General features: G+C 65.2%; 59 protein-coding genes, 1 tRNA gene and 1 pseudogene (1 of these 61 running past the window's edge). 23 read left to right on the top strand and 38 right to left on the bottom strand.

The window, feature by feature from the left end:
- Positions 1–44, bottom strand: partial view of a cytochrome c biogenesis protein ResB gene (locus AC3WR5_RS15415; protein WP_492485618.1) — the start only. It extends 2,107 nt beyond the left edge of the window; the window shows 44 of its 2,151 coding nt (coding positions 1–44); the start codon lies at positions 42–44; its stop codon lies beyond the left edge, outside the window.
- A gap of 124 nt (positions 45–168) precedes the next feature.
- Positions 169–801 (bottom strand): c-type cytochrome, encoded by a 633-nt coding sequence (locus AC3WR5_RS15410; protein ID WP_141288349.1) that lies wholly within the window; start codon positions 799–801, stop codon positions 169–171.
- Positions 802–901: 100 nt separating this feature from the next.
- Between AC3WR5_RS15410 and yihA the strand changes: the two genes are divergently transcribed.
- Positions 902–1,681, top strand: a complete 780-nt coding sequence (gene yihA, locus AC3WR5_RS15405; protein ID WP_492485617.1) for a ribosome biogenesis GTP-binding protein YihA/YsxC — start codon at positions 902–904, stop codon at positions 1,679–1,681.
- Positions 1,682–1,771: 90 nt separating this feature from the next.
- Here yihA and AC3WR5_RS15400 read toward each other — a convergent pair whose 3' ends face one another.
- The 11 genes from AC3WR5_RS15400 to AC3WR5_RS15350 all read right to left on the bottom strand — a co-directional run bounded on the left by AC3WR5_RS15400 (position 1,772) and on the right by AC3WR5_RS15350 (position 13,642).
- On the bottom strand, positions 1,772–4,120 hold the full coding sequence (locus tag AC3WR5_RS15400; RefSeq protein ID WP_492485616.1) for a patatin-like phospholipase family protein: 2,349 nt from the start codon (positions 4,118–4,120) through the stop codon (positions 1,772–1,774).
- 124 nt (positions 4,121–4,244) lie between these two features.
- Positions 4,245–5,888, bottom strand: coding sequence for a chaperonin GroEL (gene groL, locus AC3WR5_RS15395; RefSeq protein ID WP_141285722.1), 1,644 nt, complete (start codon positions 5,886–5,888; stop codon positions 4,245–4,247).
- 51 nt (positions 5,889–5,939) lie between these two features.
- Positions 5,940–6,230, bottom strand: a complete 291-nt coding sequence (gene groES / locus AC3WR5_RS15390) for a co-chaperone GroES (RefSeq protein WP_141285720.1) — start codon at positions 6,228–6,230, stop codon at positions 5,940–5,942.
- A 226-nt stretch (positions 6,231–6,456) separates the two neighbouring features.
- Positions 6,457–6,669 (bottom strand): DNA gyrase inhibitor YacG, encoded by a 213-nt coding sequence (locus AC3WR5_RS15385; RefSeq protein WP_170200753.1) that lies wholly within the window; start codon positions 6,667–6,669, stop codon positions 6,457–6,459.
- 65 nt (positions 6,670–6,734) lie between these two features.
- Positions 6,735–7,490 carry a cell division protein ZapD gene (gene zapD / locus AC3WR5_RS15380; RefSeq protein WP_141285718.1) on the bottom strand — a complete coding sequence of 252 codons (756 nt, stop codon included), beginning with the start codon at positions 7,488–7,490 and terminating at the stop codon, positions 6,735–6,737.
- A 37-nt stretch (positions 7,491–7,527) separates the two neighbouring features.
- Positions 7,528–8,163, bottom strand: coding sequence for a dephospho-CoA kinase (gene coaE, locus AC3WR5_RS15375; RefSeq protein WP_492485615.1), 636 nt, complete (start codon positions 8,161–8,163; stop codon positions 7,528–7,530).
- A 70-nt stretch (positions 8,164–8,233) separates the two neighbouring features.
- A complete protein-coding gene (locus AC3WR5_RS15370; protein WP_492485614.1) occupies positions 8,234–9,157 on the bottom strand; it encodes a prepilin peptidase in 924 nt (307 codons plus the stop codon).
- A 3-nt stretch (positions 9,158–9,160) separates the two neighbouring features.
- Positions 9,161–10,381, bottom strand: coding sequence for a type II secretion system F family protein (locus AC3WR5_RS15365; protein ID WP_492485613.1), 1,221 nt, complete (start codon positions 10,379–10,381; stop codon positions 9,161–9,163).
- 123 nt (positions 10,382–10,504) lie between these two features.
- The gene (pilB, locus tag AC3WR5_RS15360; protein ID WP_492485612.1) at positions 10,505–12,226 is read right to left on the bottom strand and encodes a type IV-A pilus assembly ATPase PilB; all 1,722 of its coding nucleotides are present in this window, start codon (positions 12,224–12,226) and stop codon (positions 10,505–10,507) included.
- A 282-nt stretch (positions 12,227–12,508) separates the two neighbouring features.
- Positions 12,509–12,585, bottom strand: a tRNA-Pro gene (locus AC3WR5_RS15355).
- A gap of 115 nt (positions 12,586–12,700) precedes the next feature.
- A complete protein-coding gene (locus tag AC3WR5_RS15350) occupies positions 12,701–13,642 on the bottom strand; it encodes a polyprenyl synthetase family protein (protein ID WP_492485897.1) in 942 nt (313 codons plus the stop codon).
- A gap of 325 nt (positions 13,643–13,967) precedes the next feature.
- Here AC3WR5_RS15350 and rplU point away from each other — a divergent pair, with 325 nt between their 5' ends.
- From rplU to proB, 4 genes are all read left to right on the top strand, one after another.
- Positions 13,968–14,279 carry a 50S ribosomal protein L21 gene (rplU, locus tag AC3WR5_RS15345; protein WP_492485611.1) on the top strand — a complete coding sequence of 104 codons (312 nt, stop codon included), beginning with the start codon at positions 13,968–13,970 and terminating at the stop codon, positions 14,277–14,279.
- Between the two features lie 28 nt (positions 14,280–14,307).
- Positions 14,308–14,565, top strand: coding sequence for a 50S ribosomal protein L27 (rpmA, locus tag AC3WR5_RS15340; protein WP_141285706.1), 258 nt, complete (start codon positions 14,308–14,310; stop codon positions 14,563–14,565).
- A 169-nt stretch (positions 14,566–14,734) separates the two neighbouring features.
- A complete protein-coding gene (cgtA, locus tag AC3WR5_RS15335) occupies positions 14,735–15,814 on the top strand; it encodes an Obg family GTPase CgtA (protein WP_141285704.1) in 1,080 nt (359 codons plus the stop codon).
- 7 nt (positions 15,815–15,821) lie between these two features.
- Positions 15,822–16,940: a glutamate 5-kinase gene (proB, locus tag AC3WR5_RS15330; RefSeq protein WP_492485610.1), complete on the top strand. Its 1,119-nt coding sequence runs from the start codon at positions 15,822–15,824 to the stop codon at positions 16,938–16,940.
- 40 nt (positions 16,941–16,980) lie between these two features.
- Here the strand turns inward: proB and AC3WR5_RS15325 are convergent, their stop codons facing one another.
- Positions 16,981–17,589, bottom strand: coding sequence for an RNA pyrophosphohydrolase (locus tag AC3WR5_RS15325; protein ID WP_492485609.1), 609 nt, complete (start codon positions 17,587–17,589; stop codon positions 16,981–16,983).
- 116 nt (positions 17,590–17,705) lie between these two features.
- Between AC3WR5_RS15325 and AC3WR5_RS15320 the strand changes: the two genes are divergently transcribed.
- Positions 17,706–19,451 carry a proline--tRNA ligase gene (locus tag AC3WR5_RS15320; protein ID WP_492485608.1) on the top strand — a complete coding sequence of 582 codons (1,746 nt, stop codon included), beginning with the start codon at positions 17,706–17,708 and terminating at the stop codon, positions 19,449–19,451.
- Positions 19,448–20,083, top strand: coding sequence for a lytic transglycosylase domain-containing protein (locus AC3WR5_RS15315; protein ID WP_492485607.1), 636 nt, complete (start codon positions 19,448–19,450; stop codon positions 20,081–20,083). Before AC3WR5_RS15320 ends, AC3WR5_RS15315 begins: the two co-directional genes overlap by 4 nt.
- 14 nt (positions 20,084–20,097) lie before the next feature.
- Here the strand turns inward: AC3WR5_RS15315 and AC3WR5_RS15310 are convergent, their stop codons facing one another.
- The 6 genes from AC3WR5_RS15310 to hemA all read right to left on the bottom strand — a co-directional run bounded on the left by AC3WR5_RS15310 (position 20,098) and on the right by hemA (position 25,389).
- Entirely contained in the window at positions 20,098–20,688 is a 591-nt protein-coding gene (locus AC3WR5_RS15310) for a UbiX family flavin prenyltransferase (protein WP_492485606.1), read from the bottom strand.
- On the bottom strand, positions 20,685–20,999 hold the full coding sequence (gene grxD / locus AC3WR5_RS15305; protein ID WP_141285694.1) for a Grx4 family monothiol glutaredoxin: 315 nt from the start codon (positions 20,997–20,999) through the stop codon (positions 20,685–20,687). The genes AC3WR5_RS15310 and grxD overlap by 4 nt, the downstream gene beginning before the upstream one ends.
- A gap of 222 nt (positions 21,000–21,221) precedes the next feature.
- Positions 21,222–21,866, bottom strand: coding sequence for a hypothetical protein (locus AC3WR5_RS15300; protein WP_492485605.1), 645 nt, complete (start codon positions 21,864–21,866; stop codon positions 21,222–21,224).
- 140 nt (positions 21,867–22,006) lie between these two features.
- Positions 22,007–22,864, bottom strand: coding sequence for a peptide chain release factor N(5)-glutamine methyltransferase (gene prmC, locus AC3WR5_RS15295; RefSeq protein ID WP_492485604.1), 858 nt, complete (start codon positions 22,862–22,864; stop codon positions 22,007–22,009).
- The gene (gene prfA / locus AC3WR5_RS15290; RefSeq protein WP_231010210.1) at positions 22,861–23,961 is read right to left on the bottom strand and encodes a peptide chain release factor 1; all 1,101 of its coding nucleotides are present in this window, start codon (positions 23,959–23,961) and stop codon (positions 22,861–22,863) included. The genes prmC and prfA overlap by 4 nt, the downstream gene beginning before the upstream one ends.
- A gap of 120 nt (positions 23,962–24,081) precedes the next feature.
- Positions 24,082–25,389, bottom strand: coding sequence for a glutamyl-tRNA reductase (hemA, locus tag AC3WR5_RS15285; protein ID WP_492485603.1), 1,308 nt, complete (start codon positions 25,387–25,389; stop codon positions 24,082–24,084).
- A gap of 95 nt (positions 25,390–25,484) precedes the next feature.
- Between hemA and AC3WR5_RS15280 the strand changes: the two genes are divergently transcribed.
- Positions 25,485–25,763 (top strand): hypothetical protein, encoded by a 279-nt coding sequence (locus AC3WR5_RS15280; protein ID WP_141290270.1) that lies wholly within the window; start codon positions 25,485–25,487, stop codon positions 25,761–25,763.
- Positions 25,764–25,785: 22 nt separating this feature from the next.
- Here the strand turns inward: AC3WR5_RS15280 and miaB are convergent, their stop codons facing one another.
- From miaB to AC3WR5_RS15250, 6 genes are all read right to left on the bottom strand, one after another.
- Positions 25,786–27,126, bottom strand: a complete 1,341-nt coding sequence (gene miaB, locus AC3WR5_RS15275; protein WP_141290271.1) for a tRNA (N6-isopentenyl adenosine(37)-C2)-methylthiotransferase MiaB — start codon at positions 27,124–27,126, stop codon at positions 25,786–25,788.
- A gap of 11 nt (positions 27,127–27,137) precedes the next feature.
- Complete coding sequence (locus AC3WR5_RS15270; RefSeq protein WP_492485602.1) at positions 27,138–27,569, bottom strand: hypothetical protein; 432 nt, start codon at positions 27,567–27,569, stop codon at positions 27,138–27,140.
- A 168-nt stretch (positions 27,570–27,737) separates the two neighbouring features.
- Positions 27,738–28,685, bottom strand: a complete 948-nt coding sequence (locus AC3WR5_RS15265; protein WP_492485601.1) for a FadR/GntR family transcriptional regulator — start codon at positions 28,683–28,685, stop codon at positions 27,738–27,740.
- A 139-nt stretch (positions 28,686–28,824) separates the two neighbouring features.
- Positions 28,825–29,823 (bottom strand): lysylphosphatidylglycerol synthase transmembrane domain-containing protein, encoded by a 999-nt coding sequence (locus tag AC3WR5_RS15260; protein WP_492485600.1) that lies wholly within the window; start codon positions 29,821–29,823, stop codon positions 28,825–28,827.
- Positions 29,820–31,076: a cardiolipin synthase ClsB gene (gene clsB / locus AC3WR5_RS15255; protein WP_492485896.1), complete on the bottom strand. Its 1,257-nt coding sequence runs from the start codon at positions 31,074–31,076 to the stop codon at positions 29,820–29,822. The genes AC3WR5_RS15260 and clsB overlap by 4 nt, the downstream gene beginning before the upstream one ends.
- An 80-nt stretch (positions 31,077–31,156) precedes the next feature.
- Complete coding sequence (locus AC3WR5_RS15250) at positions 31,157–31,939, bottom strand: endonuclease/exonuclease/phosphatase family protein (protein WP_492485599.1); 783 nt, start codon at positions 31,937–31,939, stop codon at positions 31,157–31,159.
- A 166-nt stretch (positions 31,940–32,105) separates the two neighbouring features.
- Here AC3WR5_RS15250 and osmF point away from each other — a divergent pair, with 166 nt between their 5' ends.
- From osmF to wrbA, 6 genes are all read left to right on the top strand, one after another.
- Entirely contained in the window at positions 32,106–33,044 is a 939-nt protein-coding gene (gene osmF / locus AC3WR5_RS15245) for a glycine betaine ABC transporter substrate-binding protein OsmF (protein ID WP_492485598.1), read from the top strand.
- Positions 33,041–34,213: an ABC transporter permease gene (locus AC3WR5_RS15240; RefSeq protein ID WP_492485597.1), complete on the top strand. Its 1,173-nt coding sequence runs from the start codon at positions 33,041–33,043 to the stop codon at positions 34,211–34,213. Before osmF ends, AC3WR5_RS15240 begins: the two co-directional genes overlap by 4 nt.
- Positions 34,210–35,142: an ABC transporter ATP-binding protein gene (locus AC3WR5_RS15235; RefSeq protein WP_492485596.1), complete on the top strand. Its 933-nt coding sequence runs from the start codon at positions 34,210–34,212 to the stop codon at positions 35,140–35,142. Before AC3WR5_RS15240 ends, AC3WR5_RS15235 begins: the two co-directional genes overlap by 4 nt.
- A gap of 17 nt (positions 35,143–35,159) precedes the next feature.
- Entirely contained in the window at positions 35,160–35,894 is a 735-nt protein-coding gene (locus AC3WR5_RS15230) for an ABC transporter permease (RefSeq protein WP_492485595.1), read from the top strand.
- Positions 35,895–36,083: 189 nt separating this feature from the next.
- Positions 36,084–36,884 (top strand): response regulator transcription factor, encoded by an 801-nt coding sequence (locus AC3WR5_RS15225; protein WP_492485594.1) that lies wholly within the window; start codon positions 36,084–36,086, stop codon positions 36,882–36,884.
- Positions 36,885–36,947: 63 nt separating this feature from the next.
- On the top strand, positions 36,948–37,550 hold the full coding sequence (gene wrbA / locus AC3WR5_RS15220; protein ID WP_492485593.1) for an NAD(P)H:quinone oxidoreductase: 603 nt from the start codon (positions 36,948–36,950) through the stop codon (positions 37,548–37,550).
- Here the strand turns inward: wrbA and AC3WR5_RS15215 are convergent.
- The 6 genes from AC3WR5_RS15215 to AC3WR5_RS15190 all read right to left on the bottom strand — a co-directional run bounded on the left by AC3WR5_RS15215 (position 37,547) and on the right by AC3WR5_RS15190 (position 42,830).
- The gene (locus tag AC3WR5_RS15215) at positions 37,547–37,939 is read right to left on the bottom strand and encodes a flavin reductase family protein (RefSeq protein WP_492485895.1); all 393 of its coding nucleotides are present in this window, start codon (positions 37,937–37,939) and stop codon (positions 37,547–37,549) included. The two genes, wrbA and AC3WR5_RS15215, sit on opposite strands and share 4 nt — an antisense overlap.
- Before the next feature lie 15 nt (positions 37,940–37,954).
- Positions 37,955–38,701, bottom strand: a complete 747-nt coding sequence (locus AC3WR5_RS15210; RefSeq protein ID WP_492485592.1) for an SDR family oxidoreductase — start codon at positions 38,699–38,701, stop codon at positions 37,955–37,957.
- Between the two features lie 155 nt (positions 38,702–38,856).
- Positions 38,857–39,762 (bottom strand): helix-turn-helix domain-containing protein, encoded by a 906-nt coding sequence (locus tag AC3WR5_RS15205; protein WP_492485591.1) that lies wholly within the window; start codon positions 39,760–39,762, stop codon positions 38,857–38,859.
- Positions 39,763–39,969: 207 nt separating this feature from the next.
- On the bottom strand, positions 39,970–40,761 hold the full coding sequence (locus AC3WR5_RS15200) for a carboxymuconolactone decarboxylase family protein (RefSeq protein WP_492485590.1): 792 nt from the start codon (positions 40,759–40,761) through the stop codon (positions 39,970–39,972).
- A 26-nt stretch (positions 40,762–40,787) separates the two neighbouring features.
- On the bottom strand, positions 40,788–41,756 hold the full coding sequence (locus tag AC3WR5_RS15195) for an AraC family transcriptional regulator (RefSeq protein WP_492485589.1): 969 nt from the start codon (positions 41,754–41,756) through the stop codon (positions 40,788–40,790).
- 105 nt (positions 41,757–41,861) lie between these two features.
- Positions 41,862–42,830, bottom strand: a complete 969-nt coding sequence (locus AC3WR5_RS15190) for an AraC family transcriptional regulator (RefSeq protein ID WP_492485588.1) — start codon at positions 42,828–42,830, stop codon at positions 41,862–41,864.
- A 227-nt stretch (positions 42,831–43,057) separates the two neighbouring features.
- Between AC3WR5_RS15190 and AC3WR5_RS15185 the strand changes: the two genes are divergently transcribed.
- On the top strand, positions 43,058–43,483 hold the full coding sequence (locus AC3WR5_RS15185; protein WP_231010219.1) for an Atu4866 domain-containing protein: 426 nt from the start codon (positions 43,058–43,060) through the stop codon (positions 43,481–43,483).
- Positions 43,484–43,511: 28 nt separating this feature from the next.
- Here AC3WR5_RS15185 and AC3WR5_RS15180 read toward each other — a convergent pair whose 3' ends face one another.
- The 3 genes from AC3WR5_RS15180 to AC3WR5_RS15170 form a co-directional block, all read right to left on the bottom strand.
- Entirely contained in the window at positions 43,512–44,102 is a 591-nt protein-coding gene (locus AC3WR5_RS15180; protein WP_492485587.1) for a YgjV family protein, read from the bottom strand.
- Complete coding sequence (locus tag AC3WR5_RS15175) at positions 44,102–44,590, bottom strand: Crp/Fnr family transcriptional regulator (protein WP_492485586.1); 489 nt, start codon at positions 44,588–44,590, stop codon at positions 44,102–44,104. The genes AC3WR5_RS15180 and AC3WR5_RS15175 overlap by 1 nt, the downstream gene beginning before the upstream one ends.
- 68 nt (positions 44,591–44,658) lie before the next feature.
- Positions 44,659–46,221: a cation:proton antiporter gene (locus AC3WR5_RS15170; protein ID WP_492485585.1), complete on the bottom strand. Its 1,563-nt coding sequence runs from the start codon at positions 46,219–46,221 to the stop codon at positions 44,659–44,661.
- 283 nt (positions 46,222–46,504) lie between these two features.
- Between AC3WR5_RS15170 and AC3WR5_RS15165 the strand changes: the two genes are divergently transcribed.
- Complete coding sequence (locus tag AC3WR5_RS15165; RefSeq protein WP_141284576.1) at positions 46,505–46,942, top strand: nuclear transport factor 2 family protein; 438 nt, start codon at positions 46,505–46,507, stop codon at positions 46,940–46,942.
- An 88-nt stretch (positions 46,943–47,030) separates the two neighbouring features.
- Here the strand turns inward: AC3WR5_RS15165 and AC3WR5_RS15160 are convergent, their stop codons facing one another.
- The 3 genes from AC3WR5_RS15160 to AC3WR5_RS15150 all read right to left on the bottom strand — a co-directional run bounded on the left by AC3WR5_RS15160 (position 47,031) and on the right by AC3WR5_RS15150 (position 49,306).
- Complete coding sequence (locus AC3WR5_RS15160; protein WP_492485584.1) at positions 47,031–47,825, bottom strand: alpha/beta fold hydrolase; 795 nt, start codon at positions 47,823–47,825, stop codon at positions 47,031–47,033.
- Positions 47,826–47,893: 68 nt separating this feature from the next.
- Positions 47,894–48,337: a DoxX family protein gene (locus AC3WR5_RS15155; protein WP_492485583.1), complete on the bottom strand. Its 444-nt coding sequence runs from the start codon at positions 48,335–48,337 to the stop codon at positions 47,894–47,896.
- 75 nt (positions 48,338–48,412) lie between these two features.
- Positions 48,413–49,306: a pirin family protein gene (locus tag AC3WR5_RS15150; RefSeq protein WP_492485582.1), complete on the bottom strand. Its 894-nt coding sequence runs from the start codon at positions 49,304–49,306 to the stop codon at positions 48,413–48,415.
- Positions 49,307–49,405: 99 nt separating this feature from the next.
- On the opposite strand from AC3WR5_RS15150, the gene AC3WR5_RS15145 reads away from it, so the two are divergent.
- From AC3WR5_RS15145 to AC3WR5_RS15115, 7 genes and pseudogenes are all read left to right on the top strand, one after another.
- Positions 49,406–50,296: a LysR family transcriptional regulator gene (locus AC3WR5_RS15145; RefSeq protein WP_492485581.1), complete on the top strand. Its 891-nt coding sequence runs from the start codon at positions 49,406–49,408 to the stop codon at positions 50,294–50,296.
- 119 nt (positions 50,297–50,415) lie between these two features.
- On the top strand, positions 50,416–51,192 hold the full coding sequence (locus tag AC3WR5_RS15140; RefSeq protein ID WP_492485580.1) for an SDR family NAD(P)-dependent oxidoreductase: 777 nt from the start codon (positions 50,416–50,418) through the stop codon (positions 51,190–51,192).
- A 23-nt stretch (positions 51,193–51,215) separates the two neighbouring features.
- Complete coding sequence (locus AC3WR5_RS15135; RefSeq protein WP_141284568.1) at positions 51,216–51,647, top strand: ester cyclase; 432 nt, start codon at positions 51,216–51,218, stop codon at positions 51,645–51,647.
- 10 nt (positions 51,648–51,657) lie between these two features.
- Positions 51,658–52,431 carry an SDR family NAD(P)-dependent oxidoreductase gene (locus AC3WR5_RS15130; RefSeq protein ID WP_492485579.1) on the top strand — a complete coding sequence of 258 codons (774 nt, stop codon included), beginning with the start codon at positions 51,658–51,660 and terminating at the stop codon, positions 52,429–52,431.
- Positions 52,432–52,469: 38 nt separating this feature from the next.
- Positions 52,470–53,426, top strand: coding sequence for a quinone oxidoreductase family protein (locus AC3WR5_RS15125; protein WP_492485578.1), 957 nt, complete (start codon positions 52,470–52,472; stop codon positions 53,424–53,426).
- Between the two features lie 231 nt (positions 53,427–53,657).
- Complete coding sequence (locus tag AC3WR5_RS15120; RefSeq protein ID WP_492485577.1) at positions 53,658–54,317, top strand: response regulator transcription factor; 660 nt, start codon at positions 53,658–53,660, stop codon at positions 54,315–54,317.
- A gap of 93 nt (positions 54,318–54,410) precedes the next feature.
- Positions 54,411–54,530 (top strand): annotated as a pseudogene (locus tag AC3WR5_RS15115) (DUF1330 domain-containing protein); the annotation flags it as partial.
- Positions 54,531–54,632: the final 102 nt, after the last annotated feature.

The following is a 54,632-nucleotide window of genomic DNA, read 5'->3' as shown; positions in this document are numbered from 1 at the left end:
AAGCGGCTGTTGGCAGCGTCGGGAGAGGGAACGGTGGCGTTCATCGGGAAAGGTGCTGCGAAAGAGGTCTGGCTCGCCGATGTGAAAAGGGCCGGTCATGGACCGGCCCGGGCGACGGGGTCGTTGCGGGCCGGCGCGTGCGGGTCTGCTCGCGCCTGGGGCCCGGCTTCAGCGCAGGCCGGCGATGTAGTCTGACACGGCCTTGATTTCCTTGTCGCTCATTCGAGAGGCCACGCCGGCCATCGGCACGCTGTTGGGCCGCGCGCCGCTGCGGAAGTTGTTCATCTGGATTTCGACATAGTCGGCATGCTGGCCGGCCAGGCGGGGATATTGGGCCGGGATGCCGGCGCCGTTCGGGCTGTGGCAGCCGGCACAGGCGGGCACGTTCTTCTCGGCAATGCCGCCGCGGTAGATCTTCTGGCCCAGTTGGACCGTGTCCGGATTCTTCGCGGCGCCTGGCTTGGCGGTCTTGCCGGCGTAGAACGCGGCGACGTTGCGCATGTCGGACTCGCTGAGCGTGGCGGCCATGCCGTTCATCACCGCGCTGGGCCGCTTGCCGGCCTTGAACTCGGTCAGCTGCTTGTAGAGGTAGTCGGCATGCTGGCCCTGCAGGATCGGATTCGCGGGGCTGCCGCGCGACCCGTCTGCCGTGTGGCAGGCGGCGCAAACCGTGGACGAGATTTCCGAGCCTCGCACCAGATCGATCTTGGCTGGTGCCGCACTGGCCTCAGCAGCGAACGCAGGGGCCGCGAGCAAGGCGGCGAGCACGACGGAGCTGGCGACGGCGACGGAAGTCTTCATCGGAAAGGGCCTCGGGTTTGGGTTGTCTCGGATTTTGATTCTTCGTGCAGGTTCCAGGCATGACGCCCGGCAACAAAACCAATGAATCTTACAATGCTCCATGACTGCTTCCCTCCGCAAAGACGCGAAGCCGCCCAGTGCGGAAGCCCTCGCTGCACTGGCATGGGCCCACAGCGCCCGCTTCCTGACCACCGCCAGCCAGCTTGACCAGTTGCCACAGGGCGACCTGGGCGAAATCGCCTTCGTCGGCCGCAGCAATGCCGGCAAGTCGACTTCGATCAATGCCCTGGCACAGCGACGGCAATTGGCCTTCGCATCCAAAACCCCGGGCCGTACCCAGCACATCAACCTGTTTGCGCTCGGCCCCAAGGACGAACCCGACGCCTACCTGGCCGACTTGCCGGGCTACGGCTACGCAACGGTGAACCGGGAGGCCAAGGTCCGCTGGCAGCGGGTGATGGCCGACTACCTGGAGGTGCGGCGCAACTTGACCGGCGTGGTGCTGCTGGTCGACAGCCGGCTGGGGCTGACGCCGCTGGACGAAAGGCTGCTGAATTTCATCTCGCCGCGTGTCGTGAACGGTGCGGTGAAGCTGCTGGTGGTCCTGACCAAGGCCGACAAGCTCAACCGCAAGGAGCAGCAGGCTTCGCTGGCGAAGGTGCAGGACGCGTTGGCCTCGGTCGTGACCGACGCGTCGGACGTCGGCATCCTGCTGTTCTCGGCGCCCAAGCACATCGGCCTGCACGACCTGGCCGAGACGCTGCATGGGTGGATGCATCCGGCGGGCGATGCGGATGCGGATGCCATTGACGAGACCGATGCATCCAGCACCGCAGCCGAAACGACCGCCGAACCGGCGCCGCCGTCCGACGGGGCCTGAGCCAAGCAGCCGGCGCCGGCTGCCCCAGGCGGCTGCGCCAACCTGCTAGGCGGGTGGTCCCGCGTACCCGCGGGACCGGGTGCTCGATGTCTAGGGCCGGCCGACAAACAGCACCAAGCCTGCCTCGCCCCGGGGCGCCCAGGTGAGGCCCAGGTACATCGGCCCCAGGCCGGTGTCGGCACCCAGGTACAGGCTGCCGCCCTGACGCAGGCCGCCTTTGCGCATCTCGCGGGTGTCCAGCCAGGCGTTGCCGGTTTCCAGCGAAGCGCCGACGAAAAATCCGCGGGCGAACACCGGCGTTTCGGCCAGCCGCATGTACCAGCCCAGGCGGCCGAGCAGCACCACGTTGCCGGTCAGCTGGCCGACCTGGTAGCCCGAGAGCTGCTGGAAGCCGCCCAGCGAATAGCGGCCGACCGGCGACAGCCGGTCCTCGTTGGAGCCGCGCGCCATCAGGTGCAGGTTCAGCGTCTGGTTGCCCCAAGTGCTGGCCGTGGTGGCCTGGGTTTCCAGGCGCAGCAGCTTGCGCGTGCCGTCGTCATGCCGCTTGCCGACAAAGGCCTCGGCCTCGGCGCGGTAGCCGCGCTGCGGGAAGTTGGCGAAGTCCAGCTGGTCCATCACCACCCGCAGCCGCAGGCCGGCTTCCTGCCAGGCCTCGGGTGTGTAGAGCGTGTCAGCCAGGTCGTTGCGCAGCAGCAGCTGGTTGCGGCCGACGCGGTAGTCCAGCCCGAGGCGCAACTCGCCCAGGCTGCCCCAGGGCTGGCCCAGGTCCAGCCCGGCACGCGCCACCGAACGCTGCACTTCGCCGATCTTCTCGCCGCCGTTGTCTTCGAACAGCGAGAGGTTGCGGCGCTCGGCGCTGGCCGAGGCGGCCACGAACCAGTCGTTCGACAGGCCCAGCGTCCATTTCAGTGGGTGGTACAGCTCGGTGGACACCTGTGGCACCTCGCCGATCTGCAGCCGGTTGCGCCATTCGGTGCCGTTGTCGGTGAGCCAGTGGCGGTTGTGGCTGACCTTGACGTTGAAGGCACTGCGGCCATCGAAGTCGGTCGACAGGTCCAGGCCGATGTTCAGGTAGTTCGGGCCCCAGGGCTTGTCTTCGAGGTCGAAGACCAGGCCGTCGCCGCGCTCGTTGCTGTGCACCAGCCGGTAGTCGGCGCGCACATAGTCGCCGCTGGCGGCCAGGTACTGGGTGTCGGCCTCGGCCTTTTGCGGGTCGAAGGCCTCGCCCTGGTGCGACTGAAGCTGGGGCTCAAGGCGCTGCGGGTTGGTGGCGGTGGTGCCTTCGAAGGCGACGAACTGCAGGGTGCTGGGCGGCTGCGCAGCGGGGCTGCGGTGCGCGCGCCAGTCGGCATACTGGTCGGCCGGCAGCGCGAGGGCCCGCAGCGATTCGGCCAGCGCTTCGGTGGCGCCGTCGCCCAGTGTGATCAGCGCCTTTGCGCTGTCGAAGTCGCCCGAGCTCAGCTTGCCCAGGTCCGGCGCGATCAGCAGGTCCTGCTTGCCCAGCGTGGCCAGGCTGCGGTGCACGTTCTGCTCGGTCAGGATGTTGATCATCTGCGCTGTGAGGCCGATGGCCGAGTTCAGCGTTTCGCGGCCGGCCAGCGGCGTGCCGATGTTGACGGCGATCACAACGTCCACGCCCATCGCCCGCACCACGTCGACCGGCAGGTTGTTGACCAGGCCGCCATCGCCCAGCACGCGGCCTTCCACTTCGCTGGGCGGGAACAGGCCGGGCACGCTCATGCTGGCGCGCAGCGCCATCGCCAGGTCACCCTGGTCCAGGATGACCAGCGCGCCGGTTTCCATGTCGGTGGCGACTGCGCGGAACGGGATGGGCAGCTGGTCGAAGTCCTGCACCGCGCGCACCGGCAAGGTGTAGCGGCGCAGCAGGGTTTCCAGGCCGCGGCTGGAGACGGCGCCCTGCGGCGCGCGGAATTCACCGTCGCGGTAGCCCAGCTCGATGGCAGTCGAGAGGTCGAAGTCCTCTTCCTTGCGCCGCTGGGAGAGCTGCTGGCGGCCCACGCGCTGGGCGAACAGCCGGCTCCAGTTGACCTTCTTGAACTCGGCTTCGATGGTCTCGGCCGGCATGCCGCTGGCATACAGCCCGCCGACCACGGCGCCCATCGAGGTCCCGGCAATGGCGTCGATGGGCACCTGCGCGCGCTCCAGCGCCTTCAGCACACCAACGTGCGCCAGTCCGCGCGCGCCGCCGCCCGAAAGCACCAGGCCGATGCGCAGCCGCGGCGGGGCGGCGGGGGCTTGGGCCGCCGGCACGCCCTGGGCCAGCGTTCGGGCTTCGGCCGGTGTGCCCGGCGAGCCGCTTGCAGTGCTGGCGCTGCGCGTTGGCTCGGGCTGCACTGCCTGCGCTGCGGCGAGGGCTGCAGACGAGGCGCCAATCACTCCGACCAAGGGCAACAGCAGGGACAACAGCGCACGCGTCATGCGGCGGATTGTGGCGTGGTGCGCCGTGTGTCCGGGCGGCACCGGGTGCGGCGACACAACAAAAAAGGCCACCCGAAGGTGGCCTTGCATGCTTGCGAGAGCGGGGACGCTCAGGCAGGACAGCTTACATGTCCATGCCCATGCCGCCCATGCCACCCATGCCGCCGCCGGGCATCGAAGGCGCGTCGTCCTTCGGGGCTTCGGCAACCATGCATTCGGTGGTCAGCATCAGCGAAGCGACCGAAGCGGCGTTTTGCAGCGCGGTCCGGGTCACCTTGGTCGGGTCCAGGATGCCCATCTCGATCATGTCGCCATAGGTGTCGTTCGCGGCATTGAAGCCGTGATTGCCACTGCCAGCCAACACGGCGTTGATCACCACGCTGGGTTCGCCACCGGCGTTCGACACGATTTCGCGCAGCGGGGCTTCGATCGCCTTCAGGATCAGCTTGATGCCGGCGTCCTGGTCAGCGTTGTCACCCTTGATGGTGCCTGCCGTCTGGCGGGCGCGCAGCAGGGCCACGCCGCCACCGGCGACGATGCCTTCTTCAACGGCGGCACGGGTCGCGTGCAGCGCGTCTTCGACGCGGGCCTTCTTTTCCTTCATCTCGACTTCGGTGGCAGCACCGACCTTGATGACGGCAACACCGCCGGCCAGCTTGGCCACGCGTTCTTGCAGCTTTTCACGGTCGTAGTCGCTCGAAGCTTCTTCGATCTGCACGCGCACTTGCTTGACGCGGGCTTCGATGTCGGCAGCGGCACCAGCGCCATCGATGATGATGGTGTTTTCCTTGCCCACTTCGACGCGCTTGGCCTGGCCCAGGTCGGCCAGCGTGACCTTCTCGAGTGACAGGCCGACTTCTTCGGCGATGACCTTGCCACCGGTCAGGATGGCGATGTCTTCCAGCATGGCCTTGCGACGGTCGCCAAAGCCCGGGGCCTTGACGGCGACGACCTTCAGGATGCCGCGGATGGTGTTGACCACCAGGGTCGCCAGCGCTTCGCCATCGACTTCTTCAGCGATGATCAGCAGCGGACGGCCAGCCTTGGCCACTTGTTCCAGGGTCGGCAGCAGATCGCGGATGTTCGAGATCTTCTTGTCGAACAGCAGGACAAACGGGTTGTCCAGCAGTGCGGCTTGCTTTTCCGGGTTGTTGATGAAGTAGGGCGACAGGTAGCCGCGGTCGAACTGCATGCCTTCGACGACGTCGAGTTCGCTGTCCAGCGACTTGCCGTCTTCGACGGTGATGACGCCTTCCTTGCCGACCTTGTCCATCGCTTCAGCGATGATGCGGCCGACTTCGGAATCGCTGTTGGCCGAGATGGTGCCGACTTGCGCGATTTCCTTGGAGGTCGTGGTGGCCTTGGAGGCTGCCTTCAGCTGGGCGACCAGGGCGGTGACCGCCTTGTCGATGCCGCGCTTCAGGTCCATCGGGTTCATGCCGGCGGCCACGTACTTCATGCCTTCGCGCACGATGGCTTGCGCCAGCACGGTGGCGGTGGTGGTGCCGTCACCGGCGTTGTCGGAGGTCTTGGAAGCAACTTCCTTGACCATCTGCGCGCCCATGTTCTGCAGCTTGTCCTTCAGCTCGATTTCCTTGGCCACCGAGACACCGTCCTTGGTGACGGTGGGGGCGCCGAAGGAGCGCTCCAGGACCACGTTGCGGCCCTTGGGGCCCAGCGTGACCTTGACCGCATTGGCCAGGATGTTCACGCCTTCAACCATGCGGGTGCGGGCATCAGAGCCAAAGATCACGTCTTTTGCTGCCATTTGTATTCTCCGAATTCAGTTCAGTAAGAGGTGTGTGCAGAGGGAGAAGGATTACTTCTCGACGACCGCAAACAGGTCTTCTTCGCGCATGACCATCAGCTCTTCGCCGTCGACCTTGACCGACTGGCCAGAGTACTTGCCGAACAGCACGCGGTCACCGACCTTGACGTTCAGGACGATGAAGTCGCCCTTGTCGTTGCGCTTGCCCGGGCCAACGGCCAGGACTTCGCCTTGATCAGGCTTCTCGGCGGCGTTGTCAGGGATGACGATGCCGGAGGCGGTCTTGGTTTCTTGTTCCAGGCGCTTGACGATCACGCGATCGTGCAACGGACGAAGTTTCATGGCATCTCCTAAATGCAGTGGCTTTGAGCGAGGAAGGCAACACCGGCAAAGGGCGCTGCATCACATCAGGTGCTCAGGAACGCCGGCCAGGAAGGCCGACGCCAGAACTGTTAGCACTCGACTTGGTTGAGTGCTAATCCCATTATAGGCACCGTCTGCCGGGTTTCAAGAGCAGGCGAGTGCCCGGGTGTGACGAAAACCGGCCTGAGGGCGGTCCGTAGCCGGCTCAGGGCTCCGGCTCTTCGCTGCTGGGCTTGGTCGGCACCCGGTAGCCTTCATTGGCCCAGGCGCCGAAATCATGGCCCTGGCAGCGGGCGCTGCAGAAGGGCCGGAAGGCGTTCGCAGGCGAATACAGCGTGCGCTCGCCGCAGGCCGGGCAGTTGACCTCGATGGCCTTGGCGGCAACGGAGGATGGGGGGCTGGATTTGGGCTGGTTCACGGCAGGCGCTGGCGGTGCTTGCAAGTGCAAGGGCGAGGCGGAAACGAATGACGAAGCGATGGGACTCAGGCGCAGAGCGAGAGTTCAAACGCGGTGTCCTGCGCGGCGGGGCGCAGGCGGCCCTCGGCGTCGGCCCGCATCAGCCGCACCGAGACCATCAGGCGGTGGCCGCTGATCTCTGGCACCAGGTCCACCCCGTCGTCCAGCCGCACTCGCAGCAACTGGTAGGTGCGGCCCTGGGGCAGGGTTTGCTGGTACTGGCCGCCCTGGGCCACGACCTTGTGCGGCATGCCGGCGTCCCGCAGCAGGCCCAGCAGCACGTGCAGCGCTTCGCCCAGCGGCCACAGGTGGCTGAGCCACTGGGCGAGGTCGGCGCGGCGCCGATCGGGGCTGTGCTGCTGCCAGGCGAAGTAGGCCGGCAGGTCGAACTCGCAGGTGCCACCAGGAATGCTGATGCGGCTGCGGATGCTCATCAGCCACTCGTTGGTGGTCAGCGCTTGCCCAGCCTTGCCCGCGAACTGGTTCAGGCCGTTGAAGGCATGGTCGATGCGAGCCACGACTTCGTCCAGCGCGGCTTCCGACACATGCGGGTTGCCGCGATAACTTTGCAACTGCGCCTTGTGGCGCTCCAGTTCCTTGAGCAGGTCGGATTTCAGGTCGGCCCGCGAGGCCACGTCCATGATCTCGAACAGCGTGACCAGGGAGAAATGATGGTCGACCGCTTCGTCACGCGGCACCAGGGTGTTCAGTCGGCCGAACAGGTGTTCGAGCCGCAGCATCGTGCGGATGCTTTCGTTGAACGGGTATTCGTAGAGGACCAAAAGGCGCTTTCCGGGCGGTTGGCTGGCGGCGATTGTTTCACACCCCGGGCGCAGCGGCCGGACCGAAAAAACCTTGCTGCCAGAGCGCGTCCAGCTCGGCCTGCAACTGCGCGAGGCTCAGCCCGTCGTTGAGGATCACGGCATCGGCGATGGCGCGGCGCTCTGCCCGCGTGGCCTGCAGCGCGATCACGCGCTGCACCTCCTGCGCAGGCCAGCCGGAGCGGGCCATGACGCGTCGGACCTGTGTCGCCTCGCTGCAGTCGATGACCAGCACCTTGTCCACCCGGCCACGCCAATGGGCCGACTCGGCCAGCAGCGGCACGTCGAACACCAGTGGCTGGCCAGGTTCTGCCTGTGCGGCCTGGCGTGCCGTCTCGGCCTGGATCAATGGGTGCAGGATGTGCTCAAGCGTCTGCTTGGCTTGCAGCGCTTCCGGGGCCTGGCCAAAGGCCAGCTGGCGCATGCGGGCCCGGTCCAATGCGCCATGTTCATCGACCATGTCGGCACCAAATGCCGCGGCGATGGCGGGCAGCGCAGCGCCTTGTGGTGCGGTCAACGCGCGCGAGATCGCATCGGTGTCGATGACTTTGGCGCCTCGGCCTGCCAGCAGTGCCGCGACCGTGCTCTTGCCGCTGCCGATGCCGCCGGTCAAGCCCACGCGCACAGCGCTCACTGGCGCACCCTGCGGCCCGCGGCCGGTCCCGCCGGGCGGGAATGAGACCCTTCGGGCGGCCGTGCGGGGCTCACTGCCCTATCCAGCCCAATACCGTTTCGGTGCCCGCCAGCATCAGCACCAGTCCGCCACCGGCGAGGAACGGGCCGAATGGCACGTAGCGCCCTTCGCGCAAGGTGTCGCTGAGCTTCATGCCGATGCCGACCACCGCGCCGATCACCGAAGCCATCAGCACGATGGGCAGGATGGCTTTCCAGCCCAGCCAGGCCCCCAGCGCGGCCAGCAGCTTGAAGTCGCCGTGGCCCATGCCTTCCTTGCCTGTCGTCAGCTTGAACAGCCAGTACACCGACCACAGCGACAGGTAGCCCACGACGGCACCCCAGAGCGAGGTGCTGAGTGGCAGCGTCCATTCCAGCGCTGCGGCGCACAGACCGGCCCACAGCAACGGCAGCGTCAGCGCGTCCGGCAGCAAGGTGGTGTCCCAGTCGATGGCAGTCAGCGCGACCAGCGTGGCGGCCACGCCGCACCAGGCCAGCGCCACCGGTTGCGGGCCCACGCGCCAGGCAATGCCGGCGAACAGCAGGCCGGTGGCCAGTTCCAGCAGCGGATAGCGCACCGAAATGCGGGTCCCGCAGGCGGAGCAGCGGCCTCGCAGCCGCAACCAGCTCACCAGCGGAATGTTCTCATGCCAGCGGATCTTGTGCTGGCAGGCAGGGCAGCGTGAGGCGGGCTTGGAAAGCGTCAACCGGCCGAGCTTGTCCAGTTCCTGCTCAAGTTCGCCTGAGGTAGCGGCAAGTGGCTTGGGCGCTCCCCGTCCAAAAGTCCGCTGGAATGACTCGCCGTCGCTCAGCTGCTGGGCCACGTCCCGCCACCATTGCCGCTCCATCATGCGCGGCAGGCGATGCGCGACCACGTTCAGGAAGCTGCCGATGCAAAGCCCGAGCGCACCCAACACCCAGGGCGACAGCCAGATCGCCCATTCTCCGGTCGTCATGTGTCAGACCACCTGACCGAGCTTGAAGATGGGCAGGTACATCGACACGACGATGCCGCCGATGATGGTCCCAAGAAAGACGATGATGATGGGTTCCATCAAGGTTGAGAGGCCCTTCACCATCTCGTCGACTTCTTCTTCGTAGAACTCCGCGGCGCGTGCAAGCATGTCATCTAGCGCGCCCGATTCTTCGCCGATGCCAGCCATCTGCAACACCATGTTCGGGAACACGCCGGTTGCGGTCATGGCCGAAGTCAGTGCGGTGCCGGAGGCGACGTCACGTTGAATCGCTTCGGTGGCGATGGCATAGACCTTGTTGCCTGCGGTGCCGCCAACCGAGTCCAGCGCCTCCACCAACGGGACACCGGCACCGAACAAGGTCGAAAGGGTCCGGGTCCAGCGCGCGATGATGGATTTGCGAACCAGTTCGCCGAAGACCGGCATGCGCAGGAACAGGCGATCCATGAAAAATTGAAGCCTTTCCGAACGCCGCCAGGTGCGCACGAACATGTAGCCGCCGCCGAAGATGCTGCCGAAAATGGCCCACCAATAGGAGACGAAAAACTTGCTCATGGCGATCACCAACAGCGTGGGCGTGGGCAAGTCGGCGCCGAAATTCTTGAACACGTCCTCGAAGGCCGGGATCACGAAAATCATGATCACCGTGACCACGATGAAGGCGACCACCAGCACCGACATCGGGTAGATCAGCGCTGACTTGACCTTCTGCTTCAGTGCCAGCGTCTTTTCCTGGTAAAGCGCCAGACGGCCGAGCAGCAATTCCAGAATACCGCCAGCTTCGCCGGCCTCGACCAGGTTGCAGTACAGGGCATCGAAGTATTTCGGATGCCGGCGGAACGCAGCAGACAGGCTGGTACCTGTCTCGATGTCCGCACGGATATCCATCAGCAGCCGGGTCAGCGTGGCATTGGTGCTGCCGCGGGCGACGATTTCGAAGGCTTGCAGCAAGGGCACGCCGGCCTTCATCATCGTTGCCAACTGGCGCGTGAAGATGGCAATGTCCTTGGGCTTGATGCTCTTGCCGCCGGAACTGCGGCGCTTCTTCACCTTGGTGACCAGCACGCCCTGCCGACGCAGGCTGGCACTCACGGCGGCTTCTCCGCCGGCGCGCAACTCCCCGCGCACGACCTTGCCGTTGCGGTCCTTGCCTTCCCATTCGAAGGTGAAATCCTTGGCGCTTCTTGCTGCCGCTGCTGTAGCCATAAAGCCTCCGGCCGCTCCCGACGGTGTGATCAGTTGTAGTCGACGCCCGCAACGCGGGTGGATTCTCAGGACCCTGGCTTCGCCCGGTGCAAACCGGTGTTGCCTTGATTGTTTCGCGTGCCGCTATTCGTTGGTCGCGGCGATGACTTCTTCCAGTGAGGTTGCGCCCAGCCTGACCTTCAGCAGGCCGGACTGGCGCAAATCGCGCACCCCATCTTCGCGAGCCTGTATCGCCAGATCGTTGGCCGAACCATTGGCCAGGATCAGCCGCTGAATCGCGTCAGTGATCGGCATGGCCTGGTAAATGCCCAGACGACCACGATAGCCATTGTTGCAGGCAGAGCAGCCCACGGCGCGGTAAGGGCGCCAAGTGCCGTCGAGTTCGCTTTCGGTGAAGCCTGCACGCAACAGCGCAGGCCTCGGGTAGTCGGCAGGCGCCTTGCAGCTTTCGCACAAGCGGCGTACCAGGCGCTGGGCGGTGATCAGCAACAGGCTGGACGCGATGTTGAAAGGCGCCACGCCCATGTTCAACAACCGGGTCAAGGTGGACGGTGCGTCGTTGGTATGCAGCGTGGACAGCACCAAGTGGCCGGTCTGCGCGGCCTTGATCGCAATGTCCGCAGTGTCCAGGTCGCGGATTTCGCCGACCATGATCACGTCCGGATCCTGGCGCAGGAAGGACTTCAGTGCCGAGGCGAAGGTCAGGCCAGCCTTGTCGTTGACATTGACCTGATTGATGCCGGGCAGGTTGATTTCCGCCGGGTCTTCCACGGTCGAGATGTTCACGCCCGGCTGGTTCAGGATGTTCAGGCAGGTGTAGAGCGACACTGTCTTGCCCGAGCCGGTTGGCCCGGTCACCAGCACCATGCCATAGGGCCGGTGCACCGCGTGCATCAGCCGCTCCTTTTCCTCCGGTTCATAACCGAGCGCCTCGATGCCCATCTTCGCGCTGGAAGAGTCGAGAATACGGATGACGATCTTCTCGCCGAACAGCGTGGGCAGCGTGCTGACCCGGAAGTCGATTGACTTGCTGCCAAAGCGCAGCTTCATCCGGCCATCCTGCGGCACGCGCTTTTCCGAGATGTCCAGCCGTGAAATGACCTTGATGCGGGACGCCAGCTTTTCCTTGATCGCAATCGGTGGTTGCGTGATCTCGCGCAACTCGCCATCCACCCGGAAGCGCACGCGGTAGTGGAATTCGTAGGGCTCGAAGTGCAGGTCGGAGGCGCGGAGATTGATCGCGTCGATCAACATCTTCTGCAGGAAGCGCACGACGGGCGCATCTTCGACCTCCGCAACTGCCTCCGGCGACGGCGAAGCGCCGCTCACCTCTTCTTCAGTGACATCGAATTCGAAGTCGGCAGAAGCAATCGTCTCCAGCGCCTGATTGGCCGAGATGGTCTGCCCGTCCACCAGCTTGATCAGCTTGTCGTATTCGACGACCACCCATTCAGGCGAAAGCTGGGTCGCAAACTTGATGCGCTCGCTGGCTTCCTGGTCGGTCGGGTCGGCGCAGGCAAGGAACAGGCGACTGCCGCGCTTGCCCAGCGGCAAGACCTTGTACTGGCCAATCAGTTTGCTGTCGATGAAGGACTTTGGCAGCTTTTGCGTGTCAACTGCGTCCAGATCCAGCAGAGGCGCTGCAAGAGCCTGGGACAGCGACTGCGCCAGTGCCAGTGGCGTCATCGTGTTGCTGCCGATCAGTTCAGCGATGAATGAAAGCTTCTTTTCCTTGGCGCTACGAACCAGTTCCTCGGCTTTGGCTGGCTGAAGCTTGCCGCCATGGACCAGTACACGTGCCACTCCCGACAAGAAGGCTTTGGAGGCGTCGGCAACAGTATCCACGGCTGAACGGCAAGAGGGCTACAACAAGAATGGGCCGGGCATCAACGCCCTTTGGCACGGTACTGTATATCGGCGGCTTTGCTGGTCAATGCAGCGAGAAAACCGGGCTCCAGTGGTCACAAGTTGTGACTGAACGCACGCAGGCGGCGAAGCGCTGCAACGGCAATGCAGGTCGCCGACGGGAATTGCCTCTTCGAGAGGGGAAGCATGATGCGGGCGCTCAAATGCAAAAAGCGCAGAAAGCTTGAACTTCCTGCGCCTTGGCAATGATTCACAGTAATTTGGTCGGGGTGAGAGGATTCGAACCTCCGGCCTCTACGTCCCGAACGTAGCGCTCTACCAGGCTAAGCTACACCCCGAAATGACCCGCTGCCAAAGCATTCCCTGTTGGCATCCGGTTTCGCAGCGCTTGGCGTGCTGACCCGGATCGCCTTGTGCATCTCTGGTGATGCCTGCAGTTCCTGCCTGGTTCGCTCAAGAAGAGCGCTCAACCGATCGAGCAGATAATTCTAGCAGCAAATTCAGCGAGTTGGAAAGAGGCAGGGAAGAAAGGCTCAGGCGGGCCGCTTCGGCTTCGGTGCGGGCGGCGTCGCGTGTGGCTTCCAGCGCACCGGTGCGGTGCACGATGCCGATGATGTCATGCAGCCGTTCGACCTCACCCTGTTCGATGGCGTGGCGGATCAAGTCGCGTTCTGCCGCGGAGCCTCGGCTCATGGCGATCAGCAACGGCAGTGTGGGTTTGCCTTCGCGCAAGTCGTCGCCCACATTCTTGCCGAGTGCAGTGGTCGTGCCTTGATAGTCCAGCAGGTCGTCGACCAGCTGGAAGGCCGTACCCAGCGAGCGTCCGTAGTCGGCGCAGGCTTCTTCGATCTCGCGGGGTGCCTGGGCAATCACGGCACCCAGGCGCGCGCTGGCCTCGAACAGCTTGGCGGTCTTGTAGCGGATGACGCGCAGATAGTCTTCGATTGCAACGTCTGGCTCATGCATGTTCATCAGCTGCAGCACCTCGCCTTCGGCGATGACGTTGGTCGCATCGGCCAGCACGTCGAGCACACGCATGCTGTTCACCGAAACCATCATCTGGAAGGCGCGTGAATACAGGAAGTCGCCCACCAACACGCTGGCGGCATTGCCGAACACCGCATTGGCAGTGTCCCGGCCGCGCCGCAGCGAAGACTCATCGACCACATCGTCGTGCAGCAGCGTGGCGGTGTGGATGAACTCGACTGTGGCCGCCAGTTCATATTTGTGTGGGCCCTTGTAGCCCAGGGCGTCCGCGAACAGCAGCACCAGCCGGGGGCGAATGCGCTTGCCGCCTGCACCGATGATGTAGTGGGAAATCTGTTCGATCAGCGCGACGTCCGAGGACAGCCGCTGCCGGATTACCTCGTCGACTTGGCGCATGTCGTCGGCCATCGGGTCGAAGTCGATGTTGGGGGTGGGCAGCGTCGTGGAGGAGGGCGACATGAGGCGGGGGAGCGAACCCGATGACGGCAAAACCCGTCGATTATAGGAAGCGACCGGCGCAGCGTTGGCGGCCTCTGCCATTCGCGTGCCGGGTGCTTGGCAGCTTGGTGGCTGCTATGCTATGATCCCAAGCTTCGCCTCGGAATGGTCCGCGGCGATTGATGAGATGCGTTTGGCGGGTGTGGCGCCTCCTGGATTTGAGGCCTGTTGAGTTAACGGGTCTGATGTTCAGGGCATGCCAACAGGTCTTGCGCACTTCAAGCAAAGGGCACATATGTACGCGGTCGTAAAAACCGGTGGCAAGCAATACAAGGTTGCAGCCGGCGAAAAGATCAAGGTAGAACAGATTGCTGCGGACGTTGGCCAGGAAATCGTGATTGACCAGGTTTTGGCTGTCGGCAGCGGCGCAAATCTGAAGGTCGGGACTCCCCTGGTGAGCGGTGCAACAGTGGTGGCAACCGTGGTGGCCCATGGCCGGCACGACAAGGTTCGCATCTTCAAGATGCGCCGCCGCAAGCACTACCAGAAGCATGGCGGTCATCGCCAGAACTACACCGAGCTGGAAATCAGCGCGGTCAACGGCTGATTCAGCACCTCAACAGGAGTTCTGAACCATGGCACAGAAAAAAGGCGGCGGTTCCACCCGGAACGGCCGCGACTCTCAACCCAAGATGCTGGGTGTCAAGGCCTTCGGTGGCCAAGTCATCTCGGCGGGCTCGATCATCGTGCGCCAGCGTGGCACCAAGTTCCATGCCGGCACCAATGTCGCGATGGGCCGTGACCACACGCTGTTCGCGTTGGTCGACGGTACCGTTTCGTTCGCCGTCAAGGGCGCGCTGAACCGGCACACCGTGATCATCACGCCGCTGTAATCGCCACAGCCTTCGCCTTGGTCTGCCTCTGGCTGGACCAAGCGTCCAAAGCCCCGGCTTGCCGGGGCTTTTGTCTTGATGGGCCGGCGCGGGCAGAGTGCCCGACATCGCCGGCGGCGAACCCAAGACACTCGGGCCGGTTTCGGCCCTCCGATACCATCCGAACACCATGAAATTCGTTGACGAAGCCACCATCGACATCGCCGCGGGCAACGGCGGCGCGGGCTGCGCGAGTTTTCGGCGCGAGAAATTCATTCCCTTTGGCGGACCAGACGGCGGCAACGGCGGTAAGGGCGGCAGCGTCTATGCCGTGGCCGACCGCAACCTGAACACGCTGATCGACTACCGCTACGCCCGCCGCCACGAAGCGCGCAATGGCGAGGCCGGCCGTGGCGCAGACTGCTTTGGCGCTGCGGCGGACGACATCATGCTGCGCATGCCCGTCGGCACCATCATCACCGACGTCGAAACCGGCCGCGTGATGGCCGAGCTGATCGACCCCGAAGAGCCGGTGCTGCTGGCCAAGGGTGGCGATGGCGGCTTCGGCAACCTGCACTACAAGACCAGCACCAACCGCGCCCCGCGCCAGCACACGCCGGGCTGGCCGGGTGAAGGCTTCAAGGTTAAGCTGGAACTGCGCGTGCTGGCCGACGTGGGCCTGCTGGGCATGCCCAATGCCGGCAAGAGCACGCTGATCACGGCAGTGTCGAACGCCAGGCCGAAGATTGCCGACTATCCGTTCACCACGCTGCACCCGAACCTGGGCGTGGTGCGCGTCGGCCCCGAGAAGAGCTTCGTGGTGGCCGACATTCCGGGCCTGATCGAAGGTGCTTCCGAAGGTGCCGGCCTGGGTCATCTGTTCCTGCGCCACTTGCAGCGCACGCGTTTGCTGCTGCATGTGGTCGACCTGGCGCCGTTCGACGACGAGGTCGATCCGGTCAAGCAGGCCAAGGCCATCGTCGAAGAGCTGCGCAAGTACGACCAGGCGCTGCACGACAAGCCGCGCTGGCTGGTGCTCAACAAGCTGGACATGGTGCCCGAAGACGAGCGTGCCAAGCGCGTCAAGGATTTCGTCAAGCGCTACAAGTGGAAGGGCCCCGTGTTCGAGATCTCGGCGCTGGCCCGTGACGGCCTGCAGCCGCTGATTCACGCCATCTGGGAGCATGTGGCCGCCGAACAGGTCAAGCCGCCGCCTGAGCCCGATCCGCGTTTCGACGCCGCTGCCGACACGACCGCTGCCGACGAGTGACCCCGCGATGAGTGCAGCACTGCAGGGCGCGCGGCGCATCGTCGTCAAGGTTGGCTCCAGCCTGGTGACCAACGAAGGCCGAGGCGTAGATGCCGAGGCGGTCGGCAACTGGTGTCGCCAGATGGCCGGCCTCGCGGCGCAGGGCTGCGAAGTGGTGATGGTCTCCAGCGGCGCGATTGCCGAAGGCATGAAACGCCTGGGCTGGACGACCCGGCCCAAGGAACTGCCGGAGTTGCAGGCTGCGGCTGCCGTCGGCCAGATGGGCCTGGCGCAGATGTACGAGAGCAAGCTCTCCGAGCACGGCATGGGCAGCGCCCAGGTGCTGTTGACGCATGCCGACCTGGCCGACCGCGAGCGCTACCTGAATGCCCGCTCGACTCTGCTGACCCTGCTGGGCCTGAAGGTGCTGCCGGTCATCAACGAGAACGACACCGTCGTCAATGACGAGATCAAGTTCGGCGACAACGACACGCTGGGCGCGCTGGTCGCCAACCTGGTGGAAGCCGATGTGCTGATCATCCTGACCGACCAGAAGGGCCTGTACTCGGCCGACCCGCGCAAGGACCCGGAGGCCCGTTTCATCGACGTGGCAGAGGCCGGCGACCCGGCGCTGGAACGCATGGCCGGCGGCGCTGGTTCCAGCATCGGCCGCGGCGGCATGATCACCAAGGTGCTGGCCGCCAAGCGCGCCGCAGGCAGCGGTGCCAGCACCGTGATCGCATGGGGCCGTGAGCCCGACGTGTTGCTGCGCCTGATGGCGGGCGAGGCCATTGGCACCGCCTTGCTGGCAGGCACGCCCAAGCTGGCCGCCCGCAAGCAGTGGATGGCCGATCACCTGCAGATGCGGGGCGCCGTGGTGATTGACGATGGCGCGGTCATCAAGCTGCGCGAGGAGGGCAAGAGCCTGTTGCCCATCGGCGTGGTCGAGGTGCAGGGCGAGTTCCACCGCGGGGATGTCATTGCGGTGCGCAGCTCCGCTGGCGGAGAGGTTGCGCGTGGACTGGCCAACTACTCCAGCGCCGAGGCCCGGCTGATTGCCCGCAAGCCCTCGTCGCAGATCGCGGGCTTGCTCGGCTATGTCGCCGAGCCCGAACTGATCCATCGCGACAACCTGGTGCTGAGCTGAGCGCTTGCCGCCTGGTCAGCGTGACTGAAGGCTGGGCGGCCTACTCTGGCGCGCCAGCAGGCGGCGACATCAGCGGCAGTGCAGGCCCCATGGCCTCGTCCATGACCCCGTCCGGCGACCTGCGGCCATCCCGATGCGGGCGCATGCCACCACGCAGGTAGCGATTCTGGTAGGCCATGCGCGGCATGAAGCGCGCCAGTTCGGTCAGCGCCATCTGGTAGACGCCGCGCTTGAATTCGATCACCACGTCCAGCGGCACCCAATAGTCGTTCCAGCGCCAGGCGTCGAATTCCGGATGGTTGGTCGCGCGCAGGTTCATGTCGCTGTCGCGGCCCATCAGGCGCAACAGGAACCAGATCTGCTTTTGCCCCTTGTAGTGGCCGCGTGCATCCTTGCGGATGAAATGATCGGGCACGTCATAGCGCAGCCAATCGCGGGTGCGCGCCAGAATTTCCACGTGATCGGGAAGCAAACCGACTTCCTCGTGCAACTCGCGGAACATCGCCTGCTCAGGCGACTCGCCATACTTGATGCCCCCTTGCGGGAACTGCCAGGAGTGGGTGCGCAGCCGCTTGCCCCAAAACACCTGGTTGCGGGCGTTGAGCAGGATGATGCCGACGTTGGGCCTGTAGCCTTCCCGGTCGAGCATAATCGAACCCCAAATTTTGAACTGAAATCAATATAGCACCCACGGGGCTCCCCGCCCAGGCTCTCGCTAACCCGGAGCTTGCGCCGGGTGCCTCTGCAGGCTGTAACGTCGCGCCCATGAAAGCCTCCCAGTTCTTCATCTCCACCCTCAAAGAGGCACCTGCAGACGCCGAAGTCGTGAGCCATCAGCTGATGATGCGCGCTGGCATGATCAAGCGCCTCGGCGCCGGCATCTACAACTACATGCCCATGGGCCTGCGGGTGATCCGCAAGGTCGAGGGCATCATTCGCGAAGAGATGAACCGTGCTGGCGCGGTTGAATTGCTGATGCCTGTGGTGCAGCCGGCCGAGCTGTGGCAGGAGACCGGCCGCTTCGACAAGATGGGCCCGGAACTGATGCGGGTGAAGGACCGGCATGACCGCGACTTCATCATCCAGCCGACCTCCGAAGAGGTGGTGACCGACATCGCCCGCCAGGAACTGCGCAGCTACAAGCAGTTGCCCAGGAATTTCTATCACATCCAGACGAAATTCCGCGACGAGCGCCGGCCGCGCTTTGGCGTGATGCGTGGCCGCGAGTTCACGATGAAGGACGCGTATTCCTTCGACCGTGACGAAGCCGGCGCGACCAGGAGCTACGAAGCCATGTTCGCCGCCTACAAGCGCATCTTCGACCGCTTTGGCCTTGAATACCGTGCCGTTGCGGCCGACACGGGCGCCATCGGCGGCGACCTGTCGCACGAATTCCAGGTGATTGCCGAGACCGGCGAAGATGCCATCGTCTACTGCCCGACCAGCGACTACGCCGCCAACATCGAACTGGCCGAAGGCGTGGCTTTGCTGTCCGTGCGCGCTGCCGCAGGTGCCGTCATGGCCAAGACGTCCACGCCTGGTAAGAGCACCTGTGCCGACGTGGCCGCGCTGCTGGGCTTGCCGCTGGCGCAGACCGTCAAGTCACTGGTGCTGGCGACCGACGAACTGGACGAGCACGGCGACATCAAGAAGACCACGGTCTGGCTGCTGCTGCTGCGCGGTGACCATGACATGAACGAAGTCAAGGCCGGCAAGGTCGAGGGCCTGAAAGGCGGTTTCCGCTTCGCGACCCTGGCCGAGATCGAGGAACACTTCGGCTGCAAGCCCGGTTACCTGGGGCCTGTCGGACTGCGGAAGCCGGTCAAGGTGATTGCCGACCGCACGGTGGCCAACATGGCCGACTTCGTCTGCGGTGCCAACGAACCCGACTTCCACCTCACCGGCGTCAACTGGGGCCGGGACCTGCCCGAGCCGGACGCTGTGGTCGACATCCGCAACGTCGTCGAAGGCGACCCTTCTCCTGACGGCAAGGGCGTGCTGGCGATCCAGCGCGGCATCGAGGTTGGCCACGTGTTCTTCCTTGGCACCAAGTATTCCAAGGCGATGAACGCCAACTACCTGGACGAAACCGGCAAGCCGCAGCTGATGCAGATGGGCTGCTACGGCATTGGCGTGACCCGCATCCTCGGCGCGGCCATCGAGCAGAACCACGATGCCCGCGGCATCATCTGGCCGACCAGCATCGCGCCGTTCCAGGTCGTGCTCTGCCCCATCGGCTATGACCGTTCGGCCGAGGTGAAGGCGGCCGCTGACGCGCTGCATGAAGAGTTGACTGCCGCCGGCATCGACGTGCTGCTGGACGACCGCGGCGAGCGCCCTGGCGCGATGTTCGCCGACTGGGAACTGATTGGCGTGCCCTTGCGCGTGGTGCTGTCAGATCGCGGGCTCAAGGAAGGCTTGCTCGAAATACAGGGCCGGCGCGACGCAGAGGCGCAGAAGATCGCCGTGGCCGAAGTGGGTGCCGTCGTGAAGGCGCGCCTGTCGGCATGAGCGCTGTTGGGGCAGGGCGGTCCGTCAGCCGGCGGGCCTGCCTGGCAGTCGGTGGTGCTGCGTTGCTCGCGCCCTGGGCCTCGCCGGCCTGGGCTGGCAAACAAGCCGAGGAACCGCTGATCGACTCGGTACGCGGCGCGCTGTCGTCTGCCATTGCCAACAAGGCGCCGCCCAAGCCCAGCTTTGCCAACTTCGATGACCGCCTGGTCTACCTGCGCTGGCTGGGCACCAACAGCGACCGGCTGAAGAAGCGCAAGTCCGAGGACCAGACGCGCATCGAGTTCCTCGAAACCATCTGGTACGAGGCCAAGCGCGCCGGGCTGGAGCCTTCTCTGGTGCTGGGCCTGGTGCAGGTGGAAAGCGGCTTTCGCAAGTACGCCATCAGCGTGGCCGGCGCGCGGGGCTACATGCAGGTCATGCCTTTCTGGTCCCGGCTGATCGGCGACGGTGACGCTTCGCGCCTGTTCCACATGCAGACCAACCTGCGCTTTGGCTGCGTCATCCTGCGCCACTACCTGGACCGCGAGCAGGGCGACCTGTTCCTCGCGCTGGGCCGCTACAACGGCAGCCGTGGCCAGCCCGAGTATCCGAACATGGTGTTCGGCGCCCGCAAGCAGTGGGTCGTCACCTGAGCTTCGGCCCAGGTTCAGAGGCCGTTCCAGTTCCTGGGCGTGGCATTGCCAACGCCGAGCAGCGCGATCACCCGCTCCACCGTGTCGTCCACCATTTCCGCTATCGACTGTGGCCGGTGGTAGAACGCCGGCAGCGGTGGGAACACGATGGCGCCCATTTCGGTCACTGCCGTCATGTTGCGCAAGTGGGCCAGGTTGAACGGCGTTTCGCGCACCATCAGCAGCAGCCGGCGGCGTTCCTTCAGCGTCACGTCGGCCGCGCGGGTCAGCAGGTTGTCGCCAAAACCGTGGGCCACGGAAGCCAGCGTCTTCATCGAGCAGGGCGCAATCACCATCGCGTCCACCGGGTGGCTGCCGCTGGCAATGCAGGCACCGATGTCGCCCAGCGGATGCGCCTCGTCCGCCAGGGCTTCCAGGGCGTTTCGGTCCAGGTCCAGCTCGTGGTGCGCGTTCAGCACACCGGCCGAGGTCACGACCAGGTGCGTGCGTGCACCCAGCGTGCGCAATCGCTGCAGCAGCCGCACGCCGTAGATCGCGCCCGAAGCGCCGGTGATGCCCACGACGATGCGCGGGACCACCGTGGCGGCCGGCTCGGCCAGCGTCACGCGGCTTCGATCATCGGCTGCAGTTCGCCGGACTGGTACATCTCCATCATGATGTCCGAGCCGCCGACGAATTCGCCGTTCACGTACAGCTGCGGAATCGTTGGCCAGTTGGCGTAATCCTTGATGCCCTGGCGGATCGCGTCGTCCTCCAGCACGTTGACCGTCGTCAGGTCACCCGCGCCGCAGGCTTTCAGGATCTGGATGGCGCGGCCGGAGAAGCCGCACATCGGGAACTGGGCCGTGCCCTTCATGAACAAGACCACCTTGTGGTTCTTGACGAGTTGGTCGATGCGTTGCTGAACGTCGCTCATGGCTGTGCTTTCGGGAGATATCGGGGGCGAATGTCGGGGCGAGAAAAGGGTCGATGCCACCATCCAGCTTTATACGACAAGCCGGCAGGCAGGCGCAGCGCAGGCTGGCGATGGCCTGACGTGGCGCCCTGGTAAAAAGCAGCCATCCACGCCGGTGCCTGCGTGGTGTGATCGCGCGTGCGGGCCGGGGTTCCGGCCCGTGGCCTAATGGCAGCAGAAAGTTCAGAACGAGTAGGACAGCTGAACCTGCAGCACCGGCGCCAGCTGGTAAGGCCTGCTGGGGTCGTCCAGCCCGCTGTTGGGGTTGCCGGACAGCAAGCGGCGCGAGCCACCGGCATTGCGGGTGGCCAGCAAGCCCAGGTCGGCGCTCAGGCCGAGGCCGGAGCGGGCCCACCAGGCCGTGTAGCCCATGCCCAGGTAGGGCGTGGCGGTGGTGTCCAACGCGCTTTCGCTGGCTTGGTTGCTGCCGCCGAATGTGGCGCGGCTCATCAGCAGGCTGCCTGAACCGTAGGCGCCGGGTGCTCCCAAGGCCACCGAAGGCGAGCCGAACAGCAAGGCACCAGTGGCCCGCAGGCCACCGCCGTCACCAATGCGGCCAATGTCGAAATAACGGTCGCCCGCCAGGCTGGCGCCCAGCGACAGGCGGCTGTCGAGCATGTTGGGTGCCGGGCCCAGCGGCTGGGCGCCAATGGACAGCCGGGTTTGCCACTGCGGCCAGGCAGCACTGTCGCCGTTCAGGCGCAATCCGTCGCCCACGGTCGCGGCCGAGGCCGCCGATGCGGCCAGCGTGGCTGCGCCCATCACGCCGGCCAGCAAGGCATGGCGAAATGTCTGGCGCGCGGAAAAGCGGCTGTCGACGGTGTGCATACGGCCCCCGGTGGTGTTGTCGCGCCTCGCCCGGTGGCTTCCGGATCTGCGCGTCCCAATGCAAAAGATGCTACTCCTTTGCCTATATTCAATGCCCGAAAAAAGGCGGGTTTTGCCGCTGTTGTGCGGACTGCACCACGCTATGGCGTGCCAGCTGGCTGACCGGTGGCTGGCCGCCGACCGCCGGTGCAGCGGCCGTGGCCGGCCAGGTCGTGCCGCGTCTGGATCTGGGCAAAACCGGCGCCTTGCAGCAGCGCCTGTACCGCCTCGGCCTGGTCCCAGCCGTGCTCGATCAGCAGCCACGCGCCGGGGCGAAGCTGCGGCGGCGCGTCAGCCACCAGCGAGCGGATCGCCGCCAGCCCGTCGCCTTCTGGCGTCAACGCGCTGCGTGGCTCGTGTTGCAAGGCAGCGAGGTGCGGGTCGTCGCCGGCAATGTAGGGGGGGTTGCTCAGCGCCAGGTCGAAGGTGCTGCCGGCGATGGCCTGCCACCAGTTGCTGTGCAGCAGGCGAACGGCCAGGCCCAGCCGCTGGGCATTGGCGCTCGCCACCGCCAGCGCCGCCTCGCTGGCGTCCAGCGCGGTCAGCGCCGCCGCCGGCCAGCGGTGCTTGACCGCCAGCGCAATCGCGCCGCTGCCGGTGCCCAGGTCGACGACCTGGGGCACCGGGCGGTCTGCCAGCTCGCCGGCAAGCAGTTCGAGCGCCCAGTCGACCAGGGTTTCAGTGTCCGGCCGCGGCACCAGCACCGCGGGGCTCACCTGCAGCGTCAGGCCATGGAACTCCCGCTCGCCCAGCAGGTAGGCGGTCGGTTCGCCGGCGGCGCTGCGCTGCCACAAGGCCTGGAAGCCGGCCAGCGCGTCGGGCGGCAGCACGTCCTGGTCGTGGGCCACCAGCCAGCCGCGGTCTTTCTGCAGCACATGGCCCAGCAGCAGTTGCGCGTCCAGCCGGTCCACGCCGGCGGCGCGGGCCGCGGCCAGGGCTTGGGTGACGGTGGCGCTCACGCGCCGGTCTCCAGTGCAGCCATCTGCTGCTGCGCCCGCGCCACCTGCAGCGCCTGGGTCACGTCGCCCAACTCGCCCTCCATCACCGCGCCCAGCTTGTACAGCGTCAGGTTGATGCGATGGTCCGTCAACCGGCCCTGCGGGAAGTTGTAGGTGCGGATGCGGTCTGAGCGGTCGCCGGAGCCGACCAGCGCCTTGCGCGTGGCGGCTTCCTTGGCGTCGCGCTCGCTGCGCTCCTTGTCCTGCAGCCGGGCCTGCAGCACGGCCAGCGCCTTGGCCTTGTTGCGGTGCTGCGAGCGGTCGTCCTGGCATTCGGCGACCAGCCCGGTGGGAATGTGCGTGACGCGAATCGCGCTGTCGGTCTTGTTGATGTGCTGGCCTCCGGCACCGCTGGCGCGGAAGGTGTCGATGCGCAGGTCGGCCGGGTTCAGCGTCACCTCGGCCGCTTCGTCCGGCTCTGGCATCACGGCCACGGTGCAGGCGCTGGTGTGGATGCGGCCCTGGGTTTCGGTCGCCGGCACGCGCTGCACCCGGTGGCCGCCGGACTCGAACTTCATGCGCGCATAGACCTGCGGGCCTTCGAGCCGGATCACCACTTCCTTGTAGCCGCCCAGGTCCGAGCGGCTCTCGCTCATCAGCTCGCTGCGCCAGCCCTGGGCCTCGGCGTAGCGCAGGTACATGCGCGCCAGGTCGGCCGCGAACAGGGCCGACTCTTCGCCGCCGGTGCCGGCGCGGATTTCGACAAACGCGTTGCGGTCGTCGTCCGGGTCCTTGGGCAGCAGGGCGGTTTGAAGCTCGGCCAGCAGTGCGGCCTGGTCGGCTGCGGCTGTGGCGGCCTCTTCGCGCGCCATCGCGGCCATCTCGCTGTCGCCCGCCTTGTCGGCCTCGGCCAGCAGCTCCTGCGCGCCGGCCTGGTCGGCCTCGCGCTGCTCGAAGCGGCGGAACAGGCCGACGACGCTCGCCGCGTCCGACTGCTCGCGCGACAGCGTGCGGTAGCGCTTCATGTCCGCGGTGACCTGCGGGTCGGCGAGCAGCGCGTCGAGTTCGCTCAGGCGCATTGCGAGGCGTTGCAATTGCTGGCGCAGCGAGGGGTTCATGTGGGGAGGCGGCGCGGGGCCGGCAGCAGGGCGACGGCGAGGTGCCGTGCGGAGAAGCGGGGGGCTGGCGGTGATGCCAGCAGGCAGGCCAAAGGTTCGGCCGACACGCGGCGAGCGCCGCTAACGCCCGTTGTCGTCGCCGTCCGAAGGGCCGCGCGCCGCCTGTCTCAGGAACAGGCGCGAGACCATCTCGGCCGTCTGGTGGCGCTGTTCGCCTTCGCTGCCATGCAGCTCGGCCAGCGCGCCGTGCAGCATCTTTTGGGTCAGGCCGCGGCTCAGCGCTTCCAGCACCGTGTCCACATCGGTGCCACGGGCCAGCAGCTTGCGGGCACGGCCAATTTCCGCCGCGCGCCAGTCGTCGGCCTGGCGGTTCAGCGCCTGGATCAGTGGCACGCTGGCGCGCTGGTCCAGCCAATGGGCAAAGCTCTGCACGCCGGCATCGATGATGGCCTCGGCCTGCTCGACGGCAGCCAGCCGCTTCTGGCTGGCGGTCTGCACCGCGGCGGTCAGGTCGTCCACGGTGTAGAGGTACACGTCTGACAGCCGCGCCACTTCGGGTTCGATGTCGCGCGGCACGGCCAGGTCCACCATGAACATCGGCCGGCGGCGGCGCGCCTTCAGTGCCCGCTCCACCGCGCCCAGCCCGATGATGGGCAGCGAACTGGCGGTGCAGGAGATCACCGCGTCGAATTCATGCAGCCGCGCCGGCAGGTCGGCCAGGCGCATGGCCTGCGCGCCGAAGCGGGTGGCCAGTTTCTCGCCGCGCTCCAGCGTGCGGTTGGCCACCGCCATCATCTGCGGCTCCTTGGCCGAGAAATGGGTGGCAACCAGCTCGATCATTTCGCCAGCGCCGACAAACAGCACCTTGATCTTCGCCAGATCCTCGAACAACTGCGAGGCCAGGCGCACCGTGGCGGCTGCCATGCTGATGGAGTGCGTGCCAATTTCGGTCGAGGTGCGCACTTCCTTGGCGACCGAAAACGAGCGCTGGAACAGCTGGTGCAGCGTGGTGCCTAGCGTGCCGGCTTCGTCGGCGCCGCGCACCGCCTGCTTCATCTGGCCGAGGATCTGCGGCTCGCCCAGCACCATCGAGTCCAGCCCGGAGGCCACGCGGAAGGCATGCCGCGCCGCTTCTCGGTTTTCCAGCACATAGGTGTGCTGCTGCAAATGCTGCTCGGCCACGCCACCTTGGCGGGCCAGCCAGTCCAGCGCCGGGCGCACCAGTTCGCGGGCGCGCTCGGGCCCGCTGGCCACATAGATTTCAGTGCGGTTGCAGGTCGACAGGATCGCCGTTTCCGGCGCGGAGCGCTGCAACTGGTCGCGCAGCGCCTGCAGCGCGGGTGTCAGCTGCTCGGGCGCGAACGCAAATCGGCCCCGCAAATCCAGCGGGGCCGTGTGATGGTTCAAGCCGAGCGCAAATACACTCATGACCGAATTATAAAATCCTTACCTTGCCCTCAGCATACGGTCGGTTGCTGACGCTGTGGCGCAATTGACGGGAATCAAAGCAGGACGTCGTCACCATGGGCCCTCTGGATGCCATCTGGCACTTGCTGAATTTCTTCGGTCCCGCGCTGGGCGTGGGGCTGATCGCCACCGGGCTGGCCAAGCTGATGTGGCACCGGCCGCTCAGGCGGGTGCCGTTTGCCCGGCTGGCGCTGTGGACCATGGGTGCAGGCGCCCTGGTGCTGCTGTTTGGCCTGGTGCTGTTCGGTCGGGATGGCCGCATGGCGACCTATGCGATGCTGGTCGCCGCCACCGCGCTGGCGCTGTGGTGGCGCGGCTGGGTCCGCCCCCATTGAACCACTCCCCAGCGACAGCCGCTCAGGCCGTCACGCTGTCCTGCGTCACCACCTCGGCGCGCAGCGAGTGCGGCATCGCCTGCGTGATGCGCACGTCGATCAGCTGGCCGATCAAGCGTGGCGTGCCGGGGAAGTTGACGATGCGGTTGCACTCGGTGCGGCCCATCAGTTCGGCCGCGCTCTTGCGCGAGCGGCCTTCGACGAGGATGCGCTGTACGGTGTCCTGCATCGCCAAACTGTAGCGGCGCACGTTGTCTTCCAGCCTGGCCTGCAGCGCCTGCAGCCGGGCCAGCTTCACTTCGTGCGGGGTGTCGTCGTGCAGCGCCGCAGCCGGGGTGCCGGGGCGGGCGCTGAAGATGAAGCTGAATGAAGCGTCGAAACCGATGTCGTCGATCAGCTTCATCGACTTGGCGTGGTCTTCCTCGGTTTCGCCGGGGAAGCCGACGATGAAGTCGGTCGACAGCTGGATGTCCGGCCGCACCAGGCGCAGCCGGCGGATCACGCTCTTGTATTCCAGCGAGGTGTAGCCGCGCTTCATCGCAGAGAGGATGCGGTCCGAGCCATGCTGCACCGGCAGGTGCAGGTGGTTCACCAACTGCGGCACCTTGGCGTAGACGTCGATCAGCCGCTGGCTGAACTCGTTCGGGTGGCTGGTGGTGTAGCGGATGCGCGCTATGCCGGGGATCTCGCCCACGTATTCCAGCAGCAGCGCGAAGTCGGCAATCTCGCTGGTGCCGCCCATGGTGCCGCGGTAACCGTTGACGTTCTGGCCCAGCAGCGTCACTTCCTTGACGCCCTGGTCCGCCAGCCCGGCGATCTCGGTCAGCACGTCCTCGAACGGCCGCGAGACTTCCTCGCCGCGGGTGTAGGGCACCACGCAGTAGGTGCAGTACTTCGAGCAGCCTTCCATGATGGAGACAAAGGCGGTCGCGCCGTCGACCCGTGCCGGCGGCAGGTGGTCGAACTTCTCGATCTCGGGGAAGCTGATGTCGACCTGCGAGCGCTTCTGCGCCTTTTGCTGGGCAATCATCTGCGGCAGCCGGTGCAGCGTCTGCGGGCCGAACACCAGGTCCACATACGGCGCGCGGTCAATGATGGCCGCGCCTTCCTGGCTGGCCACGCAGCCGCCCACGCCGATCAGCACGCCTTTTTCCTTCAGGTGCTTGACGCGGCCCAGGTCGGAGAACACCTTCTCGGCCGCCTTCTCGCGGATCGAGCAGGTGTTGAACAGCACCAGATCGGCCTCTTCAACGTCCTGCGTCGGCTCGTAACCGTCGGCGGCGCGCAGCACGTCGGCCATCTTGTCCGAGTCGTACTCGTTCATCTGGCAGCCGAAGGTTCTGATGAAAACTTTCTTCGTCATGATCGGTTCGCTCACGGCTTGGTCCAGGTCTGGGCGGCGGCGTCGAAGCGCCAGGTCTGCGCCTGCTCCAGCGTGCGTGGCCACGGGCTCATCTTGGCCTCGTCGTCGCGCAGCACCCAGATTTCCAGCGGCTGGCCCATCGCGTCCAGCGTGAAGTTGACGACCAGCTTCTGGCCCACGATGGCACCGGACATCTGCAGCAGGTTGTCCGCGCCGTGGATGCGGGCGCCGGGTGCCAGCCGCGTGGCCTGGCCGTTCAGCGTGGCTTCCGGCGGGGCGGTGACCACCAGCACGCCGCGCAGGGCCGTGGCGGGGAAATTGCGGGCCTGCCAGGCGGCTGCCGGCGCACTGAGCGTGGCCAGGGTGGAAAAGGCGAGCAGGGCCGGCGCGGCGGCCAGCAGGGCGCGCGCCAGCAAACGGCGCGTCGTCACACAGCGGTGCATGGTGTGTATCCAGGGGCTGTGAAAGGAAGCGGCCCGAGCGCTGCAAGCCTCGGGCCGTGCGGTATCGCGCGCAGCGCGCCACCCACGGGGGCTTCGCTGCAGCCGGCGAGTCGCCGATTGTAGCGAGCCGGGTGCCGCCCGGTCCGCCCCGGGGGCATGGCAGATGCCTCAGGCCGCTGCGAGCGTGCCCTTGGGCAGGCCGCTGCTCAGCGAGGCGCTGTGCTGGCGGGCCAGTTGCCGGGCGGTGGCCACGTCGCGCTTCTGCACTGCCGCTGCCAGTTGCTGCTGGTATTCGGCATGCGCCCGGGCCCGGGCCGGCGTGACGCGGAACAGGCCGTGCTCCGGGTCGCGCACCAGGCCGTGCAGCAGGTTCAACATCAGCGCCAGCGCGGGGTTGCCGCTCAGTTGGCCGACCAGGGCGTCGAAGGCCAGCACCGCTTGCACGCGGTGGCCCTCGTCGGGTGAAGCCTCGAAGCCTGCATGTTGCTTCACGTGTTCAGCCAGGCGTCGGCGCACCGAAGCGTCGGACGTGCCAGCCAGCGCGCCAGCGGCTTCTTCGATCACCGGCGTGGTGGCATTGGCAATCTGCTGCAGCGTGGCACCTTGCGAGCTCAGGAAGATTGCCGCCATGCGGGACACGGCCTGCACCGATGGTGGCTGGGCGAAAAAGCCGCCCCCAATGCCGCGCTTGATCTTCAGCAGCGCCTCGTGCTCCAGCAGGCGTGCGGCCTGCCGAAAGGTCGGCCGGCTGACGCCCAAGGTGGCGATCAACTGCTCTTCCGAGCCAAGGAACGCATCGTCCGGACCGGTGACGGCCAGGATGCGCTGGCGCAGTGCGTCAACCGCCCGCTTGACCAGCGACGTGCTGGCCCGGCCTTCAGCCTGGGTCGCCGGCAAGCCAGGGGTGCGTGGCTTGCGGGCGGGCTTTGCCGCCGCTTTCACCGGCGCCTTGGGCACAGGCTTGGCGACTCGCTTCGGCGCAGGCCGGGCCGCGGCCTTGGGACTGGGCTTGGGGGCAGCTGCGGCGGCTTGCTTCGCTGCGGCAGGCTTGGATTTCTTTTCGGCCACTGACTTTTTGGCAGTGGTGGCGCGAGCGCCGGGCTTGGGTACAGCCATTCAGGTGCCTTTGTGGGGTGGTAAAGACGGCGCGGCGATTATGTCCCAGCAAGAGCAGGCTTTCGGCCCGGGTTGACCACCATGTGGCGTGGCTTCCCCCAACTTGAACCACCCGTGAAACTCCGCCGCGCGTCGGCCGTCAGGCTTTCGGTGCCGCGGCCAGCCGGCCCGCCGCCCTGCCGCGCCGCTGCACCACCAGCAGCACCAGCGCGGCCAGCGCGCCCGGCAGCCACTGGTAGACCGCGCGGTAGACCATCACCGCGGCAATGATCTGCTGCACCGGCCATTGGTCGCTCAGCAACGCGACGAACACCGCTTCCAGCACGCCAACGCCCGCCGGCACGTGCGCCAGCGCGCCGGCCACCGCGGCCAGCAGCAGTGCGGTGGCCACGGCCGTGAAGTTGGCCCCCGCCGGCAGGGCGACCCAGACGATGGCTGCCGTGAAGCCCCAGTGCAGCGCGCCCAGTGCCAGCTGCAGCAGCGCCATGCGGCCGTTTGGCAGGTCCAGTTCCAGCGAACGCCAGCGCCACTGCCGGCGCTTGAATGCCACGCAGGCCCACACATAAGCAACCACAAGGGCCAGCGCCGCGCCGCCCGCGATCTGCCAGACCACCGATGCCACGCCCCACAGGTGCGGCAGCGCTTGCGTGCCGAACACCAGCAAGGCGCCGAACAGTGCGAAGTGGCTCAGCCAGTTGGTCAACGCGCTGGTGCCGGCCACGGCCGCAATCACGGCTGGTCGCAGGCCCAGCGCGGTGTATTGGTTCAACCTCAGTCCCAGCCCACCGACCATGTAGCCCAGGTTCTGGTTGATCGCAAAGCTGACCGCCGCGACGCGCAATACCGCCAGGCGGTTGACCTTGTGGCCTGTGACCTGCTGACCCAGGATGTCGAACCCGGCATAGGCCAAATAGCTGAGAACGGAGAACAACAGCGCCGCCGCCAGCTGCCAAGCCGGTGTCTCCTGCAAGGCCTTGCCAACCTCGGCCCAAGGCACTTTGCGCCCTGCGTGCACCAGCAAGACCGCCACCCCGACAAGGAACAGCGCCACCAGCGCCTGGCGCAGCCAGCGCGCCTGGTACCAGGGCACAACAAGCGGCGTCGCTGGGCGTGCCGGCATCGGCGCAGCCACGGTCATGGCGAAACCTGCGCCCGGGCCATGGCCCCGTCACCACAGTCGCCGCTGCTGCAAGACGCACTGGGCCGCGCCGGCTGGATCGCCGGCACGGCGGCCGGCACGTTGCGCAGCCAGCCCGGAAAGCGCCGCAGTGCGAAGAACACCACCGCGCCGCGCAGCTGCGCCCAGGCGGAACCCCAGGCAGAGAGTTGCACCTGTGGCACCTCGTGGCAGGCTTCTGCCATCAGGTGGGTGAGCCGCTCGCTGAGCGTGGCATTGAAGTCGCGGTCCATCACGACCACATTGGCCTCCAGGTTCAACGCCAGGCTGGTCGGGTCCAGGTTGCTGGAGCCGACGGTAGCCCATTCGTCGTCCACCACGGCCACCTTGCCGTGCAGTGGCCGCTCGCAGTATTCGAAGATGCGCACGCCGGCGCGTTGCAGGTGCCCATGCAGCAGCGAAGCGGCCGTCTTGACGATGGGCATGTCCGGCTTGCCCTGCAGGACCAGCCGCACGTCCACGCCACGCTGCGCGGCACGGCGCAGCTCGCGCAGCAGGCGGTAGCCGGGGAAGAAGTAGGCGTTGGCGATCACGATGCGGTGGCGGGCCTGGCGGATGGCCAGACGGTACTGGCGTTCGATGTCAGTGCGGTGGTGATGGTTGTCGCGCACCACCACCGCCGCCCTCGCGCCGGCTTGCTCGGCCGGCTCTGCCGCCTGGCCCGCGCGGCGCAGCAGGCGCTGCCAGCGCTGCGCCACCGCAGGCGGCTTCAGGCTGGCGCGCGTCAGCTCGCGCAGCTTCTCGACCAGCGGCCCGCGGATCTCCACCGCATAGTCCTGCTTGGCCTGCTGGCCGAATTCGGCCAGGTGGTCCAGCGAAAAGTTGATGCCGCCGATGAAGCCAATGCGGCCGTCGACGACGACGATCTTGCGGTGCATGCGCCGGAACAGGTTCAGGCGCTGGCCCAGCAAGCGTTTGACGGGCTTGAAGAAGTGCAGCTGCACGCCAGCCGTGACCAGCGAGTCGACGTAGTTGGGCGACAGGTCCGGCGAGCCCCAGCCGTCGATCAGCAGGTTCACTTTCACGCCGCGGTTGGCCGCAGCGACCAAGGCTTCTCGCAACTGCAGGCCCACCTTGTCCTCGAACAGGATGAAGGTCTCCAGCCGCACCTCCTGTTGCGCCCGGGCAATCGCCTCGAAGACGGCCGGGTAATACGCCTCGCCATTTTCCAGCAGGCGGATCTGGTTGCCGTCGGTCCACTCCAGGCGCTGCATGGCAGCCGCTCGGCTGACGAGTCCGTCGGCTTCTTGAACGCGGTCCGGCGCCTGGCCCGCATGAACGTGGTCGAAGGTCTTCATGGCTCGATGTGCGCCGCCAGCGGCGCATGGTCAGAGAGGTTGGCCCAGGGCCGGCGCGGCAGCCGCAGCGGCGCCTGCCTGCGCATGCCGCGCACGTAGATGCGGTCCAGCCGCAGCAGCGGCAGGCGGGCAGGGAAGGTGCGTGGCATGCCGCCGGGCACGTTGGCATGCACCTCGCGCAGGCCCAGCTTCATCAGCGGCGCATGCGCCAGGCCGCGCCAGTCGTTGAAGTCGCCGGCCACGATCAGCGGTGCGCCTTCGGGTACCTGCTGCGACATGACCTGGCCCAGGCGCTGGATCTGCTGCTGGCGATCGCGCTCGCGCAAGCCCAGGTGCACGCAGATCACGTGCACCTGCGTCTGGCCGGGCAAGTCCAGCACGCAGTGCAGCAGGCCACGCGCCTCGGGCGCCTGCGTTTCGCCTTCGTGCGGCATGTCATGGTTGTGCCAGCGCACGATGGGGAACTTGGACAGCACCGCATTGCCGTGGTCGCCCTCGGTGTAGACCGCGTTGCGGCCATAGGCATGCTGGTGCCACACGGTGTCGGCCAGAAATTCATAGTGCGGCGCGCTGGGCCAGTCGGCCACGCGGGCGCCGTGGCCGGCATGCCGGCCATGCACCTCTTGCAACAGCACCACGTCGGCCCCCACCGCGCGCATCGCGTCGCGCAGCGCGGGCAGCACGAAGCGGCGGTTCAGGCTGCTGAAGCCCTTGTGGATGTTGATCGTCAGCACGCAAAAACCACGCGGGCCGAACGGAGCCGAGTTCGAGGCAAGCATGCAGCCAGTCTCACCGGGGCGCCAGCGCGGCTGCGTCGTCCGTCGCAGCACCAGGTTGTAGGACGGCGCCTCGGTAAAAACTGCGCGATGCCATGCTAGGGTGGTGCCACGCGCAATTCCGGCCGGGCGATGCATGCTCGGTCGGCTTCAATCAGGAGAGCCCAGCATGACCTTGTTCCATGACCACCGCCGTGCGCTGCTGGCCGCGACCGCTGCCGCCTGCCTGCTCGCCGCCGGCGGTGCGCTGGCCCAGGCCAGCGTGCCGGTGCGCGTGGCCTCGAAGATCGACACCGAAGGTTCTCTGCTTGGCAGCCTGATCCTGCAGGTGCTGGAAGCAGGCGGCATCAAGACCCAGAACAAGCTGCAGCTGGGGGCGACCAAGATCGTGCGCGGCGCGCTGGTGGCTGGCGAGGTCGACATCTACCCCGAGTACACCGGCAACGGCGCCTTCTTCTTTTCCGACGAAAAGAACCCGGCCTGGAAAAACGCCAAGGCTGGCTACGAGCAGGTCAAGGCGCTGGACCAGCAGAAGAACAAGCTGGTCTGGCTCACGCCGGCGCCGGCCAACAACACCTGGGCGATCGCCATCCGCAAGGACGTGGCGGCGGCGAACAAGCTGAAGTCGCTGGAAGACTTCGGCAAATGGGTGGCCGGCGGCGGCAAGGTCAAGCTGGCGGCCTCGGCCGAATTCGTCGAGCGGCCCGATGCGCTGCCGGCTTTCCAGGGCACCTACGGCTTCAAGCTCGCGCAGGACCAGATCCTCACGCTGGCCGGCGGCGACACCACGGTGACCATCAAGGCCGCCGCCGAGCAGACCTCGGGCGTCAACGCCGCGATGGCCTACGGCACCGACGGGCCGGTTGCTGCGCTGGGCCTGCAGATCCTCGAAGACACGAAGTCGGCGCAGCCGATCTATGCGCCGGCGCCTGTTATTCGCGCCGAAGTGCTGGCCCGCCAGCCGCAGATCGCCCAGCTGCTGGCACCGGTCTTCCAGTCGCTGGACAGTGCCACGCTGCAGGCGCTGAACGCCAAGATCGCGCTCGACGGCCAGGACGCGAAGAAGGTGGCCGCCACCTACCTGAAGGCCAAGGGCTTCATCAAGTGAGCGTGGACCTGCGCCCGGCCAATCGGGTGCTGCTGGTGTTGGTGCTGGCGGGTCTGGTTGCGGCACTCTCTTTGGCGTTCTTGACGCAGGCACCGAACCGGCTGGTGTCGGGCGTGGGCGTGCCGTTGCGCACGCTGTTGCATGGCGCGAACTGGGCGCTGGTTTTGGGGCCTTTTGCGTTGCTGGCGCTGGCCGTCTTTTGGCAGCCTTCGGTGGCCACGCAGGGCCTGGTGACGGCCGCTGCCGCGACGCTGTTGGCCGTGCTGGTCTGGCTGGCCGGCGCACATGCGACGCAAATGGCCGACGCCGCGGAAGCGGCCGGCAACAGCGCCGGGCGCACCTCGTTTGGCGGCGGCTTCTGGGTGTTGACGGTGCTGTGCTGGCTGGCCGTGGCGGATGCGGTGCAGCGGCTGAAGCTCGCCCCACTGGGCCGCACGCTGGCGCTGGCCACGGTGCTGGCGCCAGTGGTCGTGTTGGCGGCATCGGGCGAGTTGGCTGCGCTGTCGCTGTTCAAGGAATACGACAACCGGCAGGACGTGTTCGACGCGGCGCTGTGGCGGCATGCGCAGATCGTCGGCGTCACCTTGTTGCCCACCTTGCTGCTCGGCGTGCCGCTGGGCGTGGCTGCGCATCGGCATCCGCGTTTTGGCACGCCGCTGTTTGCGCTGCTGAACGTGATCCAGACGGTGCCGTCCATCGCGCTGTTCGGCCTGCTGATGGCGCCGCTGGCCGCGCTGGCTTTGGCGCTGCCGGCGCTGGGCATCGGCGGCATCGGCCTGGCGCCGGCGGTCATTGCGCTGACCCTTTATTCGCTGCTGCCCATCGTGCAAAGCACCTTGACGGGGCTGCGCGAGGTGCCGGCAGCGGTGGTCGAAGCAGCGACCGGCATGGGGCTCACGCCGCGCCAGGTGTTCTGGCGCGTGCAGGTGCCGCGGGCGCTGCCGCTGCTGCTCTCGGGCTTGCGGCTGACGACGGTGCAGGCCATCGGCCTGGCCGTGGTCGCCGCGCTGATCGGCGCCGGCGGGCTGGGCGCCATCATGTTCCAGGGCCTGCTCAGCAGCGCGCTGGACCTGGTGCTGCTTGGCGTATTGCCGGTGGTGGCAATGGCAGTCGCGGTGGACGCGCTGTTCGCGGTGTTGACCCAATGGGCACAAAGGCGCCAGCCATGATCGAGTTCCTCGGGGTCAGCAAGTCCTTTGGCGACGCGGCGGCGGTGCGCGACCTGTCGCTGAGCATTGAACGCGGTGAGTTCACGGTGCTGATCGGCGGCTCGGGTTCGGGCAAATCGACCACGCTGAAGATGATCAACCGGTTGATCGAACACGACGCCGGCCGCATCCTGTTCCAGGGCCAGGAGATCCGCAGCTTCAAGCCCGAGGACATCCGCCGCCGCATGGGCTATGCGATCCAGTCCACCGGTCTGTTCCCGCACTGGACCGTGGCGCAGAACATCGCCACCGTGCCGCAACTGCTGAAGTGGCCGGCGGCGCGCATCGCCCAGCGGGTGGCCGAACTGCTGGGCCTGCTGGGCCTGCCGCCCGATCAGTACCAGGGGCGCTACCCGCACCAACTCTCCGGCGGCCAGCAGCAGCGCGTGGGCGTGGCTCGCGCGCTGGCTGCAGACCCGGAAGTGCTGCTGATGGACGAGCCGTTTGGCGCGCTGGACCCGATCACCCGCGGCGCGCTGCAGCAGGAAATGGCGCGCATCCACCGCGCCTCCGGCAAGACCATCGTGCTGGTGACGCACGACATTGACGAAGCGCTGGGCCTGGCCACGCGCATCGTGCTGCTGGACCAGGGCCGCATCGTGCAGGCCGGCACGCCGACCGAACTGCTGCGCCGCCCCGCCAACGATTTCGTGCGCGACTTCCTCGGCCGCGGCGAGATCGGCATCAAGCTGCTGGGCCTGGAAACCGTGGCCGGTCGTGTGCGGCCTGGCGAGCTCGCCGAAGGCGAGCCGATCGCGGCCACCTTGAGCCTGCGCGACGCCCTGTCGGTTTTCGTCGCCCGGAGTGTCGAGCGGCTGCCGGTGGTGGACACACATGGCCGCCCGCTCGGCACGCTGTATTTCGCCGACCTGCTGCGCAGCGCCGTCTGAGCACAATGGTCCGCCTGTTGCGCCAACCCTTGCCCTGGGCGCTGGCCGCACTGCTCGCGCTGACCTGGGGCATGCCGCTGCTCAAGCCGCTGTTTGCCGCCACGTTCCCGGCACTGGACCGGCCGCTGTACGAGCAGGACAGCTTCGCGCAACTGGTCTGGGCTCACCTGCAGATCGTCGGCCTGTCCAGCGGCATCGCGGTGCTGCTCGGCGTCTCGGCTGGCCTGTTCGTCACCCGCCAGGCGGGGCGCGAATTTCGCCCACTGGTCGAGACCTTGGTCGCGATGGGCCAGACCTTCCCGCCGGTCGCCGTGCTGGCCGTGGCTGCCCCACTGATCGGCTTTGGCGAGACGCCCGCGCTGATTGCGCTGACGCTCTACGGCTTGCTGCCCATCGTGCGCAACACCATCGCTGGCATCGAAGCCGTGCCCGCCAGCGCCCGCGAAGCCGCCGAGGGCCTGGGCATGAGCAGCTGGCAGCGGCTGCGTCAGGTCGAACTCCCGCTCGCGCTCCCGGTCATGCTCGCCGGCATCCGCACCTCGGTCATCATCAACATCGGTACCGCCGCCATCGCCTCCACCGTCGGCGCCAAAAGCCTGGGCTCACCGATCATCGTCGGCCTGAGCGGCTACAACACGGCGTATGTGATCCAGGGCGCGATGCTGGTCGGCCTGCTGGCCATCGTGGCGGATCTGGGGTTTTCGGCGCTGGCGCGGTGGGTGAGCCGTTGGCGCATGAGCGAGGCGGGCTGAGCGCGACCAACCTCAAGTTCGCGGACTTTTGGCGTGCAAATCAACAGCTTAGCCTCTCGGCCCTTCGACCTGCGCCCTGATTGAAGGCCGAGCAAGGCAAGGCCTGCAGTTGCGTCTGCCTGGGCTGCAGGCGACCACACCCCCCATTTGGGTTGCCCGACAGCGACCCGATGGCGCTCTTGGCTGCCGATGAATCACCTCCGACACTCCCCCAGTCGGTATGACGAACTGCGCTCACAGAGGAGTCGGGATATGTTGCATTCTCCAGGTCGCCTCAGTGTTGGCGTGCTTCACGAGTCCGAAGTGATTCGCCAGGGTCTTGCTGCCATGGTCAGCGGGCACCAAGGTCTTGACCTCAGGGGCCCTGGTGTGGGCCAGGGCACACCGGTGCCTGAGGAGCTTTTGTCTGCCCGCGTCTTGCTGACGAGCCAGGACCTCGCTTTGGAGCTCCTCGACCAATTCCTGCCATGCCGGGAGGGGCCTGCAATCATCGTTGTCGCTTCCTCTTTTGGGGACCAGGCAGCGCGAGCCCTGATTCGAAAAGGCGCCCGCGGGCTGCTGCTTCTTTCGGTTGCTTGTGACGAACTCCAACAGGCGGTACTGCGTGTTGGTGCGGGGCGTCGGCATATCACTCCGCCAGTGGCGTCTGTGATGGCGGAGCACGTTGGAGCCCCAGGTTTGACTTGCCGAGAGGCCACGCTGCTGGAACTGCTCGCTAGAGGCATGTCAAACAAGGCCATTGCCAGGGTATTGGGCATTTCAGACGGCACGGTGAAGACGCATGCAAGGTCGATCTTCTCGAAGCTTGGTGCCAGCAACCGGACGCAGGCTGTCGCCATGGCGGGCAAGCGCGGCATCCTCAAGTTGGGCGCCGACTTGCTGGACGCTCAGCCGGACGGTGACCCATCCCTGGTGTCAGACGTGTTCTCGTGGGCGAACAGAGTGACTCGGGGCCGTCAATTGGCAGGGGTTCCGTCGGTGGCTGTTTGACTACTCCCGCAATGAAGACTTTTCACAACGCGGCATCTCGCCGCAATTTTTCAGGAGTGCCGCATGGCCAAGGTTCTGGTTCTTTACTACTCGTCCTATGGACACGTTGAACAACTGGCCCAAGCGGTCGCCGAAGGGGCCCGCGCTGGCGGAGCTTCGGTCGTGGACGTCAAGCGTGTTCCCGAAACGGTCCCTGAGCAAATCGCAAAGGGCGCGCACTTCAAGCTGGAGCAAGCTGCTGCTGTGGCAACCGTGGCTGAGCTGGAGCAGTACGACGCCATCATCGTTGGGACGCCAACTCGCTACGGCCGCATGGCTTCGCAGATGGCTGCGTTCCTTGACCAAACCGGCGGCCTGTGGGCCCGCGGCGCGCTGAACGGCAAGGTGGGTGGTGCGTTCACCTCGACAGCCACTCAGCACGGTGGGCAAGAACAAACGCTGTTCTCCGTCATCACGAACCTCTTGCACTTTGGCATGGTCATCGTTGGCTTGCCCTACAGCCACGCCGGGCAGATGACCGTGAGCGAAATCGTTGGCGGCTCACCATACGGTGCTTCGACGGTGGCTGCCGGCGACGGCTCCCGTCAGCCCACGGAGATCGACTTGGCAGGCGCGCGTCACCAGGGCGAGCAGGTGGCCAAGACTGCCGTCAAGCTCTTCGGCTAATCGACAGACGGCACATCGGCCAGCCACGCTGCAGCTGGCAGCTGCCTGACAGACTGGCCGATGGCCGGGGCACCACTGAAGGAAAAGCTGACCGCCAGAAGGACAACTGCGCTCAAGCCAGCGATACAACGCCAGCCCGGGCTGGCGCACCGTGGCTTCGGCCAAAAGTGATGAACGGTCTCGGGGTGGGCCGGGCTGGCAGTGACGTGAGCTTTCACAATCTCCCAGATGAAGAGGTTGAAGCTTCCGACCTTGCTGCCGTCGTGCAGCTTGCACTCGAAGTTGGCATATGCCTCCCCGATGAGAGGCGCGTCGACATCGTCGGCACTCTGGGCCGTGAGTCCAAAGTGCTCGAACTTATCGAAGTCCTTGCCGGTCGTGTTTCCGATGCCAGCTTCCTGCGATTACCAGGGCTGGTTGGTAGGCAGCACGAACAGCTCGGCCACGTCGACGTGCGCCGGAGCCTGCAGGGCGAACAGCACCGTATCGGCGATGTTGTCGCTGCTCAGGAAAGACATCTGCTCGCGCAGGCCCTCCATCTGGTCGCGGTAGCCCTTGTCAGTGATGTGATTGAACAGCTCGGTGTGCACGGCGCCGGGCTGGATGCTGGTGACGCGGATGTTGTGCTTCTTGCCAACTTCCAGGCGCAATGCCTCGGTGAAGGCAGACACGGCGTGCTTCGTCGCACAGTACACAGCCAGACCCGGGAACACCTTGCGGCCGGCGATGGACGACGTGTTCACGAAGTGACCAGAGCCGCGCTTGATGAGCTGCGGCAGTGTCGCCGCGGTGCTGTTCATCAGACCCTTGACGTTGACGTCGACCATGCGGTGCCACTCGTCGACCTTCAGTGTCTCGACGTCGGAGATGGGCATCAGGCCGGCGTTGTTGAAGACGATGTCCAGACCGCCGTAGGTCTCGACCAGCTTGTTGACGCCTGCTTCAACGGACCCTCGGTCCACCACGTCCATCTGGATGGCGATGGCTTCGCCGCCGGCGGTCTTGATTTGGTCGACCAGCTTGTTCAGCCGGTCCAGGCGACGGGCGGCCAGGCCGACCTTGGCGCCAGCGGCAGCCAGCTTCAGGGCCGTTGCAGCGCCGATGCCACTCGAAGCACCGGTGACCAGAGCGACTTTTCCATTGAGTGTCATGACAGTTCCTTTCGGCAGTTGGGTTGGAGGTCGCGGCAGCTACGAATCGCTTGTCTTCCGTAGCTGCCACGGTTCCCATGGTGCCGATGGACGTTTGCTTGGTCGCTCGTGGTCTTGCTCTCGATATCGAAGTTTTGCTGTCGGCTCTCGGGGGCTCAGCGAACGCTTCGATAGTCGCTTGGAAGCACGCCAACCTCCTTGCGAAACACCTGCGCGAAATGGCTTGGACTGGCGTAACCCACCTCCAAGCCCACTTCCACGATTGGCATGTCCGTTTCTCTCAAGAGACGACGCGCGCGTTCCATGCGCAATCGGGTGAGGTACTGCGACGGTGAGAAGCCAGTGCTCTTTTTGAAGGCGCGAGAGAAGTGCGAGTCGCTCAGCTGAACCTCACGCGCCAGACGGCTCAGGTCAAGCTCTTGGTCAAGACGCTCCTGCATTGCGTGAAGAGCGCGGTGCATCTTGAATGCTGGGAGGCCCCCATGCGGTGTCGCCGGAACCTGCGCCTCGCTCGCATAAGAGCGAACCAGGTGAACAGCCAGGCTGCTCGCCAGGCCCTGGACCAGCATCGTGCTGGGCGTGCGCCTGTCAACAAGCTCGTCGCGAAGCATGCGCAATTGATTGCTGATGATGGCATCGCTGCCGCCGGAGATTTCGCGTAGCTGCACGGTCCCAGCCTCTGGCCCGAGGACGTCGATGACGGCCCGGCGAACGAGTGGCAGACCGAGGTAGACGTGCATCACCCGGAACGGCTCATGGGTGAGTGTTCGCCAGCGCAGCTCGCACGGGCGGGGAGACGTTTGAAGGAAGAAGTCGCCCTCCCTGACCTCATTGGCCATCCATTCGCCCTGCAGTGGTCGTTCCTCTACCAGCGCGGTTCCCGACACGACCCACACGATGAGTGGCTCCGGAACGGCCGGTATCAGGAGACTGTCCTGAACAGGCCTGCGGGTGTACATCTGGACAAGGAGGTCACGCCATGGCGTTCCCTTGCTGGTCGCAATCAGTTCGCCGGGAACACGTTCGTCGAGTGCCTCGGCGGTGCCAAGTTCGAAGTCCATGGTTCCTCGCACTTCAGTTTTCGGTCAGTTTGCGCGGCGGGGAACGGGCGCCGAGCCAGGCATTTCCATGTCGGCGCCAATTGGCCGTGGCTCGGAAATATCCCAGGCGCGCTGCCCGCGCCATGCGCAACGGAATGGCATCGTCCTGCAGGTGCCTCTATACAGGGAGCAGCGTGAAATGGAAACGCGCTTGCTCCTCGCCGAGATTCAGTGAACCCCACCCTTTCGCTCCACCAGCACCTCTTGGACGGCCAGTGCAGCGTTGATGGCTCGCGGAAAGCCGGCGTACGGGGCTGTGTGGATGACCAGTTCCACAAGCTCCTCTCTGCTGCCCCCGACGTTAAGAAAACCGTGGGTGTGCACTTTCAGCTGGGGCCTGGCGTTGCCCATTGCCGCCAACGCTGCAACCGTTACCAGCTCACGTGTGTGCAGGTCCAGGGCCTGACGCGTGTAGATGTCGCCGAAGGCGAACTCGATGATGAATCGTCCCAGATCGGGCGCAATCGCGGCAAGAGACGCGATGACTTTCTCTCCTGCTGAGCCGTCAATCGCTTCCAACGCTGCCAGGCCGGCTTGGTAGCGCGTGTCACTCGGCGCCTTGGAAGCATCGGGAACAGTTGGCAGTTCAGGCGGCTGGAGGATGTCGCGGAGCGCAGCCACGCCGTTCAACGCAGCGGGAAAGCCGGCGTAGACCACGAGATGGGTCATGACCTCCACCAACTGCGCCGCCGAAGCCCCGACGTTCAGAGCGCCCCGCAGGTGGAACTTGAGCTGCGGTTCAAGGCTGCCCACGGTTGCGAGCATGGCGACCGTTGCCATCTGGCGCTGCAGGAGCGGCAGGCCGGGCCTCGCGTAAACCTGCCCATATGCAAACGAGATGGCCAAGTCGGCGAGGTCCGGCGCCACGTCGCGCAGCGAGGCGATGATGCTCGGCGTATCTGTTGCTTCGATTGTCTTGAGAATTTTCAGGCCAGCGTCTCTTGTTGTGTCCGATGACATGAATTGCTCCTTGTCCCTGTGCGAGTTCATTGGCCGTCTGCATCGCGCAGGCGCGAGACGTCCTTGGATGGAGGAACGCCGAATAGCCGGCTGTACTCACGACTGAATTGGGAGGCGCTCTCGTAGCCAACCGTGTAGCCTGCGCGCGAGACTTCAATCCCTTCGCTCAGGAGCAGACGCCTTGCTTCCTGCAAACGAAGCTGCTTCTGGTACTGAAGTGGGCTCATCGACGTCACCGCACGAAAATGGTGGTGCAGCGACGATGTGCTCATGCAGCAATCACGCGCCAGTTCATCTACCTTCAGCGGTTCGGCGAAGTTGGATTTGAGCCAGGAAACGGCGCGCAACACCCGGCTGGCGTGGCTGTCGGTTCTTGCCACTTGGGCCAGTCGTTCGCCCTGTTCGCTGCGCAGCAGTCGGTACACCAGTTCACGGGCCGCCAGCGGCGCCAGCATGGCAGCATCTTCCGGCGAGTCGAGCAGCCGCATGAGGCGTATGGCTGCGTCCAACATGCCGTCCGTGACCTTGCTCAGGAACAGACCCCGCGACGTTTTGGCTCGGGGAACCGCTGGAGGGCCGAGTTGCAATACCAGCTCTGATACTTCTGCCGGATCCAGGTCCAGACGGAAGCACAGGTACGGCGCATTGAACGTTGCGTGGGTGACCTGGGCGCTGATGGGCAGGTCCGTGGAGAACACCAGGAATCTGGATGCATCGTAGGTGTAGACCTCATCGCGCAACATGACGCGCTTGCCACCCTGGGCGATGATGCAGACAGCGGGCTGGTGCAATGCGTGGACCAGTTCCTCGCTGGGAGCGGACAGCTTGATGGCCGACAGTCTCGGAATGGATGTCGGGCAGATTCCTTCTTGAGGGGCATGTCGCTCGACCAACCCGGCGAGCTCGCGAATGCGGCCCGCGTCGGGCGGCGGGAGGTTCGGCACGGCGGCGAATCGAGGCGCCGCAGCGGTTGAAGCGATGTCTTGAGTAGCCATGGCTGAACGTTGCTGTGTAGGAGACTTTCAGGGATGGGCGACGACTGGAATGGGCAAGCCAAACTCGGCAAGCCGGCCTGGCGACATTAGCAGGACGACGCGCTCTCATCCAAAAGGGGTAGGGAGGCCTTGGTGTTCCCGAAAGCGCCTGACGTCCCTGGCTGGTGGTGCGCCGAACATGCGGGCGTATTCGCGGCTGAATTGAGAAGCGCTCTCGTAGCCGACGCGATGACCTGCACTTGCCGCGTCCAGTCGCTCGGCGATGAGCATGCGTCGGGCTTCTTGCAGTCTCAGGTTCTTCTGATACTGCAGCGGGCTCATCGCGGTGGCTGCCTTGAAATGGGTGCGAAGCGCGGAAACACTTAGATGGGCCATCTCGGCCATCCTGTCCAGTTCCAGCGGTCCGTGGTAGTTCTCGCGGAGCCAATCGATCGCCCTGGCTACGCGATGGCTCGCGCTGTCCGTCAGCGCCAGCTGTGCGAGTTGGTGGCCACAAGGGCCTCTGAGCAGCCGATACAAGATTTCGCGAATGGTCAGCGGAGCCAACGGCTTAATGTCCTCCGGCGTATCCAGTAGCCTCACCAGTCGCACCATGGCGTCGAGCAGCGAGGGGGTGACGTCGGCGGTCACGATGCCGCGAGAGGCGCCTTGCTTGATGGTCTGGCTCTTCATGCCCATGCCAAGCATCAGCGAGGCCAGTTCCTTGGTGTCGTATTCCAACCGGATGGTGAGATACGGCAACTCGGGTGTCGCGTCGATGACTTGACCGGAGACCGGCAAATGCTGAGACACGACGAGGTACGTGTTCGGGTCGTAGACGTAGGCCTCGCCGCCGAGCAGGAGCCGCTTGCTGCCCTGAGCGAGCATGCACACAGCAGGTTCATGGACAGCGTGAACCGGGTGGTCGACTCGGTGCACGCGTATCAGCGTCAGGCGAGGGACTTTCGTGAAGAAGACGCCTTCACGAGGTGCGTGCCGCTTGATGCACGCTGCAAGTTCCGCCCTGCGCAACATGACCTGCAGGACCGAATCTTGGCGTTCCTGGCGCATGGAAGTTGCGGTGTTGCTGGACATGGCGCCAGCTTAGAACTCTGCGCACTGATTTGGGCGCATCGTGGGTCTTCGCAAGCGCCGAGTGCAAGCATCCGCGAGAAATAGACAAGTGACCTTTTGGGCCCGTCATCGCAAAGCCACGCAGTTTGCAGGAACAGGCAAATTGGCAAGCCAATCCGGCCAATGTCATCGTGCCTCGCTTCCTAGACTTCTTCTCATCCCACGCAACGAATCGTTGGAGAGATGCGATGAAGCGAGAAACCTCAACTTACGGAATCACGGTCCTGCTTTCCGTTGCTTCGGCGGTGATGTGGGCCGCACCGGATGCCGCATGGGCCGCCCGGGGCAACAGTTCTGAACCCCAAAGCACAGGATCAACCATGAGCACGACAGCCACGCAAAGCCATTCCGCCAAGACCGAGCGTCACGACAGCCACCCCTACGCGGGCATGTGGGTCACCGCGGACGGCTACATCCGGCATGAACTTCTTTCGAATGGTCGTTACGACGAGGCCCGTGGAAAGAGGCAGAGCGCGTACCAAGGTCGCTACCGCGTCACGGGCAACCACATCGACTACGTCGACGACACCGGCTTCACCGCCGACGGGGAGTTCCGCGATGGCGTTCTTCACCACGCAGGGATGGTCTTGTACCGCGAGGACAAGCGCGATTGACCCGGACTCTCGGCTCGATTCGGGCGCTTCAGGTCGCTGGAGCGCCCGAAGTCGTTTCGGGCGCCCGAGCGGCCATGTGGAAGCGGTAGTAGCCCACGCAATTGCTGAGCAGGAAACCTGCCTCGGCCAGAACACTCACCCAAGCGTCGATGTGCACGTTGTGCGCAATCCAAAGTCCCGACCCGAGCATCATCTGTAGTCGCATCCGGCGGTCCGATGCGTTGAAAGCCGCATGCGTTTGGATGCAGTTTCCAAGCCATGCCAAGCAGCTCGCTGCGGAGAGGGGAAGCGCAACGAATACCGCCGTGGCGGTGAAAAGGAAGATCTGCTCGACGCGTGGTGAGCGGGTTACGCTGCTCACGAGGAATCGCAGGCTTGCCAACAGCATCATGGCCGCCGACGCCCAGGCATCGAGCAACGCATACTGAGCGGCAAGCAGACATGTCGAAGCGCTCAGAGCCGCGAGTACCAGTTCCTTTCGGCGAATCTGGAACGACGCAAGGTCCAGCAGAAACGAAACCGCCGCAAGGCCTTGAGCAAGAATGAAATACAGCTTCACGGACAGCGCCAATGGCAGGTTGGGGAGCCTCATCCTCGTCGCATCGACGGAGGCTGCCATTAACGTTTGTTAAGTCTGCCGCGTATCCGCGACAGCGACACTTCGGTGATGCCGATGTAGGCCGCGAGCTGCTTTTGGCTCAGCAGGCTTGTCCACACGGGGAAGTGCTTGAGGACATATTGGTAGCGCTGCGCGGGGGAATGGAGGAGGAACATTTCCTCCTTGCGTTCCTTGAAAGCGAGCTGCATGCGAAGCAACCGCAGTGCTGTGGCCTCTGCGTCCCTGGTATCGAGCCAGCTCAGCGGAATTTCGGTGACAACCGAGTCCTCCGCCGCCTCGATCTGGTAGCTGGCAGGCTGGCCGGTGAGCCAGGACAGATAGAGGAAGCAGAACTCACCGGGGAAGTAGAACTCCTTCACCCTTTCGCTGCCGCTCTCTGTGTAATGGCAGGCCTTCAAGATGCCGCCGTGAACAAACCAGATGCTGTGTTGGTGCTGCCCCTGATGTTGCAAAACGCTGGCTGACCGTATTTCAATCGGCTCGGCCACAAGCGGCGCGGGGAGGTCAGCCCAACCAGGCGCAGATGTAGAAGAGGGACTTCTGCTCACGGCATTTCCTAGACACTGGCGATGCGGGCCTGTGCCGCAGCTGATGCGTTCAGCTCGGCCCAATCGAGCTCCTCCTCGATGACGTGGAAAACGTCGTCCTCGATTTTCCCAGAGGCCCTGAGCTCGTGTAGCAAACGCCTCTGGGACCGTAGCGCTTGTAGCCTGGCTTCGTCCAATTCTGTGACGGTGGAGGCCTCAGCAGGGTTGCTCAGAGCGCGGCGGTCGGCCCGGAGTTCTTGAATGACTTCTGCTACGCCCGGTTTGTGGGCCTCTTGCCCTTCGAGCGCTTGGAGAGCGGCGTCGACCAGCCTTGTCCTGGCAGAAGCGAGCTCGTGCTCAAGCGAATGATCGGGCTGTATGCCCAGCCGCTTGATGAGCGGGCCCAGGGTCAGACCCTGCAAGACGAGAGTTCCCAACACCACCGCGAAGGCCGCGAGCACGATGGTGTCGCGACCTGGGAAGTCCGCGGGGAGGGCAAAAGCCGTCGCGAGCGTGACCAAGCCACGCATGCCGGACCACCCGACCAGCACGCCCACTCGCTTTGGGGCTACCGGGACTTCAACGCCCAGGCGTTCGAACGCAGGATGGAGCGCGCGGATGACGGTCCCATAAGCGAGCACCCAGGCCAGACGCACGACGATGACCGTGCCAAGCACGGCCCCAGCGAAGGCAAGTGCATCCATGCGCGCTTGACCGGACAGTTGGGCAATGATGTTGCGCGCTTGGAGTCCCATCAGCAGGAATGCCAAAACATTCAGCGCGAACACTGCGGCGCCCCATACGGCGTACGAGTGGACGCGGTCGCGGGCGTTGCTCCGGGAGGGGAAGTAGCGGGCGACGGTCATGCCGAACACGACGACGGCAATGATTGGGGAAATCTTCAGATGTTCTGCAACGAGCCATGCGCCGAAGGTCATCACGAACTCGACGATGGTGGCCGACATCGTGCCGGCCACGATAGGGGCCAGGTGCACGAAGGCTTTGCCGAGCAAGTACCCCAGCAGGGCGCCAGCTGGTACCGACGCGGCCAGAATAGGTAGCTGAGATGAGATGGCGAGGTGCGGGGTCATGGCTGCCGCGGCGGCCGCGCCGAAGATGAGCAGTGCCACGGCATCATTGAGCAGGCTCTCGCCGTTGATGATGGACAGTGTCCTGCGTGGGATACGGAAGTTCTGCATCACGGTCGTTCCAGCCACCGCATCAGGCGGAGCGACGATGGCTCCAAGGGTGACGGCCGCAGCCAAAGGCAGGCCTCCGTGAGCCCATCCCACCCAAGCAACAGCCGCCGTGGTGAGAAGCACCGCCACCACGACGAGCGCGGTCAACGGCAACCAGTTTCTGACAAGTTCCCGCGGCGAGGTGTCGTAAGCCGCATCGAGAAGCGCCGGGGCGATGAAGAGGACCAGTGCCAGATGAGGCTCGATGTTCACTTGCGGCGCCCATGGCAGCAGCCCCGCCACCGCGCCCGCGAGCGCGAGCATGGAGGGATAAGGCAAGGACATGCGTCGTGATACCTGTAGCAGCAAGACCGCCAGGGCAAGGAGAAGAAGCATGTTTTCGAAGAGTTGCATGGCCGCCACCGTGTCGTTCCGCAAGCACGCGGGCTCATGGGCAATGTCCGCGCTTTGTCGTCACTCTACAAAGCGGGGCCATGTGCCACTTGCCCGTTCGACCAAGCTACTTGTCGCTTCGTGCAAGCATTGGTGGCGCCTTGCCAGTCTGCAGATGGTGAGGGTCGCTTGAGCTGTTTGCAGAAATTGGCAAGCGGATGCAGCGTTTTAGGCAGGTGCCGGCCGGCGGTGATTCCTAGACTTTCTTCACCTCATCAGCGAGGTTCAACTGAAAGGAACCACCATGAACACCCAACAGAACGTCGACCGCATCCGCGCCTTGTATGAAGCCGTGAACACCAAGGACTTGGAGACCATCGCTGGCTTCGGTGCTCCCGAGAGTGAATGGCTGGATGTCCCGTTCAACTTCACCTCTACCGGTGTCAATGCCATCATTGACCCGTGGAAGAGCTGGTTCAATATCTTCCCGGATGCGACCTGCGAAGTGCGCAGCCTGACGGCCCTTGGGGACCACGTCGTCGCACAGGGCATCGGCCGCGGTACCCACGAAGGTGTCTTTCACTCACCGGCCGGCACCATCGAACCGACAGGCCGCAAGATGCAGGTGAACTTCTGCGATGTCTACCAACTCAAGGACGGGAAGATTGTCCGTGCAGACAGTTACTTCGACTTCTATGGCCTGCACAAGCAGCTGGTTCAGGACCTCGCCGTTGCCGCCTGATCACGGGCTCTTGAAAGCATTGCGGGTCTGAGCGGCTAGGCCGGGACATCGACTTGATGGTCGGTGCCCGGTCTTTTTCTTTGGGCGCTCATGGCGCTGCGGAGCTGCGAAGTTTGCTGGCCGTGACGATGAGGGCAACCACTGCCTTCGGTTGAGACACGAGCACTGAATGGCTGGCCTTGACCTCGACCGTCTGAGCTTTCGCTCGTTCGTACATGAAGCGCTGCAGGTCTGGGCTCACAGTCTTGTCGTCGGTCGTGACGAGGGCGTAGGTGGGCTTCAGATGCCAAGCCGCGGTTTGCAGCTTCGCGCCGAACGCTTCGCCATTGGTCAGTACCTGGTTGGCGGCGGCGAAGTCGGAATAGGACTTGGGCGTGTCGGCACCGATGACCTCACGCCACTTCGACCGGTCGACGTAGATGTAGCCGTCTGGCGTGGCTTGCACCGCCTTCAGGCTTTCCATCGGGTATTTTCCGTTCAGGTCGGCGACGCTCTCTCCGGCGTCGGGAGCATGTGCCGCAACATAGACGAGCGCCTTGACCTTCTCGTCGCTTCCTGCGGCGGTGATGACGGCTCCGCCGTAGCTGTGACCGACAAGGACGACCGGACCGTCCTGCAGCGAAAGGACTCGTTGGGTGGCGGCGACGTCGGCGCCAAAGCTGGTCAGCGGGTGCTGGGCGATGGTGACGTGGTAACCCTTTTGAGATAACTCGCGATAGACCTGTTCCCAGTAGGAGCCGTCAACTGTGGCGCCATGGACCAGGACGACGTTTTTGATGATGGTGTCGGCATGCGCAGGCACAGCTGGCGCGGCGGCCGCTGCGCTTGCGACCATGGTGGTGGCGCTGAGGATGGCGATGGCGAGGGCGGGAATCGGCTTCATGGCTTGAATCGGATTTGGTGAGGTGCGTCAGCGGTGGACCGCCCGTGATGGAAGGTCCGCCCGTCGGTTCAGCGTGCGGTGCTCAAAATGCCGGTCACTTCAGGCTTGCGCTCGTCCAGACTCAGCGTGCCCCCGCCAAAGGCGACGAACTGCAGCAGCCCGCCGGCCACGGCCAGGTTCTTCAGGAAGTGGAACATCTGGTTCTGGTCGCCCAGTGCGTTGTGGAACAGCACCGCAGAGACGACAGAGAACGCAGCAAGAGCAGCGGCGACCCAGCGGGTGCGATAGCCGAGCACCAGCAGCAGTCCGCCACCCAGCTCGGCGGCCAGAGCACCCGCGTATGCGAGCTCAGGCAGGGGCAGGCCGACCGACGCGATGTAGCCGATGGTGGCGCTCGGAGCCGTCAGCTTGCCAAAGCCACTGACCAAGAAGATGGTGGCGATGAGCAGGCGGCCGAGCAGCGGCAGCACGGACACGTTGACGGGAGTGGAGACGGTATTGGTCGATTGCATGATGAAACTCCTGAATGAAGCTTTGGGTTGAAAGGACGTTGGTAAAGAGAAGGGGTAACTTGGGTGAGGTGGGTCTTAGATGGCCCGCCCGCTTGCGCGGAGTTGCTCGCCAAGCCGAGCAATTTCTTGTTCGCCGAGCCGAAGCGCAGCATGGGAGGTGTGAACCGAATACGAGCCCAGCACCAGGTCGTGCGGGTGTTTGCGCGCGGTGCCGAAGATGAAGTCGGTGGTGTGCTCGGCGGTAAGCCGAACCGCCTGGTCGCCTTCTTCGAAGACCACCAACTCATCGGCAATGCGTTCCATGCCGCTCAACAGGGAACCGCGGCCGACATGTAGCCAAGCCACCTGGTGGCTTGGAGGCGGCTGAAGCTCGATGCTTTCGCCTGCGTTCAGTGACACGTGCAGGTACTGGATGCCTTCGGGAGAGTTGACTTTGCTGCGCGCGCCCTGGTACTGGCCAAGGATGACGCGCACCTTGCCCACGACGGGGACTTCGGCAGGCTCGAGGTACTGGCTCTGGGCCGGGGCCAATTCAAGCGCCTCGGGCAAAGCCAGCCACAGCTGGTAGCCGCGCAGGCGCTGGCCGGGCAGCGGCACACCGTCATGCCATACGCCCTTTCCGGCCCGCATCCATTCCACGGAACCTGCCTTCAGCACGCCGCTGGCGCCAGTGGTGTCTTCGTAGCGCATGCCGCCCTCCAGCAGGACTGTCGTGGTTGCAATGCCCGAATGCGGATGCATCGGGAACATCGTCTCGCCGGTCGACTGGAAGTCGAAGTAGTCCAGGAAGACGAACGGCTTGAGATAGCTGCCCGCCATGCCGGGACTCACAAGGCGGTTCACTGGCCCGTGGATGCGACCGCTGGTGCGAGCGGCGATGCCGCGGTGAGAAGTGTGCGCATCGCTGGCCCGGTGCAAAGCCCGTTCAGAGGTACTGGTTTGATGCGGCATTTGGTAGATGGCTTTCATGTCTGTGCTCCGTCTAATGCGATGGAACGAAGCTTAAAAACTGGACAGCCAGCTGGGAAGCCTATATGTTTAGATGGAATCCATCATCGGGAGCGATAGATGCTCGACGGCGTCTCTCTGGACCAACTTCGCACCTTCATTGCCGCCGCCGAGGAGGGCAGCTTTTCCGCCGCAGGTCGCAAGCTCAGACGCGCCCAGTCCGTGGTGAGCCAGACGCTGGCCAATCTGGAGGGCCAACTCCGGGTGACTCTGTTCGACCGTTCAGCCCGGTATCCGGTGCTGACGGAGGAGGGCAAGGCCCTGCTGGGCGAGGCCAAGGCCGTCATTCATGGCATGGACAGCTTCAAGGCTCGCGCGCGCACCCTGTCGGAAGGCCTGGAGCCGGAGTTGTCGGTTGCTGTGGACGTGATGTTCCCGATGAGCGCACTGACAGCGGCCGTAGGAGCCTTCAAGGAACAGTTCCCGACAACGCCGCTGCGGATGTACGTCGAAGCGCTCGGCGCCGTTGTGCAACCGGTGCTGGAAGGGACTTGTCAGATCGGCATCGTCGGCTCGCTTCCCGTCGTGCCGGAAGGGACGAGGTCAGAGGCCCTGGCGCAGGTGCCGATGGTGACCGTCGTCTCGCCATCGCACCCCCTTGCGTCCCTGCAGGGCCCACTCAGCTCCAGCGAGCTGGAGCGCCACGTTCAACTGGTCCTGACCGACCGGACCACGCTGAGCGCAGGTCGCAGCTACGGCGTGCTGGCGGCGCAGATCTGGCGACTGGCGGACCTGGGCGCCAAGCACGCCTTTCTGAAAGCAGGCTTCGGCTGGGGCCACATGCCACGCGAGATGGTGCAGCGAGACATCGACAGCGGCGAACTGGTGTCGCTCAGCCTGGAGGTGCACCAGCCGAGCACGCCCAGCATCGCCATGTACGCCGTCTATCGAGCGGACGCGCCACCCGGGCCAGCCGGGCGATGGTTCATCGCCCGGCTCAAGGAGGCTTGAGTCAATGTATCTGCATTGACGATAAATTCCATCGAAACAAAGAGGCTACCGCGATAGGTCCTGCGTCCCTACTCTTCGAACCATGCAGCAACGAGCTGCACCACTTCAAGGAGTAGCAAATGGCACCAAAGGATTTTGAGAACAAGGTGGCGCTGGTCACCGGGGCTGGTTCCGGGATTGGTCGCGAGGCCGCTCGGGCCTTCGCAAGCCGCGGCGCAATCGTCGTTGCGGCAGACCTGAACGAGGGCGGCCTTGCGGCCACCCGAGACCTCATTGCCGAGCTCGGCGGCCGCGTGCTGACGGCGCCGATGGACGTCTCCAGCGAGGCGCAGGTACATGACCTCATCGCTCGAATCGACAAGGACCTGGGTCGGTTGGACGTGGCGTTCAACAACGCCGGCATCACGGGTCAGGCACACCGCATCGAGGACTACCCCACGGAAGACTTTGACCGGGTCATTTCGGTCAACCTCAAAAGCGTCTTCCTGGGCATGAAGCACCAGATCCCGCTGCTGCGACGCACCGGCGGCGGCGCCATCGTCAACACCGCGTCGGTGGCAGCGTTGACCGGCCCGGGCGGCATGAGCGCCTATGCGGCGTCGAAGCATGGCGTCCACGGGCTCACTCGAGTCGCGGCCATGGAAAACGCCGCGCATGGCCTGCGCATCAATGCCTTGGCCCCTGGCTGGACCGAGACGCCCATGGTCAAGGAAGCCAGTGCACAGAACCCCGGCTTCGCAGAGCTCGCTACCTCGGCCATCCCGGCCAAGCGCGGCGCCCTTCCCTCCGAGATTGCCGCTGCTGCAGTGTGGCTCGCCTCTGAGGCCTCTTCTTACGTCATGGGTCAGATGCTCGTCGTGGACGGCGGCATGACCATCGGCGGCTTCGAAATCTGAACCTCTCACTCGAAAGAATCAACATGACTGACACCACCAACATCAGCGAGGCCGCCAAGGCCGTCATTCGTCGAAACACCGCCGAAGTGCAAGGTGGCGGCAACTGGGCCCTGTTTGACGAGCTCTTCTCTGACGACTTCCTGGACCACACGCCGCAGCCGAACTGCACACCCGACAAGGCTGGCGCCCTCGGCCTCTACAAGAAGCTGCGCGAAGCATTCCCGGATTTCCATGCGGTCATCCACTGGCAGCGCTCCGACGGCGATGTCGTGACGACCTACAAGACGTATCACGGCACCCACAAGGGCGATTTCCTGGGCCTTCCCGCCAGCGGCAAACCCATCCACTTTGAAACAGTGGACGCCATGCGAGTGCAAGGCGGAAAGATTACCGAGCACTGGGGCGTCGCCAACCTGTACTCGGTCCTGAAGCAACTGAATGCACTGCCGCAATAAGGAGAGCGACATGAACACCAACATCCTGCAGAACAAGGTCGTCGTCGTCACTGGAGGCTCCAGCGGCATTGGCCGTGCCATCGCCATCAATGCAGCCAAGCATGGCGCCAAGGCGGTCGTGGTGTCCGACATCAGCTCGGACCCTCGCGAAGGCGGTGTGCCAACCACCGACGAAATCAAGGCGCTCGGCGTTGCGACGACCTTTGTGAAGGCGGACGTGAGCAAGAAGGAAGAGGTCGACGCGCTCGTTGAGGCGGCCTCCGAATTCGGTGGCGTGGACCTGATGGTGGCCAATGCCGGCATCAGCCTCAAGGCCGACGGCCCCGATGTTTCTGCTGAGGACTTCCACAAGCTTCTGGCCGTGAATCTGGACGGGACGCTCTTCAGCGCACAAGCCGCAGCCCGTCAGATGAAGGCCAACGGCAAGAAAGGCAGCATCGTGCTCATGGCCAGCATGGGCGGACTCTCCGGTGCAGGCATCACGGTCGCTTATTCGACCAGCAAGGGCGGCGTCGTGCTGATGGCCAAGTCGCTGGCTGACGCGCTGGGACCCGACGGCATTCGCGTGAACGCCGTGGCGCCAGGAACCATCGACACCCACCTGCTGCGCACAGCACCGGGCATTGCCGAGGCTGCAGAAGGTTTCCGCCTGCGCACCCCGCTGCGCCGCCTGGGCCAGCCCTCGGAAATCGGCGACGCCGTTGCATTCCTGGGCTCGGACCTGTCGAGCTACGTGACCGGCACGGCACTGCTCGTGGACGGCGGCCTGCTCGCCGTCATCTGAGCCCGCCAACGCATTCAATACCTGCGAAAGAAATCATCATGAACACCACCATCCGTTACCACTCCTACGGCGGCCCTGAAGTCCTGGAGGTCGAGGACAACCCAGACATCGGCCTGCCCGGCGATGGCCAGGTCCGCCTGCGCCACCTGGCCATCGGCGTGAACTTCATCGATACGATGTTCCGTCAGGGCGTCTTCCCCCTGCCTGTGCCCGCCATTCCCGGCGTCGAAGGCGTTGGTGTCATCGAGGCTATTGGCCATGGTGTCAACAACGTCCAGGTCGGGCAGCGCGTTGCTTACTACCTGGCCCCGGGCAGCTATACCCAAACGCGGCATGTGGACGCCAGTGCGCTGGTCGCAGTGCCCGACGACCTCGGCGCTGAGCAAGTTGCCGCGGTTCTGACCAAAGGCCTGACGGCCTGGGCCGGCCTCAACGGCTATCACAAGTTGCAGGCCGGGCAGACGGTCTTAGTGCAGGGGGCGTCCAGCGGCGTCGGCAGCCTGCTGGCACGTTGGGCCAAGGCGCGAGGTGCGACCGTCATCGGCACCGCGGGCAGCGAACCAAAGCGTGCCGCGCTCGTGGGTGCCATCGACCACGTCTTGGCCTCTGACGCTGCCGACTTGGGAGCGCAGGTGCGTCAGCTCGTTCCGACCGGCGTGGACGTGGTCTACGAGTTCGTCGGCAAGGCGACGTTCGACGCGACGCTTGTGGCGGTGAAAGACGGTGGCACCATCGTCTCCATAGGTTCGGCGTCCGGTGCCCCGAATGTCGACAGGGACGCGGTGGCCAAGCGCGGTCTCAAGATGGTCGGCGGCCCAATGGCCACTCACCTGTCCGGCCTTGTCGAGCAGGCGACCAGTGAAGTCTTCAGCGCCCTCAAGGCCGGCGTCTTTGGCGAAGTCGCCATCACCACCTACGCGCTGCGTGACGCCGCCAAGGCGCACGAAGACATCGCGTCTCGCGCCAAGAGCGGCTCGCTGGTACTGCTGCCTTAATCTGTCGCGCAATCTCGCTGCTGCTCATGCCTGTGCGTGGGCAGCGGTGGATGTCGGCCGTATTCTCTGGCGTTAGACGATGGCGCGGATGGCTTGGTGCGTCCCGCTCGCGTTGGGGACACTGCGACCTTCGCCGCATGCGGAGGTTCAGTGATGTACGGGAGGCAGACCTCAGACCGAGGAATCTGGGTCGTCCATGAATGTGAAGTTGTTCGGAGGGGGCTCGGCGTCATGCTGACGGCCATGGGCTGTCAAGTGGGCGAATTCGGGCGCGACGACGAGCTGCCACAGTTGCCAAACCGCGCACTCGTGGTTGCGAGCATGACCGTGGTGAAGCGGCTACTTGAAGATGCAGCGCCGACGCTGGTGGTGATAGCGGTCCTGGATGCTTTTGGTGACCTTTGTGCCCGGGAAATGCTGCGCATGGGGGTGAGAGGCCTGCTCCAGGTCGGGACCACCTCGGAAGAGTTGGCTGCGTGTCTGCAGAAGCTGCGTTCTGGCGGACGCTACATCCCTTTGGAACTCGCTACGGCCATGGCGGAGAACGCGTACTCGCCGGAGCTCACCAGCAGAGAGTTTGAAGTCCTGCAATGCCTGGCCGCTGGTTTGCCCAACAAGGCCGTGGGAGAGAAGGTGGGAATCACCGAAGGCACAGTCAAGAGTCATGTGACGTCAATCCTCTCGAAGCTGGGTGCTTCGGGTCGCACGGAAGCGGTGCAAATTTCCGTGCGCCGCGGTCTCATTGCAGTTCCTCATCCTGCACGCCTGGCGGCGCGCTCTGCCGGCCCATTGAGGGCTCTGAATACTCGGACTGCTGAGGAACCATGGCCGCCTGCAGCAGAGGCCCAAGGCGAGCGCGATGCCAAGGACGGTATCGACCGACGCAGGTAGCGACGCCGCAAGCGCTTCGCGGTTCGCCGTCTGCGCGACAGGCTGCCATCGCGCTGCTCGCAAAGCATGGCGCCAAGCCCATAGCGCGCGGATCTGCAGCCTGTCAATTGCGAAGGTATATGGCAGCCTAATTCTGTTGTGGTGCTGGAGTTTCCGAGCAAAGAAGCAGTGAAGCGCTTCCATGACTCACCAGAGTACGAACCTTTGAAGAAAATGCGCTTCGGGCTGCAAGATCCAACGGCATCGTGGTGGTGGAAACGCGGCCCGCATGACGGGCTGGTCTGGTGCCGGTCGCACCTCGGCGACCGTGCTGCC

The organism is Ideonella sp. FW305-24 (genome assembly GCF_058788035.1).
The sequence above is the reverse complement of the archived record's forward strand: the minus strand, read 5'-3'. Positions and strand labels throughout refer to the sequence as shown.

Bases quoted from the DNA above. Each gene is read 5' to 3' on its own strand.
- AC3WR5_RS15410 (WP_141288349.1), bottom strand. From the start codon at position 801: ATGAAGACTTCCGTCGCCGTCGCCAGCTCCGTCGTGCTCGCCGCCTTG.
- yihA (WP_492485617.1), top strand. From the start codon at position 902: ATGACTGCTTCCCTCCGCAAAGACGCGAAGCCGCCCAGTGCGGAAGCC.
- AC3WR5_RS15400 (WP_492485616.1), bottom strand. From the start codon at position 4,120: ATGACGCGTGCGCTGTTGTCCCTGCTGTTGCCCTTGGTCGGAGTGATT.
- groL (WP_141285722.1), bottom strand. From the start codon at position 5,888: ATGGCAGCAAAAGACGTGATCTTTGGCTCTGATGCCCGCACCCGCATG.
- groES (WP_141285720.1), bottom strand. From the start codon at position 6,230: ATGAAACTTCGTCCGTTGCACGATCGCGTGATCGTCAAGCGCCTGGAA.
- AC3WR5_RS15370 (WP_492485614.1), bottom strand. From the start codon at position 9,157: ATGACGACCGGAGAATGGGCGATCTGGCTGTCGCCCTGGGTGTTGGGT.
- AC3WR5_RS15365 (WP_492485613.1), bottom strand. From the start codon at position 10,381: ATGGCTACAGCAGCGGCAGCAAGAAGCGCCAAGGATTTCACCTTCGAA.
- AC3WR5_RS15350 (WP_492485897.1), bottom strand. From the start codon at position 13,642: ATGGCCGACGACATGCGCCAAGTCGACGAGGTAATCCGGCAGCGGCTG.
- rplU (WP_492485611.1), top strand. From the start codon at position 13,968: ATGTACGCGGTCGTAAAAACCGGTGGCAAGCAATACAAGGTTGCAGCC.
- rpmA (WP_141285706.1), top strand. From the start codon at position 14,308: ATGGCACAGAAAAAAGGCGGCGGTTCCACCCGGAACGGCCGCGACTCT.
- cgtA (WP_141285704.1), top strand. From the start codon at position 14,735: ATGAAATTCGTTGACGAAGCCACCATCGACATCGCCGCGGGCAACGGC.
- proB (WP_492485610.1), top strand. From the start codon at position 15,822: ATGAGTGCAGCACTGCAGGGCGCGCGGCGCATCGTCGTCAAGGTTGGC.
- AC3WR5_RS15325 (WP_492485609.1), bottom strand. From the start codon at position 17,589: ATGCTCGACCGGGAAGGCTACAGGCCCAACGTCGGCATCATCCTGCTC.
- AC3WR5_RS15320 (WP_492485608.1), top strand. From the start codon at position 17,706: ATGAAAGCCTCCCAGTTCTTCATCTCCACCCTCAAAGAGGCACCTGCA.
- AC3WR5_RS15315 (WP_492485607.1), top strand. From the start codon at position 19,448: ATGAGCGCTGTTGGGGCAGGGCGGTCCGTCAGCCGGCGGGCCTGCCTG.
- grxD (WP_141285694.1), bottom strand. From the start codon at position 20,999: ATGAGCGACGTTCAGCAACGCATCGACCAACTCGTCAAGAACCACAAG.
- AC3WR5_RS15300 (WP_492485605.1), bottom strand. From the start codon at position 21,866: ATGCACACCGTCGACAGCCGCTTTTCCGCGCGCCAGACATTTCGCCAT.
- prfA (WP_231010210.1), bottom strand. From the start codon at position 23,961: ATGAACCCCTCGCTGCGCCAGCAATTGCAACGCCTCGCAATGCGCCTG.
- hemA (WP_492485603.1), bottom strand. From the start codon at position 25,389: ATGAGTGTATTTGCGCTCGGCTTGAACCATCACACGGCCCCGCTGGAT.
- AC3WR5_RS15280 (WP_141290270.1), top strand. From the start codon at position 25,485: ATGGGCCCTCTGGATGCCATCTGGCACTTGCTGAATTTCTTCGGTCCC.
- miaB (WP_141290271.1), bottom strand. From the start codon at position 27,126: ATGACGAAGAAAGTTTTCATCAGAACCTTCGGCTGCCAGATGAACGAG.
- AC3WR5_RS15270 (WP_492485602.1), bottom strand. From the start codon at position 27,569: ATGCACCGCTGTGTGACGACGCGCCGTTTGCTGGCGCGCGCCCTGCTG.
- AC3WR5_RS15265 (WP_492485601.1), bottom strand. From the start codon at position 28,685: ATGGCTGTACCCAAGCCCGGCGCTCGCGCCACCACTGCCAAAAAGTCA.
- AC3WR5_RS15260 (WP_492485600.1), bottom strand. From the start codon at position 29,823: ATGACCGTGGCTGCGCCGATGCCGGCACGCCCAGCGACGCCGCTTGTT.
- clsB (WP_492485896.1), bottom strand. From the start codon at position 31,076: ATGCAGCGCCTGGAGTGGACCGACGGCAACCAGATCCGCCTGCTGGAA.
- AC3WR5_RS15250 (WP_492485599.1), bottom strand. From the start codon at position 31,939: ATGCTTGCCTCGAACTCGGCTCCGTTCGGCCCGCGTGGTTTTTGCGTG.
- osmF (WP_492485598.1), top strand. From the start codon at position 32,106: ATGACCTTGTTCCATGACCACCGCCGTGCGCTGCTGGCCGCGACCGCT.
- AC3WR5_RS15235 (WP_492485596.1), top strand. From the start codon at position 34,210: ATGATCGAGTTCCTCGGGGTCAGCAAGTCCTTTGGCGACGCGGCGGCG.
- AC3WR5_RS15225 (WP_492485594.1), top strand. From the start codon at position 36,084: ATGAATCACCTCCGACACTCCCCCAGTCGGTATGACGAACTGCGCTCA.
- wrbA (WP_492485593.1), top strand. From the start codon at position 36,948: ATGGCCAAGGTTCTGGTTCTTTACTACTCGTCCTATGGACACGTTGAA.
- AC3WR5_RS15210 (WP_492485592.1), bottom strand. From the start codon at position 38,701: ATGACACTCAATGGAAAAGTCGCTCTGGTCACCGGTGCTTCGAGTGGC.
- AC3WR5_RS15205 (WP_492485591.1), bottom strand. From the start codon at position 39,762: ATGGACTTCGAACTTGGCACCGCCGAGGCACTCGACGAACGTGTTCCC.
- AC3WR5_RS15200 (WP_492485590.1), bottom strand. From the start codon at position 40,761: ATGTCATCGGACACAACAAGAGACGCTGGCCTGAAAATTCTCAAGACA.
- AC3WR5_RS15195 (WP_492485589.1), bottom strand. From the start codon at position 41,756: ATGGCTACTCAAGACATCGCTTCAACCGCTGCGGCGCCTCGATTCGCC.
- AC3WR5_RS15190 (WP_492485588.1), bottom strand. From the start codon at position 42,830: ATGTCCAGCAACACCGCAACTTCCATGCGCCAGGAACGCCAAGATTCG.
- AC3WR5_RS15185 (WP_231010219.1), top strand. From the start codon at position 43,058: ATGAAGCGAGAAACCTCAACTTACGGAATCACGGTCCTGCTTTCCGTT.
- AC3WR5_RS15180 (WP_492485587.1), bottom strand. From the start codon at position 44,102: ATGGCAGCCTCCGTCGATGCGACGAGGATGAGGCTCCCCAACCTGCCA.
- AC3WR5_RS15170 (WP_492485585.1), bottom strand. From the start codon at position 46,221: ATGCAACTCTTCGAAAACATGCTTCTTCTCCTTGCCCTGGCGGTCTTG.
- AC3WR5_RS15165 (WP_141284576.1), top strand. From the start codon at position 46,505: ATGAACACCCAACAGAACGTCGACCGCATCCGCGCCTTGTATGAAGCC.
- AC3WR5_RS15160 (WP_492485584.1), bottom strand. From the start codon at position 47,825: ATGAAGCCGATTCCCGCCCTCGCCATCGCCATCCTCAGCGCCACCACC.
- AC3WR5_RS15155 (WP_492485583.1), bottom strand. From the start codon at position 48,337: ATGCAATCGACCAATACCGTCTCCACTCCCGTCAACGTGTCCGTGCTG.
- AC3WR5_RS15150 (WP_492485582.1), bottom strand. From the start codon at position 49,306: ATGAAAGCCATCTACCAAATGCCGCATCAAACCAGTACCTCTGAACGG.
- AC3WR5_RS15145 (WP_492485581.1), top strand. From the start codon at position 49,406: ATGCTCGACGGCGTCTCTCTGGACCAACTTCGCACCTTCATTGCCGCC.
- AC3WR5_RS15140 (WP_492485580.1), top strand. From the start codon at position 50,416: ATGGCACCAAAGGATTTTGAGAACAAGGTGGCGCTGGTCACCGGGGCT.
- AC3WR5_RS15135 (WP_141284568.1), top strand. From the start codon at position 51,216: ATGACTGACACCACCAACATCAGCGAGGCCGCCAAGGCCGTCATTCGT.
- AC3WR5_RS15130 (WP_492485579.1), top strand. From the start codon at position 51,658: ATGAACACCAACATCCTGCAGAACAAGGTCGTCGTCGTCACTGGAGGC.
- AC3WR5_RS15125 (WP_492485578.1), top strand. From the start codon at position 52,470: ATGAACACCACCATCCGTTACCACTCCTACGGCGGCCCTGAAGTCCTG.
- AC3WR5_RS15120 (WP_492485577.1), top strand. From the start codon at position 53,658: ATGCTGACGGCCATGGGCTGTCAAGTGGGCGAATTCGGGCGCGACGAC.